The sequence below is a fragment of the Nonomuraea montanisoli genome, from assembly GCF_013363975.1.
Lineage (GTDB): Bacteria > Actinomycetota > Actinomycetes > Streptosporangiales > Streptosporangiaceae > Nonomuraea > Nonomuraea montanisoli.
The window spans coordinates 284784-341263 of record NZ_JABWGN010000008.1 but is presented as its reverse complement, the minus strand read 5'-3'; the positions used below and the strand labels follow the sequence as shown (position 1 = coordinate 341263).

At 73.8% G+C, this 56480-nt stretch carries 49 protein-coding genes (1 of these 49 only partly in view); 25 read left to right on the top strand and 24 right to left on the bottom strand.

All coding sequences use genetic code 11. The features are described 5' to 3' along the window. Nucleotides 1-319, bottom strand: partial view of an ABC transporter ATP-binding protein gene (locus tag HTZ77_RS22380; protein ID WP_175591599.1) — the start only. 668 nt of this gene lie to the left of the window's left edge; 319 of the gene's 987 nt are visible here — the first part of the coding sequence; the start codon lies at nucleotides 317-319; its stop codon lies off the left edge, out of view. Continuing rightward, nucleotides 316-1536: a LolA family protein gene (locus HTZ77_RS22375; RefSeq protein WP_328808700.1), complete on the bottom strand. Its 1221-nt coding sequence runs from the start codon at nucleotides 1534-1536 to the stop codon at nucleotides 316-318. The genes HTZ77_RS22380 and HTZ77_RS22375 overlap by 4 nt, the downstream gene beginning before the upstream one ends. Before the next feature lie 158 nt (nucleotides 1537-1694). Between HTZ77_RS22375 and HTZ77_RS22370 the strand changes: the two genes are divergently transcribed. Both HTZ77_RS22370 and HTZ77_RS22365 read left to right on the top strand, forming a co-directional pair. Continuing rightward, the gene (locus HTZ77_RS22370; RefSeq protein ID WP_175591597.1) at nucleotides 1695-2369 is read left to right on the top strand and encodes a response regulator transcription factor; all 675 of its coding nucleotides are present in this window, start codon (nucleotides 1695-1697) and stop codon (nucleotides 2367-2369) included. After that, the gene (locus tag HTZ77_RS22365) at nucleotides 2362-3708 is read left to right on the top strand and encodes a sensor histidine kinase (protein ID WP_175591596.1); all 1347 of its coding nucleotides are present in this window, start codon (nucleotides 2362-2364) and stop codon (nucleotides 3706-3708) included. Before HTZ77_RS22370 ends, HTZ77_RS22365 begins: the two co-directional genes overlap by 8 nt. On the opposite strand, the gene folP is transcribed toward HTZ77_RS22365, so the two are convergent. Together folP and HTZ77_RS22355 are read right to left on the bottom strand one after the other, a co-directional pair. After that, nucleotides 3705-4628: a dihydropteroate synthase gene (gene folP, locus HTZ77_RS22360; protein WP_175591595.1), complete on the bottom strand. Its 924-nt coding sequence runs from the start codon at nucleotides 4626-4628 to the stop codon at nucleotides 3705-3707. The genes HTZ77_RS22365 and folP overlap by 4 nt on opposite strands. Before the next feature lie 494 nt (nucleotides 4629-5122). Then, on the bottom strand, nucleotides 5123-5992 hold the full coding sequence (locus tag HTZ77_RS22355; protein ID WP_175591594.1) for a LysR family transcriptional regulator: 870 nt from the start codon (nucleotides 5990-5992) through the stop codon (nucleotides 5123-5125). A gap of 822 nt (nucleotides 5993-6814) precedes the next feature. Between HTZ77_RS22355 and HTZ77_RS22350 the strand changes: the two genes are divergently transcribed. Both HTZ77_RS22350 and HTZ77_RS22345 read left to right on the top strand, forming a co-directional pair. After that, nucleotides 6815-7804 carry a neutral zinc metallopeptidase gene (locus HTZ77_RS22350; RefSeq protein ID WP_205303034.1) on the top strand — a complete coding sequence of 330 codons (990 nt, stop codon included), beginning with the start codon at nucleotides 6815-6817 and terminating at the stop codon, nucleotides 7802-7804. A 130-nt stretch (nucleotides 7805-7934) separates the two neighbouring features. Next, on the top strand, nucleotides 7935-9674 hold the full coding sequence (locus HTZ77_RS22345; RefSeq protein WP_175591593.1) for an LCP family protein: 1740 nt from the start codon (nucleotides 7935-7937) through the stop codon (nucleotides 9672-9674). Between the two features lie 44 nt (nucleotides 9675-9718). On the opposite strand, the gene HTZ77_RS22340 is transcribed toward HTZ77_RS22345, so the two are convergent. Next, nucleotides 9719-11749, bottom strand: coding sequence for a spermine/spermidine synthase domain-containing protein (locus tag HTZ77_RS22340; RefSeq protein ID WP_175591592.1), 2031 nt, complete (start codon nucleotides 11747-11749; stop codon nucleotides 9719-9721). 256 nt (nucleotides 11750-12005) lie between these two features. On the opposite strand from HTZ77_RS22340, the gene HTZ77_RS22335 reads away from it, so the two are divergent. Beyond that, nucleotides 12006-13358, top strand: coding sequence for a S8 family peptidase (locus HTZ77_RS22335; RefSeq protein ID WP_175591591.1), 1353 nt, complete (start codon nucleotides 12006-12008; stop codon nucleotides 13356-13358). A gap of 24 nt (nucleotides 13359-13382) precedes the next feature. Here the strand turns inward: HTZ77_RS22335 and HTZ77_RS45380 are convergent, their stop codons facing one another. Next, nucleotides 13383-14120 carry an ABC transporter permease gene (locus HTZ77_RS45380; RefSeq protein ID WP_328808699.1) on the bottom strand — a complete coding sequence of 246 codons (738 nt, stop codon included), beginning with the start codon at nucleotides 14118-14120 and terminating at the stop codon, nucleotides 13383-13385. Beyond that, on the bottom strand, nucleotides 14117-14863 hold the full coding sequence (locus tag HTZ77_RS45375; RefSeq protein WP_205303032.1) for an ABC transporter ATP-binding protein: 747 nt from the start codon (nucleotides 14861-14863) through the stop codon (nucleotides 14117-14119). Before HTZ77_RS45375 ends, HTZ77_RS45380 begins: the two co-directional genes overlap by 4 nt. Before the next feature lie 61 nt (nucleotides 14864-14924). Between HTZ77_RS45375 and HTZ77_RS22325 the strand changes: the two genes are divergently transcribed. Beyond that, the gene (locus HTZ77_RS22325; protein ID WP_175591590.1) at nucleotides 14925-15635 is read left to right on the top strand and encodes a TetR/AcrR family transcriptional regulator; all 711 of its coding nucleotides are present in this window, start codon (nucleotides 14925-14927) and stop codon (nucleotides 15633-15635) included. On the opposite strand, the gene HTZ77_RS22320 is transcribed toward HTZ77_RS22325, so the two are convergent. Continuing rightward, the gene (locus HTZ77_RS22320) at nucleotides 15558-15872 is read right to left on the bottom strand and encodes a DUF4190 domain-containing protein (RefSeq protein ID WP_175591589.1); all 315 of its coding nucleotides are present in this window, start codon (nucleotides 15870-15872) and stop codon (nucleotides 15558-15560) included. The genes HTZ77_RS22325 and HTZ77_RS22320 overlap by 78 nt on opposite strands. 102 nt (nucleotides 15873-15974) lie before the next feature. Here HTZ77_RS22320 and HTZ77_RS22315 point away from each other — a divergent pair, with 102 nt between their 5' ends. Both HTZ77_RS22315 and HTZ77_RS22310 read left to right on the top strand, forming a co-directional pair. Then, complete coding sequence (locus HTZ77_RS22315) at nucleotides 15975-16451, top strand: nitroreductase family deazaflavin-dependent oxidoreductase (RefSeq protein WP_175591588.1); 477 nt, start codon at nucleotides 15975-15977, stop codon at nucleotides 16449-16451. 65 nt (nucleotides 16452-16516) lie between these two features. Then, nucleotides 16517-17359, top strand: coding sequence for an ion transporter (locus HTZ77_RS22310; protein WP_175591587.1), 843 nt, complete (start codon nucleotides 16517-16519; stop codon nucleotides 17357-17359). Between the two features lie 34 nt (nucleotides 17360-17393). Here HTZ77_RS22310 and rpsD read toward each other — a convergent pair whose 3' ends face one another. Next, nucleotides 17394-18008: a 30S ribosomal protein S4 gene (gene rpsD / locus HTZ77_RS22305; protein ID WP_175591782.1), complete on the bottom strand. Its 615-nt coding sequence runs from the start codon at nucleotides 18006-18008 to the stop codon at nucleotides 17394-17396. A gap of 76 nt (nucleotides 18009-18084) precedes the next feature. On the opposite strand from rpsD, the gene HTZ77_RS22300 reads away from it, so the two are divergent. Together HTZ77_RS22300 and HTZ77_RS22295 are read left to right on the top strand one after the other, a co-directional pair. Continuing rightward, on the top strand, nucleotides 18085-18945 hold the full coding sequence (locus tag HTZ77_RS22300; RefSeq protein WP_175591586.1) for a DUF2470 domain-containing protein: 861 nt from the start codon (nucleotides 18085-18087) through the stop codon (nucleotides 18943-18945). Between the two features lie 233 nt (nucleotides 18946-19178). Then, entirely contained in the window at nucleotides 19179-19715 is a 537-nt protein-coding gene (locus HTZ77_RS22295) for a hypothetical protein (RefSeq protein ID WP_175591585.1), read from the top strand. Nucleotides 19716-20016: 301 nt separating this feature from the next. On the opposite strand, the gene HTZ77_RS22290 is transcribed toward HTZ77_RS22295, so the two are convergent. Further along, the gene (locus HTZ77_RS22290; RefSeq protein ID WP_175591584.1) at nucleotides 20017-21198 is read right to left on the bottom strand and encodes an ROK family transcriptional regulator; all 1182 of its coding nucleotides are present in this window, start codon (nucleotides 21196-21198) and stop codon (nucleotides 20017-20019) included. Nucleotides 21199-21439: 241 nt separating this feature from the next. On the opposite strand from HTZ77_RS22290, the gene zwf reads away from it, so the two are divergent. From zwf to HTZ77_RS22265, 5 genes are all read left to right on the top strand, one after another. Continuing rightward, nucleotides 21440-22858, top strand: a complete 1419-nt coding sequence (gene zwf / locus HTZ77_RS22285; protein WP_235995014.1) for a glucose-6-phosphate dehydrogenase — start codon at nucleotides 21440-21442, stop codon at nucleotides 22856-22858. A 100-nt stretch (nucleotides 22859-22958) separates the two neighbouring features. Beyond that, nucleotides 22959-24899 carry a phosphogluconate dehydratase gene (edd, locus tag HTZ77_RS22280; RefSeq protein WP_175591583.1) on the top strand — a complete coding sequence of 647 codons (1941 nt, stop codon included), beginning with the start codon at nucleotides 22959-22961 and terminating at the stop codon, nucleotides 24897-24899. Next, nucleotides 24896-25894 (top strand): glucokinase, encoded by a 999-nt coding sequence (locus HTZ77_RS22275; RefSeq protein WP_175591582.1) that lies wholly within the window; start codon nucleotides 24896-24898, stop codon nucleotides 25892-25894. The genes edd and HTZ77_RS22275 overlap by 4 nt, the downstream gene beginning before the upstream one ends. 213 nt (nucleotides 25895-26107) lie before the next feature. Beyond that, complete coding sequence (gene eda, locus HTZ77_RS22270) at nucleotides 26108-26722, top strand: bifunctional 4-hydroxy-2-oxoglutarate aldolase/2-dehydro-3-deoxy-phosphogluconate aldolase (RefSeq protein WP_175591581.1); 615 nt, start codon at nucleotides 26108-26110, stop codon at nucleotides 26720-26722. A gap of 169 nt (nucleotides 26723-26891) precedes the next feature. After that, nucleotides 26892-29216: a serine/threonine-protein kinase gene (locus tag HTZ77_RS22265; RefSeq protein ID WP_175591580.1), complete on the top strand. Its 2325-nt coding sequence runs from the start codon at nucleotides 26892-26894 to the stop codon at nucleotides 29214-29216. An 82-nt stretch (nucleotides 29217-29298) separates the two neighbouring features. Here HTZ77_RS22265 and HTZ77_RS22260 read toward each other — a convergent pair whose 3' ends face one another. Next, nucleotides 29299-30234 carry an NADP-dependent oxidoreductase gene (locus HTZ77_RS22260; RefSeq protein WP_175591579.1) on the bottom strand — a complete coding sequence of 312 codons (936 nt, stop codon included), beginning with the start codon at nucleotides 30232-30234 and terminating at the stop codon, nucleotides 29299-29301. A 130-nt stretch (nucleotides 30235-30364) separates the two neighbouring features. Here HTZ77_RS22260 and HTZ77_RS22255 point away from each other — a divergent pair, with 130 nt between their 5' ends. The 4 genes from HTZ77_RS22255 to HTZ77_RS22240 all read left to right on the top strand — a co-directional run bounded on the left by HTZ77_RS22255 (nucleotide 30365) and on the right by HTZ77_RS22240 (nucleotide 33393). After that, on the top strand, nucleotides 30365-30760 hold the full coding sequence (locus tag HTZ77_RS22255) for a winged helix-turn-helix transcriptional regulator (RefSeq protein ID WP_175591578.1): 396 nt from the start codon (nucleotides 30365-30367) through the stop codon (nucleotides 30758-30760). 108 nt (nucleotides 30761-30868) lie between these two features. Beyond that, nucleotides 30869-31336, top strand: a complete 468-nt coding sequence (locus HTZ77_RS22250) for a GbsR/MarR family transcriptional regulator (RefSeq protein ID WP_205303027.1) — start codon at nucleotides 30869-30871, stop codon at nucleotides 31334-31336. Between the two features lie 15 nt (nucleotides 31337-31351). Then, complete coding sequence (locus HTZ77_RS22245; RefSeq protein ID WP_175591577.1) at nucleotides 31352-32161, top strand: class I SAM-dependent methyltransferase; 810 nt, start codon at nucleotides 31352-31354, stop codon at nucleotides 32159-32161. Between the two features lie 35 nt (nucleotides 32162-32196). Further along, nucleotides 32197-33393: a cytochrome P450 gene (locus tag HTZ77_RS22240; protein WP_175591576.1), complete on the top strand. Its 1197-nt coding sequence runs from the start codon at nucleotides 32197-32199 to the stop codon at nucleotides 33391-33393. A 163-nt stretch (nucleotides 33394-33556) separates the two neighbouring features. On the opposite strand, the gene HTZ77_RS22235 is transcribed toward HTZ77_RS22240, so the two are convergent. After that, complete coding sequence (locus HTZ77_RS22235) at nucleotides 33557-34444, bottom strand: carbohydrate kinase family protein (RefSeq protein WP_175591575.1); 888 nt, start codon at nucleotides 34442-34444, stop codon at nucleotides 33557-33559. A gap of 38 nt (nucleotides 34445-34482) precedes the next feature. Beyond that, a complete protein-coding gene (locus HTZ77_RS22230; RefSeq protein WP_175591574.1) occupies nucleotides 34483-35508 on the bottom strand; it encodes a LacI family DNA-binding transcriptional regulator in 1026 nt (341 codons plus the stop codon). Nucleotides 35509-35752: 244 nt separating this feature from the next. On the opposite strand from HTZ77_RS22230, the gene HTZ77_RS22225 reads away from it, so the two are divergent. The 3 genes from HTZ77_RS22225 to HTZ77_RS22215 are packed head-to-tail and all read left to right on the top strand — an operon-like array spanning nucleotide 35753 to nucleotide 39315. Further along, nucleotides 35753-37033, top strand: a complete 1281-nt coding sequence (locus HTZ77_RS22225) for an ABC transporter ATP-binding protein (protein WP_175591573.1) — start codon at nucleotides 35753-35755, stop codon at nucleotides 37031-37033. Between the two features lie 22 nt (nucleotides 37034-37055). Then, nucleotides 37056-37889: a cyclase family protein gene (locus HTZ77_RS22220; RefSeq protein ID WP_175591572.1), complete on the top strand. Its 834-nt coding sequence runs from the start codon at nucleotides 37056-37058 to the stop codon at nucleotides 37887-37889. Nucleotides 37890-37908: 19 nt separating this feature from the next. Continuing rightward, entirely contained in the window at nucleotides 37909-39315 is a 1407-nt protein-coding gene (locus HTZ77_RS22215; protein ID WP_328808698.1) for an MmgE/PrpD family protein, read from the top strand. 31 nt (nucleotides 39316-39346) lie between these two features. Here HTZ77_RS22215 and HTZ77_RS22210 read toward each other — a convergent pair whose 3' ends face one another. Then, entirely contained in the window at nucleotides 39347-40174 is an 828-nt protein-coding gene (locus tag HTZ77_RS22210; RefSeq protein WP_175591571.1) for a hypothetical protein, read from the bottom strand. Between the two features lie 365 nt (nucleotides 40175-40539). Beyond that, on the bottom strand, nucleotides 40540-41016 hold the full coding sequence (locus tag HTZ77_RS22205; protein WP_175591570.1) for a hypothetical protein: 477 nt from the start codon (nucleotides 41014-41016) through the stop codon (nucleotides 40540-40542). Nucleotides 41017-41209: 193 nt separating this feature from the next. Here HTZ77_RS22205 and HTZ77_RS22200 point away from each other — a divergent pair, with 193 nt between their 5' ends. After that, nucleotides 41210-42208, top strand: a complete 999-nt coding sequence (locus HTZ77_RS22200; protein WP_175591569.1) for a sporulation protein — start codon at nucleotides 41210-41212, stop codon at nucleotides 42206-42208. Between the two features lie 302 nt (nucleotides 42209-42510). Here the strand turns inward: HTZ77_RS22200 and HTZ77_RS22195 are convergent, their stop codons facing one another. Then, on the bottom strand, nucleotides 42511-43686 hold the full coding sequence (locus tag HTZ77_RS22195; protein ID WP_175591568.1) for a cysteine--tRNA ligase: 1176 nt from the start codon (nucleotides 43684-43686) through the stop codon (nucleotides 42511-42513). A gap of 104 nt (nucleotides 43687-43790) precedes the next feature. Here HTZ77_RS22195 and HTZ77_RS22190 point away from each other — a divergent pair, with 104 nt between their 5' ends. Further along, nucleotides 43791-44294: a hypothetical protein gene (locus tag HTZ77_RS22190; RefSeq protein ID WP_175591567.1), complete on the top strand. Its 504-nt coding sequence runs from the start codon at nucleotides 43791-43793 to the stop codon at nucleotides 44292-44294. A gap of 21 nt (nucleotides 44295-44315) precedes the next feature. Here the strand turns inward: HTZ77_RS22190 and HTZ77_RS22185 are convergent, their stop codons facing one another. The 5 genes from HTZ77_RS22185 to HTZ77_RS22165 form a co-directional block, all read right to left on the bottom strand. After that, entirely contained in the window at nucleotides 44316-45518 is a 1203-nt protein-coding gene (locus HTZ77_RS22185) for an acyltransferase family protein (RefSeq protein WP_328808697.1), read from the bottom strand. 24 nt (nucleotides 45519-45542) lie between these two features. Continuing rightward, entirely contained in the window at nucleotides 45543-46619 is a 1077-nt protein-coding gene (locus tag HTZ77_RS22180) for a cation diffusion facilitator family transporter (RefSeq protein ID WP_175591565.1), read from the bottom strand. Nucleotides 46620-46644: 25 nt separating this feature from the next. Then, on the bottom strand, nucleotides 46645-47808 hold the full coding sequence (locus HTZ77_RS22175; RefSeq protein ID WP_175591564.1) for an acyl-CoA dehydrogenase family protein: 1164 nt from the start codon (nucleotides 47806-47808) through the stop codon (nucleotides 46645-46647). Nucleotides 47809-47972: 164 nt separating this feature from the next. Then, on the bottom strand, nucleotides 47973-48572 hold the full coding sequence (locus HTZ77_RS22170) for an ACT domain-containing protein (RefSeq protein ID WP_175591563.1): 600 nt from the start codon (nucleotides 48570-48572) through the stop codon (nucleotides 47973-47975). A gap of 206 nt (nucleotides 48573-48778) precedes the next feature. Then, complete coding sequence (locus HTZ77_RS22165) at nucleotides 48779-51898, bottom strand: bifunctional cytochrome P450/NADPH--P450 reductase (protein WP_175591562.1); 3120 nt, start codon at nucleotides 51896-51898, stop codon at nucleotides 48779-48781. A gap of 87 nt (nucleotides 51899-51985) precedes the next feature. Between HTZ77_RS22165 and HTZ77_RS22160 the strand changes: the two genes are divergently transcribed. Continuing rightward, nucleotides 51986-52546, top strand: coding sequence for a TetR/AcrR family transcriptional regulator (locus HTZ77_RS22160; RefSeq protein WP_175591561.1), 561 nt, complete (start codon nucleotides 51986-51988; stop codon nucleotides 52544-52546). A 3-nt stretch (nucleotides 52547-52549) separates the two neighbouring features. Here the strand turns inward: HTZ77_RS22160 and HTZ77_RS22155 are convergent, their stop codons facing one another. The 3 genes from HTZ77_RS22155 to HTZ77_RS22145 are packed head-to-tail and all read right to left on the bottom strand — an operon-like array spanning nucleotide 52550 to nucleotide 56456. Beyond that, nucleotides 52550-53800 (bottom strand): right-handed parallel beta-helix repeat-containing protein, encoded by a 1251-nt coding sequence (locus HTZ77_RS22155; protein ID WP_328808696.1) that lies wholly within the window; start codon nucleotides 53798-53800, stop codon nucleotides 52550-52552. Nucleotides 53801-53860: 60 nt separating this feature from the next. Further along, the gene (locus HTZ77_RS22150; protein WP_175591559.1) at nucleotides 53861-55648 is read right to left on the bottom strand and encodes a glycoside hydrolase family 13 protein; all 1788 of its coding nucleotides are present in this window, start codon (nucleotides 55646-55648) and stop codon (nucleotides 53861-53863) included. A gap of 4 nt (nucleotides 55649-55652) precedes the next feature. Beyond that, on the bottom strand, nucleotides 55653-56456 hold the full coding sequence (locus tag HTZ77_RS22145) for a sugar ABC transporter permease (protein WP_175591778.1): 804 nt from the start codon (nucleotides 56454-56456) through the stop codon (nucleotides 55653-55655). Between the last annotated feature and the right edge of the window lie 24 nt (nucleotides 56457-56480).

Here is a 56480-nt window from a genome sequence, read left to right as displayed (position 1 = left end):
GGTACGGGTAGAAGGCGGGCCCCTCGACCAGTGCCCCCACCCGGGGCAACGCCTCGCCCAGCGGCAGCCCCAGCAGCTCGTGCTCCCCGGACGTGGGCGCGGCGAGGCCGAGCAGCATGCGGATGGTCGTGGTCTTGCCGGAGCCGTTCGGCCCGAGGAACCCGTAGACCGATCCGCGCGGCACGCTCAGGTCGAGCGCGTCGACCGCGACCTGGCCGCCGCGGAACCGCTTGGTGAGCCCGCGCGTGACGATCGCGGGGCGGGCGGAGGGCGGGGCCGCCCCGAAGGGCGCCCCCGCGTCGAGCGTGACGGCGGTCACTTGATGCCCGCCGCCTTGGTGATCTCCTCCGGGGTGACGGCGCCGACGAGCAGCCGCCCGTCGTCGGTGACCAGCGCGGTGACGAGCTTCGTCGTGATCAGCCTGCCGGAGCCCCACGTGCCGCTCACGGGCTTGGCCGCCTTGAGCAGCCCGTCGGCGATCGCGCCGACCTCGGCGGCGTCGGGCCCCTTGCGGTCCTGAAGGCCCTGCCCGTCCTGGCCGTCCTGGGCGCCCTCGCCGTCCTGGGCGTCCTGGGCGTCCTGGCCGGGCCGGACGCCGGTCTGCAGGGCCTTGAGGTCGTCCGCCGACAGCTTGACCACCGCGACGCTGGTCCAGCCCTTGCCGACGACGTCCAGCCGGTCGGAGGCGGCCTTGCGCGCCTCCTCGGCCTTCTCCCGCTCGGCCGTGCGGTCACCGGCGCCGAACGTGGTCTCCTTGACCTTCGCCCCGGCGGGCGGGGTGAAGGTGAAGTTCTCGTCGGCCGGCGGGCTGAACGTCACCTGGGTGAAGCCGAGCTGGAACGCCGGCTCGGGCGACCCCTTGGCGAACACCTGCACCTGGAGCGGCACGTACGTCTCGCCGTCGAGCGAGAGCCGCACCTCCTTCACCAGCGAGGCCTCGTCCTTGGGGGCCACGACGAGCTGGTAGACGGGGCGGCCCGCCACCTTGTCGGTGTTGGCCACGCTGACGACGCTGTACTCGCCCACCTTCGCCAGCAACTGCTCGGCCATGGCCTGCGGGGTCGTCGCCGCCGGCGTGGACGCCGTCATGTCGTGCGGCCTGGGCGCGGTCCGGCCGTCCTGGCCCGCCTCCAGCTTGACGCGGGTGGCGGTGTTGGCCGCGCTGTCCCAGTACCAGGTCTGGCCGCCGTTGACGATCAGGTCGGTCTCGTTCATCTGGGTCGGCATGGCCACGCGGAGCCGGTCCCTGGAGCCGTACCAGACCTTGATCTCGTGCGAGCCCGACAGCAGCGTCAGCGGCGACTCGCCGCCGGTCTGCGGGAGGGCGGGCAGCCCGAGCGACGCGGTCTGCTGGACGGTGCCGGACATCGGGGGCGGGCCGTCCTTCCCCCGGGACGCGGCCGCGGCGTCGGCGAGCAACTGCTGCGCCGTCCGCTCCGGCAGCGCGGGCTCGCCGCTGACGGCGGCGATGACGGGACCCGCGCCGAGCGCTCCCCCGATGACGGCCGCCGCCGCGATCGGGACTCCCCACCTCACGAATGTGCCTCTACGCATCTCACTCCTCAACGGTATGTCGATGTTCACGTCGCTGTTCGCAGCCTGCGTCATGCATCCTTTGAGGAGCCTGAGACCGGCTGAGACGGCTCTCAGGCTTCTCAGCTCCGTCACAGGACGGGCACGGGAGGATGGGGCGCATGAGAGTACTGGTCGTCGAGGACGAGCGGCGGATGGCGGCGGCGTTGCAGCGCGGGCTGCAGGCCGAGGGGTTCGCCGTCGATCTCGCCCACGACGGCGAGGACGGGCTGCACCTGGCCCGGCACGGCGACTACGACGTGGTGGTGCTGGACATCATGCTGCCGCGCCTGTCGGGCTACAACGTGTGCAAGCGGCTGCGCGCCGAGGACAACTGGGTGCCGATCCTCATGCTCTCCGCCAAGGACGGCGAATATGACATGGCCGACGGGCTCGACCTGGGCGCCGACGACTACCTGACCAAGCCGTTCTCGTACGTGGTGCTGGTGGCGCGGCTGCGCGCGCTGCTACGGCGCGACGCGGGGCGGCGTCCCGCGGTGCTGACGGCCGGCGACCTGTCGCTCGACCCGGCGCGGCGCAAGGTCCTGCGCGGCGAGACGCCGGTGGAGCTGACGCCCCGCGAGTTCGCGCTGCTGGAGTACCTGATGCGCCGGCGCGACGAGGTGGTGTCGAAGGCGGAGATCCTGGAGCACGTCTGGGACACCTTCGACACCGACCCCAACGTGGTCGAGGTGTACGTCGGCTACCTGCGCCGCAAGCTCGACGGCCCGTTCGGCCGCAACGCCCTGCAGACCGTGCGCGGCGCGGGCTACCGGCTGGCCGGCGACGGTGGCTGACACCCCGCTGGCGTGGTGGCGGCGGCAGGGGCTGCGCTTCCGGCTGAGCGTCGTGGCGGCCGCCGTGCTAGCGGCCGCGCTCGCGCTGTCGGCGTCGGTGCTGCTGAACGTGCTCGACCGGGCGCTGGTCGACACCATCGACGAGACGACGTGGCAGCAGGCGCAGACGGTGCGCGTGCACGCCGACGCGGGCACCCTGACCAACCCGATCACCACCAACGACGGCACGATCGTGCAGGTCATCGACGCCTCCGGCCGCATCACGCACGCCACGTACGGCACCGACCGGCTGGTGCCGCTGCTCGGCGCCCGCGAGCGGGCGCGGGTGCTGCGCGAGGGCACGGCCCGCTTCATGGACGGCCGGCCGTACGCGATACCGGGGCCGCTGCGGGTGGTGGCGGTCAGCGCCGACCACGGGCGCACGGTGCTGGCGGCCAGGCCCGTGGGCGAGATCCAGACGAGCGTCGGCACGGCGGGACGCGTGCTGCTCGTCGGCACGCCGCTGCTCGTCGTGGTGCTGGCCCTGGCGAGCTGGGTGATCATCGGGCGGACGCTGCGGCCGATCGCGGCGCTGCGCCGGGGCGCGGCCGAGATCACGCACACGGCCCGCTCGCGGCGGCTGCCCGTGCCGGAGTCGCGCGACGAGGTCCACTGGCTGGCCGTCACACTGAACGGCATGCTCGCCCGGCTGGAGGAGGCCGAGCAGCGGCAGCGGGCGCTGGTGTCCGACGCCGCGCACGAACTGCGCAGCCCTCTGGCCAGCATCCGGCTGCAACTGGAGGTGGCGCTCGGCCACCCGGAGGGCCAGGACTGGCCGGAGACGGCCGAGGGCGTGCTGGAGGACGCGATGCGGCTGTCGCGGCTGGCCGAGGACCTGCTCGCGCTGGCCCGGCTGGACGAGCGCGGCGGGGTGCCCGCCCGCAGCGAGCCGGTCGACCTCGACGAGGTGGTGCGGCAGACCGTCGACCGGTACGGCGAGGCGCGGCTGACCGTCTGCGACCCGGTGGTGGTGCGGGGCGACGCCCTGGACCTGAGCCGCGTGCTGACGAACCTGGTGGACAACGCGGTCCGGCACACCTCCTCCAAGGTGGAGGTGGCGCTGACGCGCGACGGGGTGCTGACGGTGACCGACGACGGGCCGGGCATCCCGGAGGCGGACCGGGAGCGGGTCTTCAACCGGTTCACGCGGCTCGACTCGGGGCGCAGCCGCGACGAGGGCGGGGCCGGGCTGGGGCTGGCGATCGTGCGGGAGACGGTGCGGGCCCACGGCGGCACGGTCCACCTGGAGGACGCCGGGCCGGGGCTGCGCGCGGTCGTGCGCCTGCCACCGGCCCTCTAACCCTGGGGCCGGTCCCCGCTCCGGAGGCCGGGTCCGGCTCCGGCCTCGTCTCCGGCTCCGGCTTCGTCTCCGTCTCCGGCTTCGGCGGGCGGGACGAGGCGGGTGATCTCGTTCAGGGCCGTACGGGCGGAGGCGGCGTCGTGGACGCGGAACACGCGCGCCCCGAGCAGCGCCGACACCGCCAGGGTGGCGATGGTGCCGGCGTGCCGCTCCTCGACGGGCAGACCGCCGAGCGTCTCGCCCACGAAGTCCTTGTTGGACACCGCCACGAGCACCGGCCAGCCCGTGGCCGTCATCTCGCCGAGCCGGCGGCTGACCTCCAGCGAGTGGTAGGTGTTCTTGCCGAAGTCGTGGGCCGGGTCGACGAGGATCGACTCGCGTGGCACCCCGGCGGCCACGGCGGCGCGCGCCAGGGAGACCGTGTGGGCGACGACGTCGGCCACCACGTCGGCGTAGGCGACCCGGTGCGGCCGGGTGCGGGGGGCGGCCGGGCCCGCGTGGGCGCACACCAGCCCGACGCCGTGCCGCGCCGCCACCTCGGCCAGGCCCGGATCGGGGCCGCCCCAGGTGTCGTTGAGCAGGTCGGCGCCGGCCCGGGCGACGACGTCGCCCACCTCGGCCCGCCACGTGTCGACGCTGATGATCAGCTCGGGGTGCCGTTCGCGGACGGCCTCGACCAGCCCGGCGACCCGGCGGATCTCCTCGCGGGGGTCCACCTCGTCGCCCGGGCCCGCCTTGACGCCGCCGATGTCCACGATGTCGGCGCCGCCCTCGACGGCCCGGTCCACCGCCTCGACGGCCGCGCCGAAGCCGTAGGTGCGTCCCTTGTCGTAGAACGAGTCGGGCGTTCGGTTGACCACGGCCATCACCGCGTACTCCCCCGGCCCGAACGTCCGGTGGCGCAGCCGCAAAGTGCTCATCAGGGGCGAGCGTACCGCGCACCGGGGCGTCGGCGTCCGGCGCTCGGCCGCCCCTGTGCCGGTGTCGCGGCCGTTCCCTCACCGGCGGTTCCCCCACCGGCCGTTCTCCCACCGGCCCGTCCCTGGCGTTCCCGGACGCCCTCCTCCCGTCTCCTGCCGGACCCGGGACCGTTCCAGGGAAGGTCGCGCGCCGCGAGCGTCGCCGGAGCCGGGCCGATGGACTGAGCCGTCACGAACGGCGGGACGGCGGCGACAGGGCCGGTGGTGCGGAGTACGGGCCGCGCAGGTCGGGCGGGGCCGTTTCCGGAGGGCGCCGCACCTGTGGCGGCGGGTGGCCGGAGAAGGTGCCACGCGTCGGGAGGTGCGAGACCGGAGAGGCGCCGTACCGGGAAGGCACGGGGCCGGTGGAGAGGCGGCACCGGAGGAGGTCGGTGCCGGCGGCGGGGCCGGGGCCCTGCGGGGAGTCGAGGGGTGAGGGGATCGGGCCGATGCCGTCAGGCGGCGGAGCCCTTCTCGGCGGTGGACAGGAAGTCCTGGGCGATGAGCGGCAGGCGGCGGCGGGCGTGGACGACGGCGATGACGCGCCGGACGGCGGGTTCGAGCGAGCGCACCACGAGCCCGGCCCGGCTGGCCTGCTCGGCCATGCCCCGGTACCACAGCAGGGACGCCCGGCCGCTGCGCACGGCGTTGAGCCAGCCGTTGCGCTCGTCGGTCTCCAGGACCACCACCGGGTTGACGGAGTACTTGCCGAACATCGCGTCCAGCTCCCTGCGCCGGAGGCTGCCGCGGGCGGGCAGCGCGAGGCGCATGCCGTCGAGCCGGCCCATCGGCACCGGGTTCGGCAGCTCCATGCCGGGAGGCGAGATCAGCACGATCTCCTGGCGTTCCAGGGGATGGGTGATCAGGTCGGCCGGCACGGGCAGGTCGGTGAGCCCGAGGTCGGCGCGTTGCTCCCGGATGGCGTTGACCACGGCCTCACGTCCCTCGCAGCGGACGATCTGGACGCGGACGCCGGGATGCTCGGCCGTGTAGGCCGGCAGGAGGCGCCCGGCGAGGCCGGGTTCGAGGGTGGGGGTGGAGGCGATGCGCAGCTCCGTCTCTGCGGAGCCGGCATGGCTGGCGAGACCTTCGATCTCGTGGACGGCGTCGAGCGCCTCCCTCGCCAGCTTCACCACCCGGCGGCCCTGGGCGGTGACCACGACACCGCGTCCGGACCGGGCGAAGAGCGTCAGGCCGAGTTCGCGTTCCAGGTCCCGTATCGCACGCGAGAGCGCAGGCTGTGCGATGTAGAGCGACCTGGCCGCATCGGTCATGGTGCGGTGCTCCGCAGTCGCGACCACATAGCGGAGCTGCTGGAGGTTCATGGCAAAGAAGCTAGGACACCACCCGCCGACTGGTAGGGAACATGACGGAGATCACCTCGAATGATTTCGGACCGTAACCGAGTGCTGTCACATCCGTGACGGGTGAGAAATCAGTATGCTTCTGCCCCAAATTTGGCAAAGCTCCGGCAAGTGGCTTCCCAAGTCACGCATTACGGACGATTGATCAGTGGGGGCGACAGCGTGACAGGCAACGGGCAGTATCCCCCCACGCCCCAGGAGCCCGGTCAGCCCCAGCGGCCCCCTTCGCTGCCCTGGCCGCCGCCCGGCCATGCCCGCCCGGACGGCCAGACTCCTCCGCCGCCCCCGAACGCTTCGCCGTACGGTCCGGGGCCCCAAGCGGGACAGCCGTACGGTCCGGGGCCTCAGCCGGGGCAGCCGTACAGCCCGGGACCTCAGCCGGGGCCGCCGTACGCCCACCCTCCGGCGCCGCCGCAGCCGCCGTACGGGCAACCCTCGGCCCCCGCCCAGTCCCCCCACGGACAGCCCACAGCGCCGCCTCAGGGCATGCCCTACCAAGGGACGCCCGCGCCACCCCAGCCCCCGTACGGCCAACCCACAGCCCCCTCCCAGCCCCCGTACGGGCAGCCCCCCGCGCCGCGCCACGGCATGCCTCCGCACGGCGGGGCGCCGTTCCCGCCCCAGGGCCCCGCCCACCAGGCGCCGCCTCCCGGCGGGCCGGCATGGCCCGGGCCTCAGCAGCACCCCCAGCAGCCCTACCCGCCGGGGCAGGCCGGCGGGCACCGGCCGCCCCCTCCCCCGCCCCCGCACGGGTGGCCACAGCAGCCGCGCCGGAAGCGGGGCATGTCGGCGGCCGGCGTCGTGGGCCTGGTGTTCGGGTCGGTGGCGGCGCTGTTCGTGCTGCTCGTCATCGGCAGCGTGGCGCTCAGGAGCTCGTCCGGCAGCGACACGACCACGCCCGTCGCCATCCCCACGTACGAGCCGCCGACGCGCAGCAGGGACCCGTTCCCGACGGCCAGCGAGGACCGGCCCACCCAGACCAGGACGACGGAGACGAGCACCCCCGAGGAGACCGCCGAGCCGCCCGCCCAGGTCAAGCTGGACCGCGGACTGAAGACGAACACGGTCTACCGCGGCGGCTCGCTGCCGCGGCTGAACTGCCCGGCCGGCAACGCGAACGTCTTCGACCACGCCCAGCTCAAGGCGCTCATCCTGAAGACCGGCGCGTGCATGAACCGGGCGTGGAAGCCGGTCCTGGAGAAGCAGGGCATCCCGTTCAGCGCGCCGAACTACGCGATCGCGGCCAAGCGCGGCCGGGGCGCGTGCGGCGACTATCCGCAGCCGGGCGGCATGGTCCCGTACTACTGCCCGCGCAACAACACGATCTACGCCTCGACGTCGGCGATGGCGCGGGGCAACGGCAGGTCGCGCGGGTACGGGCAGATCCTGGCGTGGAACGGCGGGATCATCAGCATGATGGCCCACGAGTACGGCCACCACGTCCAGAACCTGACGGGCCTGATGGACTCCTGGTGGGAGAAGACCCTGGACACCCGCGACCGGGGCGGGAAGCTGGGGCTGAGCCGCCGGCTAGAGCTCCAGGCCACCTGCTTCGCGGGCATGTGGATGCGCTCGGTCGCCACGTCGTACCCGGTGAACACCTCCAACCGCGGCCGCCTGTTCTGGCTCTACAGCCAGGTCGGCGACTACCCGGGCTACCCGCGCGACCACGGCTCGCCGCCGAACAACAACCGGTGGTTCCGGCAGGGCTGGGAGCGCAGCGAGACGTACCAGTGCAACACCTGGATGGCCCCCTCCTCGACGACGTCCTGAGGTCATACGGCGTTCATCTCAGGTTGAGCACATGTCTCGGTTGTCCCTATATGGGGACTAGAATCCTGGCAATCTTGTGCCCAACGGGGGGCAAAACCGAGTTTTGCCAGGTAGGCGTTAAGGAGCCGGTGTGAGCAAGCGCGATGGGGTAGACACCGCGGCGGGGGGCGGGAATCGGCGCCCCCGCCGTCCTCGCGCGGCGTCCGGCGCCCGGCCGGGCCCCTCCGCTCAGGAGGGCCCCGAAGCCCTGGACGGGCCGCCGGACGGCCCTGAGGCGGACCAGACGCGCGAGGTCGCGAAACCGGCCGCGCCGGGCGGGAAGGGCGGCAAAGGCGGTAAGGGCGGCAAGGGCGCGCCGAAGGGCGGCGGCAAGGGGAGCCGGGGCCCGGGACGTCCGGGCGGTGCCGCGCCGCGCTTCGCCAGGCCGCTGAACGTCGGCTCGATCCTCGGCTGGACCGCGCTGTCCGCGATCGTGCCGGGCGTCGCGCACCTGCGCGCGGGGCACCGCCGCACGGGCCTGGCGCTGGTCGGCGTGTACGCGGTGCTGCTGCTCGGCGCGCTGGCCTACTACCTGGTCAACGGCTTGCAGACCCTTTCGAGCCTGGCCAGCACCGACGCGATGCTCACGGTCGTGGTGGTCGCCTCGCTGGGGGCGCTGAGCTGGTTCGCCCTGATCGTGACGTCCTACGTGACGCTCCGCCCCAACCGGCTGAACCAGCAGGGCCAGATCGTCTCCGGCATCGCGGTGGGCATGCTGTGCGTGGCGGTCATGGCGCCGTTCGCGCTGACCGCGCAGACCGTGCTGTCGGCCAGGGACGCCGTCCAGACCATCTTCCGCAGCACCCCCGACGACCCCGCCATCGCGCCGATCAAGAAGGAAGATCCGTGGAACGGCGCGGACCGGGTCAACTTCCTGCTCATCGGCGGTGACGCGGCCGGCAACCGGACGGGCGTGCGCACCGACAGCATGACGGTGGCCAGCATCGACCTCCGGACGGGCAACACGGTGCTGTTCAGCCTGCCGCGCAACCTCCAGCACGTGCGCTTCCCGCCGACCTCCCCGCTGCACAAGCAGTTCCCGAACGGCTACATGGCCGAGCTGCCGAACGGCGGCCTGCTCAACGAGGTCTGGCAGTACGCCAACGAGCACCCGCAGCTCATGGGCGGCCACAACAAGGGCCCCCGGGCACTGATGGACGCCATCGGCTACACGCTCAACCTCAAGATCGACTACTACATGCTGATGAACATGTTCGGCTTCGCCGACCTGGTGGACGCCATCGGCGGTCTGAAGATCCGCGTCGAGCAGGACGTCAAGTGGGGCGGCCACTTCGGCACCGCCGGCACGATCAGGGCGGGCTACCGGAAGCTGACCGGCGAGCAGGCCCTGTGGTACGGCCGGTCCCGGGTCAACAGCGACGACTTCTCCCGCATGGGCCGCCAGCGGTGCGTCATCGGCGCCTTCGCCAAGCAGGCCACCCCTGACAAGATCCTGACCAACTTCAGCAAGATCATGGCGGGGGCGAAGCGCCTGGCGCAGACCAACATCCCGCAGCCGCTCCTCCCGCCGCTGGTCGATCTGGCGCTGAAGGTCAAGAGTGCCAAGATCACCAGCATGCAGTTCGTGCCGCCGGACTTCTGGCCGGGCTCCGCCGACTGGGTCAAGATCCGCCGGTTCGCCGCCAAGGCGCTCGCCGACTCGGTCAAGACGCGCAGCGCCCAGGCGGCGAACGTCACCGCCTCCCCCGATACGCCCTCGTCGGGGGCGCCGACCTCGTCGAGCCCGGCGACGGCCGCACGGCCGAGCCAGACGCCGACCCGCAACGGCTCCAAGACGGCCAAGTCACTCGAAGAACTCTGCGGCCTCTGACGCGCCTTCCGGCCTCCCCTCCATGAGGGGAGGCCGGTCCCGTCTCAGGCGGAGACCGCGCCCCTGCGGGGCAGCAGCGCGAACGCGCCCAGGTAGAGCACGGCCGCGACGATGATCAGCCCCTTGTAGCCGATCACCAGCGCGAGGTACTCCAGGCAGCCGCCCACCATCGCGCCCAGCAGGTTGGCCCCGAACGAGGTGGTCGCGTCGGCCGCGTCGGAGAACCGCTTGGCGAAGACCACGTTCGCCGCGAAGATCGGCAGGAACGCCACCGTGACCGCCGCGACGGCCCGCAGCGGCAGCGGCAGGGACAGCAGCCACGCGTTGGGCACCAGCCAGGCCAGCAGCAGGCCGGCGAGCAGCACGCCGTACATGACGGGCAGCGGCGGGGTGCGGAAACGGCGCGTCACCTCGACGGCGGCCAGCACCGCGACGAGCACCCCGGCGAAGACCACGGCGTTGACCACCCACGTCGTGCCGAACAGCAGCGCGAACCCGGTCACGCTCTTGGTCTCCAGCAGCAGGAACGCCACCCCGAGCAGGAACAGGTCGGCGTACGGGCGCATCCGCCGGTAGGGGCCGGCCACGGCGCGCACGGCGATGAGGCTGACCGCGAGGATCAGGCCCAGGGTGATGAGGTAGATCGGCGGGATCGTGCGGTCCTTGAGGTAGAGGAACGGCCGGTCGTCGCCCGCGGGCGGCGGGGTGCCGGCCGTGGGCCCGGCCCAGGGGGCGGCGCAGCGCTGCGCGGCGGGGGTGAGGCCGGCCGTGATGACGGCCTGCTGCCCGGCGGTGCTGACGACGTCGACGCACGGGTCGTGGCCGAAGGCCGCCTTCACCGTCGAGGCCAGCCGGTCGACCAGCCAGCTCTCGCGGTAGTAGTTGTACATGGAGAAGGCGCCGCCCGGTTTGAGGTGGTCGCGGGCGGCCCGCATGGCCTCCTCGGTGAACAGGTAGCTCTCCAGGCGCAGCGAGCTGGCCCCCGACACGAGCGTGAGCGAGTCGGGCAGCGCGAACAGGATCAGGTCGTACTTGCCGGAGGTGCGCTCCAGGAAGGCGCGGCCGTCGGTGACGTGGGTGGTCACGCGCGGGTCGTCGTAGGGGTGGTCGGGGTGCTTGGAGCCGCCCAGCTCGCGCAGCTTGGGGTCGATCTCGACGGCGTCGACCCGGGAGACCCCCTTGGACAGGGCGATGGCGACGTCGGTGCCGCTGCCCGCGCCGACGATGAGCACGTCGCGGGGCGGCGTGGCGGCCCGCTCGTACGGCAGGCCGTACTGGCGCTCCCACTGGAGCCGGGCGGCGGCGGGCACGGCCTGCTGGTGCGGGATGCCGTTGACGGAGATGTCGGTCACCGGCACGCCGAGCTGGTCGAACTGCCGGAAGGTGACCTTGTAGTACGGCGACCACAGCGCGCCGGCGGTCAGCGTCTCGGCCAGGAGCAGCGCGACGACGGCGAGGGACGGCACGGTGACCAGCCCGAGGTAGGACACGAGCGGGCGCGGCGTCAGCAGCACCCCGTAGGCCAGGGCCGCGATCGCGCCCCAGAAGACGGGCGGCGCGCTGAGGAAGGACAGCGCGGTGAAGGCGGCGATGCCGGTGAGGCTGCCGATGAGGTCGTAGCGGTAGGCCTCCAGGCGCGGCAGCTCGGGGAAGCACCGGCCGACCAGCTCGGCGGGCCCCATGAGGACGAGCGCCGCCGCGCAGAAGATCACCGGCAGGATGAGCCAGGCGGGCGGCCCCTTGGTGGCCAGGCTCGTCCAGTAAAGGACGCCCTCGGTGTCGCGGTCGACGGTGACCGGGAACATGACGACCAGGACCACCAGCCCGAACAGCACGACGGGCGAGTAGTAGGGCTGGCCCTTGGCCCGGCCCACGCGCAGGAAGCCGAGCCCGATGCCGAGGAAGGAGCCGAGCAGCACGAAGTTCGTGAAGTAGCTCAGGTGGACGATGTTCGAGCCGGTCCAGCGAATCAGGGCCAGCTCCAGGAAGAGCATGAAGGCGCTGGCGAGGACGAGTCTCGGCCGCACCGCCAGCCAGTGGTCACCGGTGCGCGCCTGGGGGGCCTGGAGCGTCATGCCGCCTCACCGTAGTGAACTGATCGGCCGCGCGGAAGCCCGGCGGACGGAACTGATCGGCGGCGCGGAAGCCCACCAGAGGGAAGTGCATCGGCGGGACCGAAGGCCCCGGATCGGGCGGGCCGGAAACGACCGTGGCCGGTTCGCCCCCTTCGCGATGTTTCAGCAGGTCAGACGTTCGTGAACCGCTGGACGCGCCCCCGCGAATGCAGGAATGTGGGGGCGTCCGTTCCTTCGATCCCCGGGTGGTGACCCCATGCGCGTGCTCATCCAGCTCCGCCCCTCCCCTGACGTCGTCGAGGCCGTCGTCGACCCCGGTCGGAGCGCCACCGTGGCCGACGTGGCCGACGGCCTGCCCGGCGTCGCGCTCGACCACGCGTACACGCCGGTGGCGCTGCCGCGCCCGGTGCCGCCGCCCGGCGGCGACCCGCTGTCGCTCAACCAGCCGCTCGCCTTCTCGCTGGCCGCCGAGGACGCCTCGGTGCTGGTGCGCGGCGTCATCGCCGACGACGAGGTGGCCGCCCGCGTCGCCATGCTGTCGTCGCTTCGGCCCGACGTCACCGGCGTCTTCGCCGACCCGGTCATCCACACCACGCTGACCTGCGGCGGCGACCCGCCCGTCGGCACCTGGCACGACGTGGAGCGGTTGCTCGGCGCCGACGCGCTGCGCGCCGAGGGGCTCGACGGGACCGGCGTGGCGCTGGCCGTGCTCGACACCGGGATCAACCTCGCCCACACCGAGCGGCAGCTCGGCCGGGACGTCATCCTCGACGCGGCGCGAAGCTGGGTGCCGGCGGGCGTCGACGGGCGGCCCGGCCAGTTCGAGGTGGACCACGGCACGATGTGCGCCTTCGACACGCTCATCGGCGCGCCCCGGGCGACGCTCGTGGACGTGCCGGTGCTGCTGTCGCGCCGCCCCGGCGGCTCGGCGCTCGACGGGCTGCTGTCGGACGCGGTGGCCGCGTTCGGGCACCTGCGGGGGGTGCTGGAGGCGCAGCCCGCCGAGACGCGCGCCCTGGTGGTCTCCAACTCGTGGGGGTCGTTCTCCCCCGAGTGGGACTTCCCGGTCGGCCATCCGGGCAACTACTCCGACAACCCGGCCCACCCGTTCAACCTCATGGTCACCGCTCTGGACGAGGCGGGGGCCGACGTGCTGTTCGCGGCGGGCAACTGCGGCCGCCAGTGCCGCGACGGCCGCTGCGCCTACCCCGACCGGCCGATCGTCGGGGCCAACTCCCACGCCAAGGCGCTGTCCATCGGCGGCGTCGACATCAGCGGCGAGCGGGTCGGCTACTCCTCGCAGGGGCCCGGGCGGCTGACCGCCCGCAAGCCGGACGTGTGCGCCTACACGCACTTCTCCGGCTCGCGGGCGTTCGGCGACACCGAGCCCGACTCGGGCACCTCGGCGGCCACGCCGGTCGCCGCCGGGCTGGTCGCGGCGATCCGCACCCGCTGGCCGTGCACCCGGCTGTCGCCGTCGCAACTGCGGGCGCTGCTGCGCCGCACCGCCGACGACCGCAGCGAGGTGGGCTTCGACTTCGACTACGGGTACGGGGTCATCGACCCGGAAGGGATCGTGGCGGCGCTGCGGCGCCGGTCCGCCGCCTGAACCCCGTGCAACCGGCCCGCGTGTTCAGGCGTTCTCGCGGCTGAACACGCGGGTGCCGACGGCGACGCTCACCACGGCCAGCACCGCGGTCACCGCCACGCCCAGCCCCACCGTGCCGGTGGCGTAGTGCCCGGCGAACAGGTCGCGCAGCGCCTCCAGCACGTACCGGAACGGGCTGATCCGCGAGAGCACGTCGAGCCAGCCCGGCGCCATCGACATCGGCAGGAACGAGCCGGACAGCAGCGCCAGCGGCAGGACGATCGTGCTCATCACGGGCGCGAACAGGTTCTCGTCGATGGTGAGCGCCACCGCGTACGACAGCGAGGCGAGGCTCGCGCCCAGCACGACGACCAGCGCGAGCCCCGCCAGCAGGCCGGCGGCCGGCGCCCGCAGCCCGAACGCGTAGCCGACGGCGACGAGCACGACGGTCTGCAGCAGGAGCGCGACGACGTTGTTGAGCACCCGGCCGAGCAGCAGCGCCAGGCGGCTGGCCGGGGTGACGCGCATCCGTTCCAGCACCCCGAAGCGCCGATCGAAGACGACGCCGAACCCGGCCATGCCGGTGCTCACGAGCCCGAGCTGCACGATCAGGCCCGGCACGAGCGTCTCCCAGGTGCCGATCGTGGCGAAGATCGGCCCGAACAGGACGAGGAACACCATCGGCTGGATGGCGCCGAAGACGAGGCCGAACTTCTGCTGGAGCGTGATGGCGAGGTTGTGACGGAACAGCAGCCACGTGTCGCGAGCCGCGGACCCGATCACGCGGACACCTCCTCGCGCAGCGAGCGGCCGGTGATGTCGAGGAAGACGTCGTCGAGGGTGCGGCCGCCGGCCTTCAGCTCCGCCGGGCTGCCCTCGGCGACGATCCGGCCGCCGTCGATGATCAGGAGGCGGTCGCAGAGCGCGTCGGCCTCGTCGAGGTAGTGCGTGGTCAGGAACACCGTCATCCCGTGGTCGGCGCGCAGCGCGCGGATGTGGTCCCAGAGGTGGGCGCGGCTCTGGGGGTCGAGCCCCGTGGTGGGCTCGTCGAGGAAGAGCAGCGGCGGGCGGTGCAGCAGCCCGAACGCCAGGTCGAAGCGGCGCCGCTGGCCGCCCGACAGCGCTCCGCCGGGCAGGTGCTCCATGCCGGTCAGCTCCAGCAGGGCCAGCACCTCGGCGACGCGCTCGCGCGCCCGCTCGCGGTTCATGCCGTACAGCATGGCCTGCAGCACCAGGTCGCCGGCCGGTGGCGCGGCGAGGTTGACGCCGCCGGACTGCGAGACGTAGCCGATGCGCCGCCGCACGCCCGCCGGGTCGGCGAGCAGGTCGTGGCCCGCGACCGTCGCGCTCCCCGAGGTCGGGGCCAGGAGCGTGGTGAGCATGCGCATGGTCGTGCTCTTGCCGGCGCCGTTCGGGCCGAGGAAGCCCACGATCTGGCCGGGCTCGACCATGATGTCCACGCCTTTGACGGCTTCCACGCCGCTCTTGAAGGTCTTCGTCAGACCTGTGGTCTCGATCAAGTTCATCGCCTCCAAAATTACAGTAGCCACAATTTTGGAGTGACTGCAAGTTGGGTAGCATGGCTCCATGGAGGAAGGACTGCGCGAGCGCAAGAAGCGGGAGACCCGCCGCCGGATCTCCGACATGGCGACGGGCCTGTTCCTGATGCGCGGGTTCGACCAGGTCACGGTGGCGGAGGTGGCGCGCGCGGCCGACGTGTCGGTCAACACCGTCTTCAACTACTTCGGCACCAAGGAGGACCTCTTCCTCGACCGGCAGGCCGATCTGGAGGAGATCTACCGGGGGGTCGTCCGTGACCGGCGGCCCGGCGAGAGCGTGGTGGACGCCTTCCGGCGCGACTTCCTCGACGCGCTGGACACCGGCGACTGGCGCTACGGCTTCCACGAGGGGGCCGAGGTGTGGGGGCGCGTGGTGGCGGAGAGCCCGGCGCTGCGGGCGCGGACGCTGGAGATCGAGCGTCAGGTGATGGCGTGCGTGGCCGCCGCGATCGAGGAGGAGGCCGACGCCGATCCCGACGACGTGCGGCCGGAGCTGGTGGCGGCGCAGATCCTCAGCACGACGCGGCTGCTGTCACGGCACGCGCTGCGCCGCCGGACGGCGGGCGAGAGCCCGCGCGAGGTCGAGGCATGGCTGCGCGAGCAGGCCGAGGCGCTCTTCGACCTGCTGGAGTCGGGGATCGGCGGCTACGGCCGGCGCCCGCTAGTGGTTGCTGAAGACGGCGAGGCCGCCGGCGACGAGGAAGAGGACGACGTAGAGGGCGATCATCGCCGCCCATAGGCAGGTGCTGACGATGCCGCAGATGCGACCGGCCTGCACCATGCCCCGGTTCTCGAAGTAGTAGCCGCTGCCGTCGATCTCCTGCAGCGCCTTGTTGCCCATCACCCAGGCGAACGGGCCGAGCAGGCCGCACACGACCAGGCTGAGGATGCCCAGCACGAGGATCGTCGTGCCGTTGGGGTGGGTCTGCGGCGGCGGCCCGTAGGGGGAAGGGCCGTAGTTCGGAGGATAGGACATCTGCGCTCGCCCCTCGTCGGTCGCCTGACAGCCGGTTTTTTATATCACGAAGGCGGCCGCCCAGGCACTTGACCTAGCGCTTGCTACGGCTACACTCGCGGCATGATCCAGGTCCTCAAGCCCTTCGCCCAGTGGATGGCCTCGACCGACTGGTTCCTGCGGGTCGGTCCCCGGTTCGTCCCCAAGCTGGACCGCGCCCTCTACCGGCTGACCCGCGGCAAGATGATCAGCAGCGACCGCGTGGTGCCGTCGCTCGTGCTCATCACCACCGGCGCCAGGACGGGACAGCGACGGCACTCGCCGCTCGCCTGCCGGCCCGAGCCCGGCGGCGGCTTCCTCGTCGTCGGCAGCAACTTCGGCCGCGAGAAGCACCCGGCCTGGACCGGCAACCTCATGAAGACGCCGGAGGCCGCCGTCACCTACAAGGGCCGCGAGATCCCCGTCAGGGCCAGGCTGCTGACCGGCGAGGAGCGCGAGGCGGCCTGGCGCGGGCTGGTGGAGCAGTGGCCGCTCTACAACCGGTACGTGGAGACGGCGGGCGGCAGGGAGCTGCGGGTCTTCCGCCTCACCCCGCGATGATCGTCCGCATGATCGGCTACGGGATGATGGTGGAGTACCACCGAGATCCCTAGGAGTCCCCTCCCGTGCGCGAACGCGTTCACGCCGTCGTCACGAGCCGCCGTTTCCAGCAGCTCATCGTCGTCGTCATCCTGGTCAACGCCGCCACCCTCGGCCTGGAGACCGTGCCCGCGATCGCCGCGGGGCACGGCGCGACGCTCAAGGTGATCGACCACGCCGCGCTCTACGTCTTCGTCGCCGAGCTGCTGGCCAAGATCTACGCCGAGCGGGCCCGTTTCCTGCGCGACCCCTGGAACATCTTCGACGCGCTGATCGTCGCCATCGCGCTGGTCCCTTCGACCGGCGGCCTGTCGGTGCTGCGGTCACTGCGCATCCTGCGGGCGCTGCGCCTGCTGTCGGTGGTGCCCAGCCTGCGGCGCGTGGTGTCGGCGCTGTTGCGCGCCATGCCCGGGATGAGCTCCATCGTGGTGCTGCTCGGCCTGGTGCTGTACGTGGCCGGGGTGATGGCCACCAAGCTGTACGGCGGGGCCGCGCCCGAGCGCTTCGGCAGCCTGCCCGCCTCGCTGTTCACGCTCTTCCAGACCATGACGGGCGACGACTGGGGCAACATCGCCCGGGACGTGATGACCCTGCACCCGTCGGCCTGGATCTTCTTCACCGCGTTCATCCTGATCTCGACGTTCATCGTGCTCAACCTGTTCATGGCGGTGGTGGTGAGCGCGATGGACGAGGAGTCGGCGAGCGAGCGCGCCGAGCTGCGCGAGCTCGGCGACGAGTCGGCCGCCTCCACCCGGGCCGTCCTGGACGAGTCGGCCGCCGCCACCCGCGCCGTCCTGGAGGAGCTGGCGGCGCTGCGCCGCGAGGTCGCCGCCCTGCGGCGCGACGGCGTCCTCGACGGGCCCCGCTAGGACGGCGGCCCTCCCTCTCGGCGGGCCCGGCGGGTCAGCGGGAGTAGAACTCCACGACGAGCTGCTCGTCCACCGGCACCGTGATGTGCTCGCGCTGCGGCCGCGCCGTCAGCGTGAAGCGCAGCTCCGCGTGGTCGACCGACAGGTACGGCGCGATCCGCTCGTCGGCGTGGACGCCCTCGGCCGCGGCCACGAACGGCTGCATGCGCCGCGACCGCTCCCGCACCGAGACGACCTGGCCGGGCTTGACGAGGTAGCTGGGGATGTCCACCTTGCGGCCGTCCACGGCGATGTGGCCGTGGGTGACGTACTGGCGGGCCGCGTAGATGGACGGCGCGAGGCCGGCGCGCAGCACGAGGGAGGCCAGGCGGCTCTCCAGCAGCGTGACCAGCTCCGCGCCGGACGCGCCGGGCTTGCGCACGGCCAGGTCCCAGTAGCGGCGGAGCTGCCGCTCGGACACGTCGTAGTACCAGCGCAGCTTCTGCTTCTCCATCAGCCGCAGGCCGTAGTCGCCGGTGGTGCGGCGGTTGGTCTTGCGGCCGTGCTCGCCCGGCGGGTAGGGACGCTGCTCGAAGTAGCGGATGGCCTTCCTGGTCAGCGGCACGCCCGCGCGGCGGGACAGCCGCACCTTGGGACCGGTGTAGCGCACGTTCACCTCATGTGATTAGGTAATCCTTACTTAGGTAAGGCTAACCTAGTCTTCGCGTTGATCTCAAGGAGCCGCCATGCCGCCCATCGCCGAACGCGTCCGCACGCTCGCCGCGACGTCCTCGGTCGCTCGCGTGTCCCTCGACGGCGTCCCCTCCCCCGCGACCGGTGGCGTGGACGATCGCGGGCGGCCCGTGCTGCTGGTGCGGCCCGGCGAGCCGCTGCACGGCCTGCACGACGACGCCGTGGTGGCGGTCAACCTCACCGCGACGCGCCGCCTGGGCGAGGCCGAGCATCCGCGCGGGCTGCTGGAGGTGCAGGGCTGGGCACTGGCCGTGCCGGCGGAGGAGGCGCGGGCGGCGGCCGTCGCGGTCGCGGCCCGCAGCGCGGACGAGGCGCTGTTCACGGCGCTGGAGCGGTACGGCGAGCCGTCCGCGCCCCGGCTGCTGCGGCTGGACGTGGCGCAGGTCGTGTACCTGACCGGGCACGAGTCCGGCGTCCTGGACGCCGGCGAGTACCTCGACGCCGTCGCCGACCCGCTGGCGGAGACGGCCGAGCGCGTCCTGGCCCACGTCAACGAGGCGCACCGGGCGCAGCTCGCGAACGGCGTGGCGGCCCTGCTCGGCGAGCCCGCGCTCGCGGGCGAGGGCCTGCGCGGCGACGGCGGTCACGCCGGCGACACCTGGCACGCCGGCGACACGGGGCAGGCCGGCGCTTTCCACGACGACGGGCCCGTTGGCACAGCCGGCGCGGGCGGCTGCGGCGGGGCCGGTCCTTCCGGTGGCTCCTGGTGCGGCGACGTGTGGCTGTGGGAGCTCGACAGGTACGGCGCGACGGTCCGCGTGGAGGAGTCGCTGGTCCGCTTCCCGTGGCCGGCGACGGTGGCGACGGGCCAGGGGCTGGAGGCCGCGCTGCGCGGCCTGATGTGCACCTGCTGAGAACGGGCACGGCGCCCGCCTCTGCCGGCCGACTGCGCGGGGTGGCCCGGCCGGTGGCTCCCGGCCGATGGCGCCCTGCCGGTGATGCCCGGCCGGTGATGTCCGGCCGCTGATGCTCGGCCGCTGATGCTCGGCCGGGGCGCGGGCCGGGCGGGCCGCGTCGGCCACCATCTTGATCACGATTGTCGCGGGGCGGCCCATCCGGCTCCCGGCACTCACTATCATCGGCGGCTGTGACCGAGACCGAGCCGCGCAGACGTGTCCTGATGGCCGCCAGTGTGCTGACCGGCATGGTGATGCTGAGCGCGGCGGCGATCCTCGGCTTCGGCGAGCTGGGCGGCGCGTCGCTGTCCCCGGTCAGCCTCCCCGACGGCGGCGGACGTCCTCCGGCGCCGGTCACGGCCGCGGCCACGCGGGTCAGCACGGCCAGCGCCCCGGTGACCCGCCCCGCCCACCACGGCCCCGCGCCCACGGCCCTGCCCTCGCCCCGCCTCACCCGTACGGCCCGGCCCACCGTCACCCGGCCGCCCCGCACCGCGCGCGTCACCCCCGCGCCGCGCCGTCACACCACGACCGCGCCGCCCGTGACGCCCGGCGAGGCGTCGGTCACCCCGGCGCGCTCCCGCAGGCCGGCCGCCGTCACGCCGACGCCCGCGCCCACGCTCCCGGAGGTCACGGCGGACACCTCCGCCAACCCCGCCGGCCACACCCCGCCCGGCCACACCAGACGCCCGGGCAACGGGAACGACAACGGCCACGCCGAGCACTGAGCGCGGACCTTCCGCGAACGCCGATTCGTCAGCGCCGCGTCCTACGCCGCCTCGGACAGCGGAGCCGCACCTCCCCCGCTTCCTCACCCGAAGGCCGGGATCACGCTCAGGACTCAGGCGCGTACCGTGCTCGAACCCGCCGGGGAAGCTCCGGCTCCCAGAGACTCCCGCAGGGCGACGGCGGTCGGCGTCAAGGAAATGGCGGCACCGGTGAGCGTCAGGAGACGGCGGGCGGCCCCAGGAGACGGCGAGCGGCCTCAGGAGACGCCGAGCGGTGAGTGTCAGGAGACGGGGCGTGGTGTCAGGAGGCGTCGTGGGCGAGGCTCTCGTCGACGGCCTCCGGTGACAGCACGCTGTCCAGCACCATCACCGCGCACCCGCTGATGCCCGCCCCCGCGCCCAGGCGGCTCGGCTCGATGCGCAGGCGGCGCGTGGCCAGGGCCGTCGAGCGGCGGTAGACGACCTCGCGGATGCTCGACACGAGCGGGCCGAACGCCTCGGCCACGTCTCCCCCGAGCACCACCACCGACGGGTTGAGGATGTTGACCGCGCCGGCCAGCACCTCGCCGATGCGCCGCCCCGCCTCGCGTACGGTGGCCATCGTCTCGGCGTCGCCGGCCCGCACGAGCGCCGTCACGTCGGCGATCGTCTTGACGTCCTTGCCCGCCGCGCGCAGCTCGCGCAGCAGCGCGGTGCCGCTCGCCACCGAGTCGACGCAGTCGACGTTGCCGCAGCGGCACAGGACGCCGCCGCCGTCGCGGACCGGGATGTGCCCGATCTCGCCGGCCGCGCCGAGCGCGCCGCGCAGGATGCCGCCGCCCGCGATGACGCCGGCGCCGATCCGGGTGGAGACCTTGACGAACATGAGGTCGTCGAGGTCGGGGTAGACGCCGCGGTGCTCGCCGATGGCCAGCGCGTTCACGTCGTTGTCGACGAGCACGGGCACCGGGAACCGCTCGCGGACGATCGGCGGGATGAGCACGCCGGTCCACGACGCCATCACGCGCACGCTCTCGGTGCGGCCCCGCGCGAACTCGACCGTGGCGGGCACGCCCATGCCGACGCCCTTGACGTCCTCGCGCGGGCGGTCGCCGAGCTGCTCCTCCCAGGTGTCGAGGAGCAGCGGCAGCACCACGTCGGGGCCCTGCTCGACGTCGATGGCGAAGTCGCGGCCGGCCAGCTCCCGGCCCGCGAGGTCGCACACGGCGACGCGGGTGCGGCTCGCGCCCAGCGCGGCCACCAGCACCACGCCGCCCTCGGCGTTGAACTCCAGCCGCACGGGCGGGCGTCCGCCGGTGGAGGGCGCGTCGGCCCGCTCCACGACGAGACCCCGCTCGATCAGCTCGCCGACGCGCAACTGCACCGCGGGACGCGACAGGCCGGTCACCCGGCCCAGGTCGGCCCGCGTGACCGCCTCACCGGAGCGGATGAGGCGCAGCACCTCGCCACTCGTGGCGAGGGTCGCGGCGGTACGTCGAGGCATCGGCTAAGTGAATCACAGGACATTAGGTAATGAAAAGTCGCGACTTTTTTATCTCACATGTCAAAACTCTGCTTGTCTACGACCCGAACTCTGGCTAGTGTCCGTTCTGTCCTTCTTGATAGATCAACGGAGCCCTGTCGTGTCCCCCCTGAGCTCGTCACCCGCCGCCACCGCACCCGCCGTCCCCGAGACCGCGCACACCGCCGACCTCGTCGTCTTCGGCGGGACCGGCGACCTGTCCATGCGCAAACTGCTGCCGGCGCTGTACCACGGCGACCGTGAGGGACGGCTCGCCCCCGGCACGCGGGTGATCGCGATGTCCCGCGGCGGCCTGACCGACGAGGACTTCCGCGGCAAGGTGGACGCCGAGGTACGCGACCGGATCCCCGGCGGCGACCCCGAGGTGTGGCGGCGTTTCCTGGGCCGGTTGCACCACGTGTCGGTCGACGTGGGCGGCCGCGCGGCCGACGGCGGCGCGGACCGGTCCGGCTGGGACGCGCTGTCGGCGCTGCTGGCCGGGCACGAGGACCGCGACCGGGTGTTCTACCTGGCCAGCCCGCCCCGCACCTTCGGCGTGTTCTGCCGCGAGCTGGCCGACGCGGGCCTGGTGACGCCCCGCTCCCGCGTGGTGCTGGAGAAGCCCCTCGGCCACGACCTGATCAGCGCGCAGCGCATCAACGACGAGGTCGGCGCCATCTTCGACGAGCGGCAGATCTTCCGCATCGACCACTACCTGGGCAAGGAGACCGTGCAGAACCTGCTCGTGCTCCGCTTCGCCAACGCGTTCCTGGAGCCGATCTGGAACTCGCTGTGGATCGACCACGTCCAGATCACCGCCGCCGAGACCGTCGGCACGCCCGGCCGGCGCGGCTACTACGACCACGCGGGCGCCCTGCGGGACATGGTGCAGAACCACCTGCTCCAGCTCCTCTGCCTGACCGCGATGGAGCCGCCGGCGCGCAACGACCGCGAGGCGATCCGCGACGAGAAGGTCAAGGTGCTGCAGGCGCTGCGGCCGATCACCGGCGGCGAGGTCGAGCGGTTCACCGTGCGCGGCCAGTACGTCGAGAGCGGCGACATGCCCGGCTACCTGGACGAGCCCGCCTCCACGCCGCCCACCGAGGAGTCGCGCCGGGTGGAGACGTTCACCGCGATCCGCGCCGAGATCCGCAACTGGCGCTGGGCCGGGGTGCCGTTCTACCTGCGCACCGGCAAGCGGCTGCCGCGCCGCGTCTCGGAGATCGTGGTGCAGTTCAAGGACGTGCCCCACTCCATCTTTCCCGGCGGCACGCCCAACCGCCTCGTCCTGCGGCTCCAGCCCGAGGAGGGCATCCGGCTGCACATCATGGCCAAGGAGCCGGGAGCGGGCGAGGTCACGCTCAAGCCGGTGCCGCTGACCCTCAGCTTCGGCGAGACGTTCACCGCGCGGGTGCCGGAGGCGTACGAGCGGTTGCTCATGGACGTGCTGGCCGGCAACCCGACCCTGTTCATGCGCCGCGACGAGGTCGAGGCCGCCTGGCGGTGGATCGACCCCATCCTCGCCACCTGGGAGGCGTCGGACCAGCTTCCCGAGCCGTACCCGGCGGGCTCGGCCGGGCCCGCCGGCGCCCACGACCTGCTCGCCCGCAGCGGCCGGGCCTGGCACGAGGACGTCTCGTGACCGCCCGCGACCGCCGCCAGAGCGCCGGCCCGAACCCGAACGCGACCGACAACGCGACCGACAACCCGAACGCGGCCGTGTGCCCGACGAAGGAGCGTCCATGAACCCCGTCATCCAGGAGATCACGGACAGGATCGCCGAGCGCAGCCGCGCCAGCCGGACCGTCTACCTGGACCGCGTCCGCCGCGCCGGCGAGGCCGCCCGCGCCAAGGGCCCGGCCCGCGCCCACCTGGGCTGCGCCAACCTGGCCCACGGCTTCGCCGCCGCGCCGGCCGAGGACAAGCCCGCCCTCATGGGCGCCGCCAAGCCCGGCGTGGCCATCGTGACCAGCTACAACGACATGCTGTCGGCGCACCAGCCGTACGAGACGTACCCGCCGGAGCTGAAGGCGGCCGTGCGGCGGGCCGGCGGCGTGGCGCAGGTGGCGGGCGGCGTGCCGGCCATGTGCGACGGCATCACGCAGGGCCGGGCCGGCATGGAGCTGTCGCTCTACAGCCGCGACGTGATCGCCATGGCGACCGCGATCGCCCTGTCGCACGACATGTTCGACGCGACGCTGCTGCTGGGCGTCTGCGACAAGATCGTGCCGGGGCTGTTCATCGGCGCGCTGCACTTCGGGCACCTGCCGGCGATCTTCGTGCCGGCCGGCCCGATGACGTCCGGGCTGCCGAACAAGGTCAAGGCCCGCACCCGGCAGCTGTTCGCCGAGGGCAAGGTGGGCCGCGGCGAGCTGCTGGAGGCCGAGGCCAAGTCGTACCACTCCCCCGGCACCTGCACCTTCTACGGCACCGCCAACTCCAACCAGGCGCTCATGGAGGTCATGGGCCTGCACCTGCCGGGCTCGACGTTCGTCAACCCGCACACTGAGCTGCGGCACGCCCTCACCGAGGCGGCCGGCCGCCGCGCCGTGGAGATCACCGCGCACGGCTCCGAGTACACGCCGCTCGGCGAGCTGGTGGACGAGAAGGCCATCGTGAACGCGTGCGTCGCGCTGCTGGCCACCGGCGGCTCGACCAACCACACGCTGCACCTCGTGGCCATGGCCGCCGCCGCGGGCATCGTCCTGACCTGGGACGACCTGGCGTGCCTGTCGAAGGTCGTGCCGTCGCTCACCCGCATCTACCCCAACGGCCAGGCGGACGTGAACCACTTCCGCGACGCCGGCGGCATGCAGGTGCTCATCGGCGACCTGCTCGACGCGGGCCTGCTGCACGAGGACGTGCTGACGGTCGCCGGGCGCGGCCTGAGCCACTACCGCTCGGCTCCGGCGCTGGAGGACGGCGCGCTGGTGTGGTCGGAGGTCAAGGGCGGCAGCGCGGACCTCGACGTGCTGCGTCCCGTCGCCGACCCGTTCTCCGCCGACGGCGGCATCCACATGCTGGAGGGCAACCTCGGCCGGGCCGTGAGCAAGGTGTCGGCCGTCAAGCAGGAGCACCTGGTGATCGAGGCGCCGGCCAAGGTGTTCGACGACCAGCTCGACCTGCTGCGCGCGTTCGAGGCCGGCGAGCTGGACGGGCAGGACTTCGTCGCCGTCATCCGCTACCAGGGGCCGAGCGCCAACGGCATGCCCGAGCTGCACAAGCTCACCCCGCCGCTGGCCGTGCTGCTCGACCGGGGCCAGCGGGTGGCGATCGTCACCGACGGCCGCATGTCCGGCGCGTCCGGCAAGGTGCCCGCGGCCATCCACCTGTCGCCCGAGGCGGCCGACGGCGGCCCGATCGCGCTCGTCCGCGAGGGCGACGTGATCAGGCTCGACTCGGCGGCCGGGACGCTGGAGCTGCTGGTGCCGGCCGAGGAGCTGGCGCGGCGCACGCCCGGCGGCCGGCCGCTCAGCGACGCCGAGTGGGTGGGCACGGGCCGTGAGCTGTTCGCGGCGTTCCGCCGCATGGCCGGGCACGCCGAGCAGGGCGCGGGCGTCTTCGGCATCAGCGGCGCCGAGTCGCCGCACCACGGGCCGGGGCTCGGCTTCCCGGTGGAGGCCGGCTCCTCCCACCTGGAGACCGGTCTCGCCGACACGGTTCGCGCCGGAGTCAACGGGTGAGCTCTTTCGCCTATCCGTGGCTGGTCGCCGACGTCGGCGGCACCAACGCCAGGTTCGGCCTGGTGACCTCGCCGGGGGCGCGGCCGTCGCACGTCGCGGTCCTGGCCGGGGCCGAGCACCGCGGCCTGCCCGAGGCCGTGGCCGCCTACCTCGCCGACCACGCCGGCGGCGCCCGGCCGGGGGCGGCGTGCCTGGCCCTGGCCGGGCCCGTGGACGGCGACCGTTACGCGCTGACGAACCTGCCCTGGTCCGGCTCCGCGCGCGACCTCGGCCTGCCGGAGGTGGCGCTGCTCAACGACTTCGAGGCGCTGGCGGTGTCGCTGCCGCACCTGGAGGGCGACGACCTCGCCCCGCTGGGCGGCCCGGCTCCGTCGTACGGGGTGAAGGCGGTGCTCGGCCCCGGCACCGGGCTCGGCGTGGCCGGGCTGGTGCCGGTGGACGGCGGCTGGGTGCCGGTGCCGGGCGAGGGCGGGCACGTGACGCTGCCCGTCCAGGACGAGCGGGAGCTGGAGGTGCTGCGGGCGCTGCGAGCTGCGCGGACTCCGCGGGACACGCGGCCGGCGGGCGGGCCGGGCAGCCAGGTGGTGGCCGAGCACGTGCTGTCGGGGCCGGGGCTGGTGCGGCTGCACCGGGCGCTGGCGCAGGTCAGGGGCGTCCCGCCGGTCGAGGACACGGCGTCGGGGATCGTCTCGCGGGCCGACGACGGGTTGTGCGCGGAGACGGTCGAGGTGTTCTGCGGGCTGCTGGGGTCGTTCGCGGGCGACGTCGCGCTGACGCTGGGCGCCCGGGGCGGGGTCTACCTGGGCGGCGGGGTGCTGCCGCGGATCGCGGAACGGGTCCGAACCGGGCCGTTCCGCGCCCGGTTCGCCGCGAACCCGGACATGGCGGAGTACCTGTCGGCCATCGCGACGTCGCTGATCGTCGCACCGCAGCCCGCGCTGACGGGGGCGGCGGCGTGGCTGGCCCACCTCGCCTCCCGCGCGAACCGTACGTAGCGATCGCTCGGCGGCACCGGCCGCGCTCCGGGCCGTGGCCCGGGCGCGGGCCAGTAGCCTGGGCGCGCCGGCCTGCTCCGGCCGGGCGGCGCGCGGCCCCGGCCCATGACGCCCCGGCCCATGACGTGAAGACGTGGAACGGCCCTTGAGGCCGACGAGAAGGACGACGAGAAGGACGACGGCCCCGAGGGCCGGCAAGGAGAAGAACCGCAGATGACGAGCCTGCTCGACCTCGCCCCCGTGATCCCGGTCGTGGTGATCGAGGATGTGGAGACCGCCGTGCCGATGGCGCGGGCGCTGGTGTCCGGCGGCCTGCCGGTCATCGAGGTGACGCTCCGTACGAGCGTGGCGCTGGAGGCGATCGGCCGGATCGCCGCCGAGGTGCCCGGCGCCGTGGTGGGCGCGGGCACGGTGCGCACGGGCGCCGACGTCGAGGCGTCGCTCAAGGCGGGCGCGTCGTTCCTGGTGTCGCCCGGCGCCACGCCGTCGCTGGTGGACGCGATGCTGGCGGGCGGCGCGCCGTTCCTGGCCGGCGCGGCCACGGCGTCGGAGGTCATGGCGCTGGCCGAGCGGGGGCTGAAGGAGCTGAAGTTCTTCCCGGCCGAGGCGGCGGGCGGCAGGCCGTACCTGAAGTCGCTGGCGGGGCCGCTGCCGGACGTGCGGTTCTGCCCGACCGGCGGGATCCGGCCGGACACGGCGGCGGACTACCTCGCGCTGCCCAACGTCGGCTGCGTGGGCGGGACGTGGCTCACCCCGGCCGACGCGCTCGCGGCGGGCGACTGGGCCCGCGTGGAGGCCCTCGCCGCCGAGGCCGCCGCCCTGCGCTGACCCCGCGCCTCACCCGTACGAGACCCTGCGGGGCCGAGCCAGGCCGAGCGGGCCGGGTCGCCACCGCAGGGTGCCGTTTACCGTTAGAGTCTGGGGTGGAAAAGGGCATGCCGGGCCAAGGCCCGGCCGGTTCAGGCGGCGGGATGACGACGGCGAGAGGACAGCGACGTTGGGGCTGCAGGGCCGCTCCGCGGGCACTCCGCTGACACCCGAGGACCCCCAGTCGATCGGCCCCTACGAGCTGTACGGCCGGCTGGGGTCGGGCGGGATGGGCACGGTCTACCTGGCCAGGGCCGCCGACGGTCCACGGGTGGCGCTCAAGGCGATCCGCCGCGACTACGCCGCCGACCCCGTCTACCGGGCGCGCTTCCACGAAGAGGTGTCCAACGCGCGCAAGGTCGCCTCGTTCTGCACCGCCCGGGTGCTCGACCACGGCGAGGACGGCGGCGTCCTCTACCTCGTCACCGAGTACATCGACGGCATCTCCCTCGAGGACCACCTGATCGAGCACGGCGCGCTGTCGCCGTCCGTGCTGCACTCGGCGGCCGTGGGCGTCGCGGCGGCGCTGACCGCCATCCACGCGGCGGGCCTGGTCCACCGCGACCTCAAGCCGGCGAACGTGATGCTGACGCTGGCCGGGCCCCGGGTGATCGACTTCGGGCTGGCCCGCTCGGCCCACCTGTCCTCCCGCCACACCAACGCCGGGATGGTCATGGGCACGCCCGGCTGGATCGCTCCGGAGCAGGTCTTCGAGGGCAAGACGAGCCCGGCGGGCGACGTGTTCGCGTGGGGGTCGCTCATCGCGTACGCGGGGCTCGGCGGGCATCCGTTCGGCGAGGGCGACGCGTACGTCATGGCCGCCCGCGCCCGCACCGCGCCGCCCGACCTGCGGGGGCTGCCCGCGCCGCTCGACCGGCTGGTGGCGGCGGCCATCCACCCCGACCCGGCGCGCCGCCCGGCGGCCCGGCAGTTGCTGCTGGAGCTGGTGGGGGCGGCGGACGAGCCGGCTGCGCAGCTCGCGGCCACCCGCCATCTCACGAACACGTGGGACCCGGCGGAGTTCCCACCGCTGGCCGGCGCGCCCGCGAACGCTCCGGGCCACCCCGGCCCGCCCCTCCCGGGCCCCCAGCCGTCCCCCGGCCCGCAGCCGTCCCCCGGCCCGCAGCCGCCTCCCGGTCCGCAGATGCCTCCTGCCGCGGCGCCTCACGGTCCGGCGGCGGCACCCCCGGCTCCCCAGTCGTCCCACTCCGCACCCCCAGGACCCGCGCCCGGATCGCAGCCGCAGCCGTCCGCGGGACCTCAACCCGGACCGCACGCGGCTCCTCCCGCCTCCCCCGGACCGCACGTCGCCCCGTCCGCACCCTCCGCATCCCCCGGGCCGCACGTGGCTCCTCCCGTGTCCCCCGGATCTGTGCCCGGGCCGCACGCGGCTCCTTCCATGCCTCCGGGGCCACAGTCCGGTCATACCGCAGGGCCTCAGGGGCCCGGCTCGCCGTCCGGGCACCCGGCCGCGCCGCACCAGGCCGGCCCCGGCGCTCACCAGGGGCCGCCCGCCTCGCCGCCGTCCCACCAGGCCCCGCCCGGTCATCCGGGCCCGGCCCCGTCCGCGGACGGCCCGTCGCTGACGGGCATGCGCCTGCCGTCGGCCGGTCCGCCCGCGGCCGGTCCGCCCGCGGACGGCCCGTCGCTCACGGGCATCCCCCTGCCCCCGGCCGGCCCGCCGCCGCAAGGTCCCGTGCCGCCCGGACACCTTCAGCAGCCGCCCCACCACCACACCGGCCAGGGCCCCCTCCCGAGCCGGCCGGCCCCGGGCACCCAGGGGCCGCCGCCGCAGGGCCCCACGTCCCACAACCCGTCCTCGCACGGCCCCGCGGCGCATGGCCCGCACGCCCCCTCGGCGCCCGGGCCGTCGGCGCACGCGCGCACCGCGCAGGGGCCGTTGCCCGGCCGGGGGCCCTCGTCGCGGCTCACGGGCCAGGGGCCACTGCCGCCCCCCACGATGCCGCCGCCCGGCGGGGCGCGCCGGGCCACGTTCACCGGCTGCCTGACGGCCGTGGTGATCGCCGTGGTGCTGCTCGTCCTGCTGGTGGCGCTGGTCGCCTGGCTCGGCCGCTCCCCCGCGGCCGTCGGCGCGGAACGTCCGGCCCAGGACGGCCGGCTGCGGTTCGCGGTGACCGGCACCACCTGCCCCAAACCGGCCAAGTCCGCCGCGCAGCGCACCTGCACGGTGTCGCTGGCGGTGGACAACATCGGCAAGGAGGGACGCGTCCTCTACCCGGGCCAGCAGAAGCTGTGCGACGAGGACGACGTCCCGCACGCGGCCACGCGGCTGCTCGACGAGGCGGGCAAGGAGATCACGCCGATGCGCATCGGGCCGGGCCAGTCGTTCAGCGGGTCGCTGGTGTTCGAGCTGCCGAAGCAGGCCCGGCCGGCGGAGCTGGAGCTGCACGACTCCGGCCTGAGCCACGGCGTCCGCGTCGCCCTGGAGGACTGACCCCGCCACAGCCCCGGCGGACCGACCCCGCCACAGCCCCGGAAGACTGACCTCGCCACTCCCCCGGAGGCCGGAGGCGTCGTCACGGGACGAGGACGAGCCGGCCGCGCAGGCCGCCCTTGGCCAGGCGGCGGTGCGCCTCGGCGACCTCCTCCAGCGGCAGCGTGCCGGCGACCCTGAGGGTGAGCTCGCCCTGTTCGACCAGCGTCACGAGGTCGGCCAGCCGTGCCCCGTCCGCGCTGATCCAGTGCGTGAACACGCGCGTCCCCCGCAGCGGCAGCGGTTCGCCGCCCGCCACCACGGCGGCGAAGGAGCCGCCGTTCCGCACCGCGTCCAGGGCCGCCGCGCCCGTCACGGCGGCGTCCAGGGCGCCGTGGACGCCGCCCGGCACCAGCGCCCGCACGGCCTCCCCGAGGCGGGCCGTACGGGGCACGAACAGCTCCGCGCCCAGCTCCCGGACCAGCGCCTCGTCCGCGGCCCCGGCCACCGCCACGACCCGCAGCCCCCGGGCCACGGCGAGCTGGACGGCGTAGCCGCCCACCGCGCCGGCCGCGCCCGTCACCAGCAGGGTCTCGCCGGGACGCAGGCCGAGCCGGTCGAGAGCCTGGACGGCGGTCAGCCCGTTCAGCGGCAGCGTCGCCGCCTCCACCGCCCCCACTCCGGACGGCGCGCGGGTCACCGCGTCCGCGTCGAGCACGACCTGGTCGGCATGTGTCCCGAGCGGCACGTCGAGCCGGTCGGACAGCCCCACCACGCGGTCGCCCACCGCGAGCCCGGCGACGCCGGGGCCGGTCTCCTCGACGGTCCCCGCCACGTCCCAGCCGATGCCGATCAGGTCGCGGGCGGGCAGCAGCCCCGCCTCGGTCAGGGCGCCGGAGCGGGTGGCCAGGTCCACGGGGTTGACGGCCGCGGCCTCGACCCTGATCCGCGCCTGGCCCTGTCCCGCGGACGGCACGGGCACGTCGGCGATCTCCAGCGCCTCGGGGCCGCCGAAGCCGCGGATGACGACAGCACGCATGATCTTCTCCCTCTCGCTCAGGTGGTGGCGTCCTCGCCGCCGAGCCTTACCGTAGGAGAGGTACTCTCCGCGAGGAAGTACGTACCTGAGAGTGCGTAACAGACGCAGACGTGCGGCGAACAGGAGACCCATGACCACGCGTACGGCCGCCGATCGGCGCGAGGAGGCGCGCGCCGCCTACGACGCCTACCTGCAGGAGTGCCCGGCCCGGCAGCTCCTCGACCGGATCAGCGACAAGTGGGTCAGCCTGCTGCTCAACGCGCTGGCCGACGGCCCCCGCCGCTACAGCGACCTGTCCCGCACGGTCGCCGGGGTCAGCCAGAAGATGCTCACCCAGACGCTGCGCGCCCTGGAGCGCGACGGGCTGGTCTCGCGCTCCGTGACGCCGTCGGTGCCGGTACGGGTCGACTACGAGCTGACCCCGCTGGGCCGCAGCCTGCTGCCCGTCATGCGGGCCATCAAGGACTGGGCGGAGTCCAACATCGAGCAGGTCATCGCCGCCCGCGACACCTACGACGCGCGCTGACCGCCCCGCCTCGGCCTCGGGCACCCGGTACGCCGAGGGAGGAGACGATCACGGAAGGTGCTCGTATACTTCATCAAGTACGTACTTGACGTAGTTGGCGGAGGTGGCATGATGGATCCACGGGAGGGCGAGTTCGTAGACCGGATGGGGCTGGTCATGGAGCGCTTCGGGGGCACCCGCACGATGGGGCGCATGTACGCGTGGCTGATGGTCTGCGATCCGCCGCACCAGTCGCTCACCGAGCTGGCCGCGCGCCTCGGCGTGAGCAAGACGGCCGTCAGCACGGTGGCCAGGCAGCTCGAGCTGACCGGCATGATCGAGCGCGTCCCCACGGCGAGCCGCGAGCACCGCTACCAGGTCGCCGCCGGCGGCTGGGAGCACGTCATGAAGGTCCAGTTCGCCGCGCTGCGCCAGGCCGTCGAGACGCTCGACCTCGGCCTGGCGGCCGTCGGCGGCGACCGGCCGGAGCAGCGGGCGCGGCTGGAGGAGACCCGCGACTTCTTCGCCTGGACCGAGCGCGACGCGGACGACATGCTCCGGCGCTGGCGCGACTCCCGGGAGGACCTGGATCGATGACGATCGGAGCGACGCATGAACGGGGCGAAGGTCGATGTCAGGAAGGTCGCCGGCGAGGGGGTGACCTGGACGCTGCTGGCCACCCTGTACCTGCGGGCGTGGGAGAGCCGATTACCCGAGCCGATCCTCGGTGACCGCTACGCGGCCGGGGCCGTCGAGCGCATCGACTACGACTTCGCCGCGCTGCGGCGGCGCATCCGGCCGGCGAGCAACCAGTTCCTGGTGGCGTTGCGGGCCAGACAGCTCGACGACTGGAGCCGCGCGTTCCTCGCCCGGCATCCGAACGCCGTCGTGCTCCAGCTCGGCTGCGGCATGGACAGCCGCATGCTCCGGCTCGACCCGCTGGGCAAGCTGCGCTGGTTCGACGTGGACGTTCCCCACGTCATCGAGCTGCGCCGGCGGATCTACCCCGAACGCGGCCGGTACACGATGGTCGGCGCGTCGGTGACGGACGACGGCTGGCTGGAGGCCATCCCCGCCGACCGCCCCGTCCTGGTCGTCGCGGAGGGGGTGCTGCCCTACCTGACCGCGGACGAGGTGCGCACGCTGCTGGCGCGGCTGACCGGTCACTTCACCGCGGGCGGCGAGCTGGTCTTCGACGCGTCGGCCCCCTGGGTCGCCCGCGTGGCCGAGGACTTCCGCTGGGCTCCGCGCGACGCGCGGGAGATCGAGCGCTGGATCCCCGGTCTCACCTGCGCCGACGCGACCCCCTTCACCACGCACCACCGCAGGATCCCGGTACGGCGCTACCGCGCCCTCTACCGGCTCATTCACGCCGTGCCCGCGCTGCGGAACGCCTACCGGGAATTCCGGTTCACGTTCTGACGGGCCTGTCTTTCGGGAACCGAAAAGGAGAGGCGATGACCGACATCGTCGAACGGTACGACATCCCCGAACAGTTCTTCTGGCTGCGCGGATCGCGGTCGGGCCCGCCGGTGGAGTTCGACTCCGCCACCGGCATCTGGAACGTCTACGGCTACCCGGAGGCCCAGCAGGTCCTCGGCGACCCCGCGACGTTCTCCTCCGACACCATGCGCGTGGTCCCCAAGGGCATGATCCCGGAGGGCGAGTTCTCGCTGGAGGGCTTCATCACCCAGATCGACCCCCCGGAGCACGGCAAGCTGCGCAAGCTGGTCACCAGCGCCTTCACCCGCAAGGTCGTCGCCGACCTGGAGCCGAGGATCGCCGCCATCACCCACGAGCTGCTCGACGCGGCGCGTGAGCGCGGCGGGCTGGAGCTGGTGACCGACCTGGCCTACCCGCTGCCGGTCATCGTGATCGCCGAGCTGCTGGGGGTGCCCTCCAGCGACCGCGGCCTGTTCAAGCAGTGGGCCGACGCGCTGTTCCAGCGCGACGCCAAGGTCTCGCTCAACGAGCCGTCCGAGGAACAGGACAGGGACATCCAGGCCACGCTCAAGCCGTGGAAGGAGATGAGCGCCTACCTCGCCGGCCACGCGGCGGAGCGCCGGCGCCAGCCGCGGGCCGACCTGCTCACCCGGCTGGTCGAGGCCGAGGTGGACGGCGAGCGCCTGCCCGACCAGCAGGTGGTCAACTTCGCGATCGTCCTGCTGCTGGCCGGGCACATCACCACGACGATGCTGCTCGGCAACACGGTGCTCTGCCTGGACGCCTTCCCCGAGCAGCAGGAGAAGGTGCGGGCGGACCGCGCCCTGGTGCCCGCCGCCATCGAGGAGTCGCTGCGCCTGTTCACCCCGTTCGCCGCGCTCGGCCGCTCCACCATGCGCGAGGCCCAGCTGGGCGGCGTGAGCATCCCGGCCGACCAGATGGTCATGGTCTGGCTCGGGGTGGCCAACCGCGATCCCCGGCAGTTCGCCGACCCCGGCGCCTTCACCCCCGGCCGTGACCCCAACCCGCACCTGGCCTTCGGCCGCGGCATCCACTTCTGCCTGGGCGCTCCGCTGGCCCGGCTGGAGGGGCGGGTCGCGCTGAACATCCTGCTCGACCGGTTCGACCCGCTGCGCACCGACCCGGAGGACCCGGTGAAGTTCATCCCGACCCCCACCATGGCGGGAGTCCGCCGCCTCACCCTGGCCTGACCCACGCCGGCAGCCGCCCGGCCTGAGCCGCGCGTCGGCCGCCTCAGCCGCCCGGCCTGAGCCGCGCGTCGGCCGCCTCAGCCGCCCGGCCTGAGCCGCGCCGTCGCCGCCTCAGCCGGGCGGGCTGAGGCGCGCCGTCAGGCTCCTCGCCGCCGCCGGGGCGTCAGGCGCCCGCCGCGATCCGGTCGTGGCGGGCGAGCAGGGCGGCCTCGGTGATCGGCGCCTCGTGGGTGCCGGCCACCGTGCAGGCGTGGGCCCCGGCCAGCGCGCCGAGCCGCACGCACTCCTCCAGCGGCCGCCCGCGCAGCCGGCCGTACAGGAAGCCGGAGACGAACGCGTCGCCGGCGCCGTTGGTGTCGGCGACCGGCCCGGGCAGCGGGGCGGCGGGGAAGGCGCGCAGGTCGCCGCCGCGCGGCAGCACGAGGCAGCCCTCGGCGCCGCGCGTGCAGACGACCGCCTCCGCGCGGCCCCGGTCGAGGATGTGGCGCATCACCCGCTCGGGCGAGTCCAGCGCGGCGGCCGACAGGAACACCAGGCCCGAGCGGTAGGCGAAGGCGCGGTGGTGGTCGTTGGCGCCGTCCCAGTCGTGCAGGTCGGTGGAGGTCGGGATGCCGTCGAGGTCGTCGTACACGTCGCGGCAGTAGCCGGTGATCGAGACGTGCGCGTGGCGGGCGCGCACGCCGGTGTACAGCTCGCGGGGCAGGCGCTCGCCCGGCGTGTCGCGCGGGTCGTGCAGCGACGTGCGGCGGCCGTCGGGCCCGACGAGCAGGACGCTGCGCCGGGTGCCGGCCGCGGCCCGGCCCCAGCGGGCGTCGACGCCGCTCAGCGCCGCGCGGATGATCGCGCCCTGCGGGTCGTCGCCGACGAGGTCGGCGAAGGCCACCGACAGGCCGAGCGCGGCGCAGCCGAGCGCCACGCCGGCGCCGGTGTTGCCGACGCGCTCCTGGATGGGCGGCACGCCGTACGTGTCGGCGTACGGCAGGGGCAGCTCGGGGACGTAGACGGTGGCGTCCACGCCGGAGCCGCCCAGCACGAGCACGTCATGAACCATCGGCGGGACCTCCTCGGACCCGCCCGGGGCGGGACTCGTCACCGGTTGACCAGGGGACCGGAGCCGGTGGAGCCGCGCACCACCAGCTCGGGACGGAAGATCAGCTCGACGTGCTTGGCCGGCGCGCCGTTCACCTCTTCGAGCAGCGTCTGCACGGCCGCCGAGGCCATCGCGCCGATGGGCTTGCGCACGGTGGTGAGCGGCGGGTCGGTGAACGCGATGAGCGGCGAGTCGTCGAACCCGACCACCGACACCTCGCCCGGCACGGCCAGCCCCTTCTCGCGGCAGGCGCGGATCGCGCCGAGGGCCATGAGGTCGCTGGCGCACACGATGCCGGTGCAGCCGCGCGCGAGAAGCTGGGTGGCCGCGGCCTGCCCGCCCTCGACGGAGAACAGCGAGTCGGCGATGAGGTCGTCGACCCCGGTCGCGCCGAGGAGCTGGGCCATGGCCTGGCGGAAGCCCTCGATCTTGCGGATCACGGGCACGAACCGGCGCGGCCCGAGGGCCAGCCCGATCCGCTCGTGCCCGAGGTCGACGAGGTGCTGCACGGCCAGGCGCGCGGCCAGCCGGTCGTCGGGCGAGATGAACGGGGCCTCGATGCGCTCGCTGTAGCCGTCGACCAGCACGATCGGCAGGCCCCGGTCGGTGAGCCGGGTGTAGCGGTCCATGCGGGCGGTGGTGTCGGCGTGCAGCCCGGACACGAACACGATGCCGCTCACGCCCCGGTCGACCAGCAGCTCGGTGAACTCGTCCTCGGGCGCCCCGCCGGGGAGCTGCGTGCACAGCACGGGCGTGTAGCCGTGCTGGGTGAGCGCCTTCTCCACGGCCTGGGCGAACGCGGGGAAGATCGGGTTGTCCAGCTCGGGCGTGACCAGGCCGACCAGGCCGTTGCTGCGCTGCCGCAGCCGGGGCGGGCGCTCGTAGCCCATGAGGTCGAGCGCCGTCATCACGGCCTGGCGGGTGGCGGCCGAGACACCCGGCTTGCCGTTGAGCACCCGGCTGACCGTGGCCTCGCTCACGCCGGCCTGGGCGGCGATGTCGGCGAGGCGGGCGTGACCGTTCATGGCAGCCACTTTACCTCCGGCACGCCCCTGCCTTGAAAGGCTTGCCGCAAATTTCCGCAAGCACTTCCAGACTTTCCGGCTACGAGCAGGAATGGAGCTCCAGGCTGGGCGCGCCGAAAGCACAGCACGAAATCACGATTATGAGAGATGTTTGATGCCAAGGGTGGACATCACGGTAAAGGCGCGATGTACTACCTCTTCCATCAGCCCCGTCACAGGTGACACGTGCGCAAGGTGTGGGCCCATGAGCTCGGTCGTTCTCGACAAAGTGACCAAGGTTTACCCCGGCGACCATCTGGCGGTGGACCGATTGAGCTTGCGGGCCGAAAACGGCGAGTTCCTCGTCCTGCTCGGGCCTTCCGGGTGCGGCAAGTCCACGTTGTTACGGATGATCGCGGGACTTGAGGAGATCACCCAGGGCGACCTGTGGCTCGACGGCCAGCTCGCCAACCACCTCGCCCCGCGCGAGCGCGACGTGGCCATGGTGTTCCAGAACGGCGCCCTTTACCCCCACCGCACGGTCCGCGGCAACATCTCGTTCCCGCTGGAGATCTCCAAGACCGACCCCGAGCTCGTCCGGCAGCGCGTCACCGAGCTGTCCAAGGCGCTGCACATCGACGAGACCCTCGACCGCCGGCCCGGCACCCTGTCCGGCGGCCAGCGCCAGCGGGTCGCGATGGGCCGGGCCATCGTCCGCCAGCCCAAGCTGTTCCTCATGGACGAGCCCCTGTCGAACCTCGACGCGGGCATGCGCACCGAACTGCGCATGGAGATCTCGGCGCTGGTCAGATCGCTCGGCGTCACCACCATCTACGTCACCCACGACCAGGTCGAGGCGCTGACGCTGGCCGACCGCATCGCCATCATGAACCGCGGGGTCCTGCAGGACGTCGGCACCCCCTCGCAGATCTACAACGACCCGGCGACGGCGTTCGTGGCGGCGTTCCTCAATTCCCAGCAGCTCAACCTGCTGGCCGCGACGGTCCGGACCCCGCAGAACCAGTACGTCATGCTCGACTTCGGGCCGCACCGGCTGATCATCCCCTGGAGCGATCCCAGGGCGTACGCCATCTCCCAGCACACCGGCGGACAGGTGCTGGTCGGCATGCGTCCCGACGGCCTCGCGCCGGTGCCCGAGTCGTACGACGGCCCGTCGTTCTTCGGGCGGGTGCGGGCGCTGGAGTACCACGGCCACGAGTGGCTCGCCTACATCGAGTGCGGCGCCCCCGCCGTCCCGGTGCCCGAGCCGCCGGACCCGAGGGCGCGCGCGAACGGCCGCCAGAACGGCTCCGGCCGGATCGGCGCGTTCGTCAAGCGGATGTTCGGGCACGAGGAGGAACGCCAGGACCAGGAGCAGACCGGGCAGCACCTCGGCAGCGGCCACCACCGGCGCGCCGACCTCATCGTCCGCGTCGGCGGGCGACCGGCCTGGCGCGCGGGCGACGCCGCCAAGGTCGGCGTGGACACCTCCCGCCTGATGATCTTCACGTTGGACGGCGCCCGCATCGACCCTCCCCGCCGCTGACGACGACCTGGTGGAGCCGCGAATGCCGCTGTGGAAGGCCCTGGAAGGGGCGCGCGTGCTCGACCTCGCGCAGCCGATGCGCAAGGGCATGCCGCAGTCCCCGAACCATCCGCCGTTCCGGATGACGCTGGAGCGCCGGCACGGCGACCTCGTCCGGCCCGGCGGCGGCTCGGCCGCCAACGAGATCATCGTGACGGGCGCCCACGTCGGCACCCACGTGGACGCGCTCGCGCACGTCTCGCAGGACGGCCTGCTGCACGGCGGGCGGCCCGCGGCCGAGGTCATGTCCCAGGACGGGTTCGCCGAGCTGGGCATCGACGCGTTCGAGCCGTACGTGGGGCGGTGCGTGCTGCTCGACGTCGCGGCGGTGCACGGGGTCGCGGCGCTGCCGCCCGGGTACGAGGTCACGGTGGACGACCTGGAACGCGCCGCGGCCGGGCTGGAGCTCCGCGAGGGGGACGCCGTGCTGGTCGGGACGGGCTGGTCACGGCACTGGGCCGCCGCCTCCCAGGAGGTGGACTTCGCGGGGGCGCGGGGCGGCGCGCCGGGGCCGGGGGTGGACGCGGCGCGCTGGCTGGCCGCGCGCCGGCCGCGGGTGGTCGGCGGCGAGACCATCGCCTTCGAGCACGTGCCGCCGGGCCGCGGGCACGCCACGCTGCCGGTCCACCGGATCATGCTGGTGGAGTCGGGCGTCAACATCGTGGAGACCATGCGGCTGGACGAGCTGCTGGACTCGGGGGCGCGCGAGTTCCTGCTCGTGCTCAACCCGCTGCCGATCGTGGGAGCCACGGGGGCGCCCGTCCGGCCGCTCGCCGTCCTCGGCGGCTCCGAGGGCCTCGGTGCGTCCGAGGGCTGATGTACGGCCGGGAGGCGGTGTGGTGACGACGTACATGGAGCGGCTGGCGGCCTTCGCGGCGGACTGCCGGGACCGGGGCGCGCCGGACGCGGTGCGCGACGACGTGACGGGACGGGTGCTGGACGTCCTCGGCAACTGCCTGGCCGCGTACGCGGACCCGGCGGCCGACGCGGGACCGGCGGTGCTGCGGGCGGCGCGCCGGTGGAGCGGCGCCGGGGAGGCGACCGCGATCGGCGCCGGCGACCGGCTGCCCGCCCCGTCGGCGGCGCTGGTCAACGGCACGCTGGCGCACGCCCTCGACTACGACGACACGCACCTGCCGTCGGTGCTGCACCCGAGCGCGTCCGTGGTGCCGGCCGCGCTGGCCGCCGCCGAGGCCGCGGGCGCCACCGGCTCCGAGCTGGTCGACGCCGTGGCCGCCGGGATCGAGGTGTGCGCGCGCCTCGGCATGGCCTCGTACCTGCCGGAGACCCGCACCTCGCTGTTCTTCGAGCGGGGCCAGCACGCCACGTCGATCTGCGGCACGCTGGGGGCGGCCGTGGCCGCTGGGCTGCTGTTCGGGCTGCCGGCCGAGGGGGTGGCGCACGCGGCCGGGGTGGCGGCCAGCATGGGGTCCGGGCTCATCGAGGCCAACCGGACGGGTGGCACGGTCAAACGGGCCCACTGCGGGTGGGCGGCGCACGCCGGGGTGTCGGCCGCGGTGCTCGCGCTCGAAGGCGTGACCGGGCCGCCGACCGTGCTGGAGGGACGGTTCGGGTTCTTCCGGGCGTGGCTGGACGGCCGGTACGACGCCGAGGCGCTGCTGTCGGGCCTCGGCGAGCGGTGGGAGCTGCCGCGCACGGTGTACAAGCCGTATCCGGCCAACCATTTCACCCATCCGGCCGTGGACTGCGCGCTGGCACTGCGGGCCGGCGGGCTCGCGCCGGAGAGCGTCGCGGAGGCCGAGCTGGGGGTGGCGGCCCCGGTGCTGGCCACCATCGCCGAGCCGCCGCAGGAGAAGGCCCGGCCGCGCTCGCCGTACCACGCGAAGTTCTCCGGCCCGTACGTCGTGGCCGCCGCGCTGCTCGGCGGCGGCGGGCTCGGGCTGGACCTGGACGACTTCGCCGCCCTCGACGAGGACGCGCTCGCGCTGGCGGTGCGGGTGCGGTGCGTGGCGGACGAGCGGGCCTCGGAGCTGTTCCCGCGGGCGTTCGCGGCGGTGCTCCGGGTACGGCTGCGCGACGGCTCCACGCGGGAGCACCGGGTGGACTCCTCGCGGGGCGGGCCGGAGCGGCCGCTGACGCGGGAGGAGCTGGAGGTCAAGTTCCGTTCGAACGCGGGACGGGCGCTGCGGGCGGAGGCGGTGGAGGAGCTGCTGGCGGCGGCCCGCGCCCTCCCGTCGGCCCCGTCCGCCGCCGCGTTGCTGGGCCTCGCCCGCGCCGGGTGAGGTCTCCGCGCCGGGGCGGGAGTCCTCCGGCTCAGCCGGGCTGCTCCTGGCGGGTTCCGGGCATGAGCTCGACGCGGAGGTCGTCGTTCTCCTTCAGCACGAACGTCCGCCCGTCCCCCGCCTTCCACTGCTCCAGCGTGATGACGGGGACGAGGTAGTAGCGCTCGCCGCGCGCCAGGAGCAGCCGCAGGCCGGTGTAGCGGTGTTTGAAAGCGCCCGCGGGGAAGTGCTCGGGCGTCACGCCGGGGGCGTTGAGCGCGAGGGTCCCGGCCGAGTAGATCGCCACCTGGGTGCGGCCGGCCAGCGTCGCGGCCACCTGCTCGGCGTTGCGGCCGCCGCGCTCCTGGGCGTAGAGGCCGCCCGTCCACAGCAGGCAGAGGATCGCGATCCCGGCGCTCGTGGCGAAGGCCACCCTGCTGTACGGCCGGCCGCGCAGGGGCCAGGTGAGCAGCAGCGGGCCGAAGACCAGCGGCACGATCACGTGATAGGTGCTCACGCCCCAGGCGCCCACCCCCACCAGCGCGAACACCAGGGCGAGCGTGGTCAGGACGACCCCGGCGAAGCGCAGGTCCACGACCAGGCGTACCGCCCTGCGGGCGGCGAGCCACCGGCCCGCGGCGCGCAGCCGTACCGGGACGGACGCGGCCAGACGCGCCCGGTGCGCCGCCGCCGCGAGGGCCAGCGGGACGGCGGCCAGCCAGGGGGCGATGCCGGGCGAGAGCAGGTTGACGCCGTAGAGGGCGTACTCGTGGACGCCGAACCCCATGTCGGTGGGCCGCAGGCTGAACAGCCGGAGGTAGCCGTCGAGGTAGGCCCAGCCCATGTAGAGCAGGACGGCCGCGCCCACGCTGACCAGCACGGTGATCAGCCCGATCGCGTCGAACGCCCCCTTGCCTTCGCGGGGGCCGCCGCCTTCGCGGGGACCGGCGCCTTCGCGGGCCCTTGCGCCTTTGCCTCCCCTCGCGCCTCCTGCCGCCTTCCGCGCCCTCTCCCCCACCGGCGCCGTCCGCCCCTTCCCCGCTCCCGCTCCCCTGCCCGCCGGCGCGCCCTTCCCCTGCCTCTCGGCCGGGGCCGGTGAAGGCGTCGCGGACGCGGGCGGTGGTGCGGACGTGGGCGGTGGTGCGGACGTGGGCGAAGCCGCAGGTGCGGCCGGCGTCGTGGAGGAGGTGGCGGGCGAGGCGGCGGCCGGGTCGGGTGCCGGTGCGGGCGCGGGTCCGGCCGCCGTCATGGGGCCGGGGAGGGGACGAGAGACGTCGGGGCTTCGGGCGAGGCGTCCTCCAGCGGCGACGGCGTGGAGGGATCCGGGGTGCCCGTGGGCAGCGCGGCGCTGAGGGTCGTCGTCGGCGTGCCGGACGACACCAGCGACGGACAGGGCGGCAGTACGGGGTCACCGCCACCGCTCGGACACGGCCGATGGGTCCGGGTCCGGCTGTGCGACGGGCTGGGCGGGGCGTCGTCCCGGGAGGGCTCCGATGACGCGCTGGGTGACGGTTCCGCGCTCGGGGAGCCGGTCCACGCAGGAGTGCCGGACGGAGTGCCGGACCCGCCGCCGGGCTCCCCGCCGCCGGGCTGCCCGCTGACCGTGAACCCCGAGCCGGTGGGGCCGTCGGGCCCGGCGGGCTCGCTCCCGCAGGCGCCGAGCGCGACGGCCAGCCCCACGATGACCGGCACCATGCCGAGCGCACGGACGAACCCGGACACGTCCACCCCCTCAGTGATCAACCGAACACTGCCAGTGGTTCATCCGCCCGGCTCGGCGCGGCGTTACCGCCCGACCGGCCTTCGAACGAGGTCGCCGGCTGATAATCTCGCCGCGCGTTCCGGAACCACAGCCCAGCGATGATCGTTTGCCGTTCGACATCAGTCATCGGTCTGATCGACAGGAGTGCAACCCGTGGTCTTCAAACGCATGCTCGGCGCTCTCGGCGTGGGCGCGCCCTCGGTGGACACCGTCCTCGCGACGCCGCTCGTCCGGCCGGGCGGTGCGCTGAGCGGCGAGGTACGCCTCGCCGGCGGTGACTTCGACGCCGACATCGAGCACATCACGCTCGGTCTGGTCGCCGGTGTCGAGATCGAGGGCGGCGAGGGCGAGGCGAGCGGCCTCGCGGAGTTCCACCGCGTCCAGGTGTCCGGCCCGTTCCGGCTGGCGGAGAAGGAGCAGCGGGTGATCCCGTTCCAGATCACGCTGCCGTGGGAGACGCCGCTGAACGAGGTCGAGGGGCAGCCCCTGGCCGGCATGGCCGTGGGCGTGCGCACCGAGCTGGCCATCGCCAAGGCCGTCGACAAGGGCGACCTCGACCCGGTCTCGGTCGAGCCGCTGCCGTCGCAGCTACGGGTGCTGCGGTCGTTCCTGGAGCTGGGCTTCCAGTTCCGGTCCGCGGACGTGGAGGTCGGGCAGATCTACGGGGTGCGGCAGGAGCTGCCGTTCTTCCAGGAGATCGAGTTCTACCCGCCGCCCCGGTACGCCGGTCAGGTCGGCGAGGTGGAGCTGACGTTCGTCGCCGACCCGCACGGGCTGGAGGTGATCCTGGAGGCGGACAAGCGCAGCGGCCGGTTCGGCGGTTCGGGCGACGCGATCGGCCGCTTCCGTGTGAGCCACGACGAGGCGTCGGCCATGGACTGGGCGGGCGAGATCGACCGCTGGCTGGGCGGCCTGGCGCACTTCGGCGGCCACCACGGGCACGGCGGCCACGATTCCGGTCACGGCTTCGGCCACGGCAGCCACTACGCCGACCACCACGGCGGGCACCACGGCGGTCACCACGGCGGCGGTGCGGGTCTCGGCGCGGTGGCGGCGGCGGGCGCGGCCGGTCTCGTGGGCGGCTACCTCGCGGGCGAGGCGATCGAGGAGATCTTCGAGAGCGACGACGAGGGCGGCGGCGACGACTGGTGACCCCGGCCGGGCGCCCTCCGGGGTCCCCGTGAGGGAACGCCACCGGAAACCATGGGACCGCCACGTGCGGGAAAGCACATCAGGCGGGCGAGCCCCCACGCAGGCAGACCCCCATGCGGGCACACGCCTCCATGCGGTGCAAGCCCTATGCGGGCACACCCCATGCGGTGCAGTACCCCATGCGGTGCAGTACCCCACGCGGGGCACACCCCCATGCAGGCAGACCCGGTGCGGGGCAGACCCCCATGCGGCGAGGACGGCACGCGGGCAGCGCGCCCGTGCGACGTCCCGCGCGATGAACCTCAGTCGGGGCGGGGCGTCCAGCGAGGGCCGTCAGGGGTGTCCTCGACCAGGACGCCGCCCCGGCCCATCGCGTCCCTGAGCGCGTCGGCGTCGGCGTAGCGGCCGGCCCGGCGCAGCTCGTCGCGCAGTGCCAGCAACGGCCCGGCGAGGCGGCGCACCCCGGCCTCGGACGCCGCCTCGCCCAGCCGGGCGATGAGCAGCCGCATGAGGTCACGGGCCTGGTCGACGCCGCCTTCGTCCTCCTCGGTGTCGGCCGACCACCTGACCAGCTCGGCCTCCAGGTCGAGCACGGCCCGGGCGGCGGCCGGCGGGTCGCTCCGGGTCACCGCCTCCTGGAAGCGGCACTCGCAGGCGCGGATCGTCTCCTCCAGCGTCACCTGGCGCGCCGCCTCGGCCGGGGGCGGCGCCGGCGGCGTGACGGCCGCGCCGCCGCCCTCCGCCAGGCGGCGCAGCTCGCCCAGGGTGAGCCGGCTGCCCGCGGGCAGCACCGCCCGTGTGTCCGGCCGGCGGATCGTCAGGCCGCCGCGGCCGGCCACCTCCACCTCCTCGGTACGGAGGTCCACGAGGACGGCGGTGTGCTCGTCGAGGCCGAGAACGGCGGTGCCCGGCGGCAGCTCCCGCTCCATCCGCGACAGCCGCCGCTCCCCCAGGTAGCAGAAGCGGGTGTCGTGGGTGCCGCCCTCGGCGTTGTCGAAGTGGGGGATCACGACGACCCGCAGCCCGAGCGGCTCCAGCAGGTCGAGTCCCGGCCGCCAGTGCGGTTCCGCGCCCACCTTGTAGATCTCGTACACGGGCACCGTCGCCACCCCGGCGGTGCAGGCCGCCGCCGAGGCGAGGACGGTCGCGCCGCGCCGGGCCCGGACGCGGGCCCGCAGGTCGCCGCCCACGGGCCCGTCGATCCAGTGTTCCAGCGCGTACGTGGGACTGCCCGGCCCCGAGAACACCCAGTCGGCGCCCGCGACGCCCTCGGCCACCTCCACCTGGAGACCGACGCTGCGCGCGAAGTAGCGGCGGGCGCGGGCGCTGATGTCGGCGCGGTTCTCCTGGAAGGCGTACGGCGTGTCGAGGAGGACGGCCCGCGCGCCCGCCGGGAGCCGCCGGGCCACGGAGCGGTGGACCTCCACCATGGTCGGGCTCGTCTCGCCCGATCCCATCAGCACCAGCACCCCGGACATCGGCCTGCCGCCTCCCTCTCGCACCCCGGCCCTCCCGCCGACACCTCCGGCACACTTCTGCGCTGAGGACGCACTTGCGCATCACTGGCAGTAAGTTGGGGGCGGTGACGGGAACACACGTGGTCTCGGTTGAGACGCTCATGCTACGGGCGGACGCCGACGGACGCTGGGCCTACCGGCGCGCCTCGACCGTCCCGGCGCCGGGAGAGACGCCCGACGAGGCGGCCCGGCGGATCAGCGGCGTCGCGGCCCGCGACCGGGGCACGGTCGTCCACTCCACGAGCTGGCGCTACCTGCCGGAGGGCGAGGTGGTGCTCACGTACGCCGTGTGCCCCGATCCGGCGCCGTGGCTGCCGGCGGCCGAGCCGGCCGGAGCGGCGGAGGCCGGGATCGCGCGGGGAGCCGCGCCCGCCATGCCCTCGCCGGAACGGGTCGAGGTCGCGCACGTCGCCGCGCACGCGGTGCGGCACCTGGCGTTCCTGCTGGACAACGATCCGGTCGTGCGCGCGGCGCTCCTGCCGCACCCGGAGATCGCCGCCGCCCTCACCGCGCGCCCAGGATCCGGGGAGCCGGCGCCGTACGGCCCCGCCCCCGCCGGCCGCGCGTAGCCAGCCCGCGCTGGGCCGTGGTCAGCTCGCGGCGGGACGGACCGCGCGGCGGCCGAGGCGCTGCATCGGCCGCTCCACGAACCGGTACGCCAGAGCGCTGACCAGCAGCACCAGCGCCAGCGCGGCGGCCGTCATGGACAGTTGCACCGGCAGCGGCGCCCGCCGCAGATCACCCGTGACCTGGACGAAGTACTTCAGCAGCGGATGATGCACCAGGTAGAGCGAGTAGCTGATCAGCCCGATCCAGGTGAGCGCCCGCGGCAGGCGGCGCCCGCGCAGCGCCATCGCGCCCGCGAACGTGGCCGCGGCCAGCGCGACCGTGGTGATCCACACATCCGGCTGGACCCACCACCATCCCGACTCGATCGCCCCCAGGGGCGCCGCGGCGACCAGCGCGCCCGTGACCGCCACCGGCCACAAGGGGGCGGCGCCGCGCTCCCAGCGATGGACGGCGGTGCCCGCGAACATCACGCCGAGCACCGCGACCCCGAGCCACGGCACCCGGCCGCCCAGCACCGGCAGCGCCAGCGCCATCACGCCCAGCAGACAGGCGCCGGCCGCGCGGAACCGGCCCGACACGACGGCGGCGAGCCCGGCGGCGAACACGGCGCCCGAGGCGTACGCGAGCCAGCCGTCCGTCACCAGCGCCCCCGCGAACGACAGCCCGACGACGACCGACAGGCCGGCGAACAGCACGCTCAGCGCCCCGCTGCGCTCGTGCGCCCGCATCACGAACAAGGCGGTCACGAGCAGGTAGAACACCATCTCGTACGACAGCGTCCACATCGTGTCGGCGACGCCGCCCACGCCGACGACGTCGAGCAGCATGGTCGCGTGCGCCGCCACCGCCGACCCGTCGCGCGGCACCTCCTCGCGCACCGGCACCCACCAGGCCAGGCCGACCACCAGCGCGCCGACGGCCAGGTACAGCGGGTAGAGGCGGAAGGCCCGGCTCACCCAGAAGCGGCGCAGGTCTCCGTGGCGTTCCAGCGAGGCCGGGATGATGTACCCGCTGACCAGGAAGAACACGAGGATGCCGTAGACGCCGAGGCTGAACCAGTACGGGCGCAGCGACGGCAGGAACCACGGGAGCATGTGCTCGGCGACCACGGCCATCGCGCCCACGCCGCGCAACGCGTCCAGCCAGGCCAGCCTGCGCTCCTCGCGCGGTGCGGCCGCGGGCGCGGAACGGGAGCCGGAGGGAAGGGTGGGGGCGGAGGACACCCGTCCCAACCTACCCGGAGTACCTCAGGTGATGCGATGCGTATGCAAAGGGGCATGGTGGTCGACGTCCGCCGGCCCGTGCGGGTCGGTGTGGACGGTGGCGGCGCGCAGCCGCGGCACGTCGTGGATGAGCCGGTGCTCCGCCTCCACGGCCAGCGCGTGCGCCCGTACCAGGGGCAGGTCGTGGTCGAGCAGGATGTCCACCTCGGCGTGCAGCGCGTGCCCGATCCAGCGCATGCGGACCGACCCCACGTCGCGCACCCCCTCCACCGTCCGCAGGACGGCCTCGGCCCGGTCCACGAGCGCGGGGTCGACGGCGTCCATGAGCCGGTGGTAGATCTCCCGGGCGGCGTCGCGCAGCACGAAGCAGATGGCGGCGGTGATGAGCAGGCCGACGACCGGGTCGGCGACCGGCAGGCCCAGCGCCGAGCCGCCCGCGCCGAGCAGCACCGCCAGGGAGGTGAACCCGTCGGTCCTGGCGTGCAGGCCGTCGGCCACCAGGGCGGCGGAGCCGATCTCCCGGCCCACCTTGATCCGGTAGCGGGCGACCCACTCGTTGCCGAGGAATCCCACCACGCCGGCGGCGGCGACCCAGCCGGCCGCCCGCATGTCCTGGGGGTCCGCCAGCCGCCGGACCGCCTCGTAGCCGGCCACCGCGGCCGAGGCGGCGATGACGAGGACGACGGCGATGCCGGCGAGGTCCTCGGCCCGGCCGTACCCGTAGGTGAAGCGGCGGGTGGCGGCGCGGCGGCCGAGCGAGAACGCGAGGGCCAGCGGCACGGCGGTGAGCGCGTCGGCCACGTTGTGCAGGGTGTCGCCGAGCAGGGCGACCGAGCCGGACAGCGCGACGATGACGGCCTGGACGGCGGCGGTGGCCATGAGCACGGCGAACGAGACGCCCAGCACCCGCAGCGCCCGACTGCTGCCCTCCAGGGCGGCGTCGGTCTTGCCGGCGCTGTCGTGGCTGTGCGGGGCAGCGGCGTGCCACAGGCGAGCCAGCGCCCGCCGCGCCCTCCCGCCACTGGAGGCGTGACCGTGCCCGTGCCCGTGGTCGTCCGGATGACGGTGACCGTGGTCGTGTTCGTGCTCGTGTCCGGACATGGCCCTCCTCACCCGCGTGACGCGCCTACCAGCCGATCCGGCCCTTGCCCGCGACGAGGGCCCGGGCGATGACCAGTCGCTGGATGTCGTTCGTGCCCTCGCCGATGGCCATCAGCGGCGCGTCCCGGTACAGCCGCTCCACGACGAACTCCTGGGAGTAGCCGTAGCCGCCGTGGATCCGCATCGCCTCCAGCGACGCCTTCAGCGCCACCTCGGAGGCGAAGTACTTGGCCATGCCCGCCTCCATGTCGATCCGCCCGCCGCCGTCGGCCCGGGAGGCGGCCCAGTAGGTGAGCAGGCGGGCCGCCTGGATCTCGGTGGCCAGGTCGGCGAGCTTGAGCTGGACCGCCTGGAAGTCCGCGATCGGCTGCCCGAACGCGGTGCGCTCGCGGGCGTAGGACAGGGCGGCGTCGTAGGCGGCCTGCGCCACGCCGACGGCGCGGGCGGCGATGTTGACCCGGCCCGTCTCCAGCCCGCCGAGCACCTGCTGCATGCCGCGCCCCTCGACGCCGCCGAGCAGCGCCGAGGCCGGCACGCGCACGCCGTCGAGCACGACCTCGCACGTCTCGGTGCCCTTGTAGCCCAGCTTCGGCAGGTCGCGGCTGACCGTGAAGCCCTCGGACGACGGGTCGACCAGCAGCACCGACATGCCCCTGTGCGCGGGCTCGGTGACGGCCGTCTTGACGAGCACGGGCAGCGGGTCGGCGTGGCGGGCGTTGGTGATCCACGTCTTGGTGCCGGTGACGACGTAGTGGTCGCCGTCGCGTACGGCCCGCGTCCGGATGCCCTGGAGGTCGGTGCCCGCGGCGGGCTCGGTGAGCGCGATGCCGGTGCGGCGGGCGCCGGCGGCGAGGTCGGGCAGGTGGCGGCGTTTCTGCTCGTCGGTGCCGTGCCGGGCGATCATCCAGCAGGCGATGGAGTGGGAGCCCAGGATTCCCGCGACGCCCATCCAGCCGCGCGCGATCTCCTCGAAGACGAGCGCGAAGGACACCATGTCGGCGCCCAGCCCGCCGTACTCCTCGGGCACCGACAGGCCGAACAGCCCCATCCGCCGCATCGTGTCCACGATCTCGGTGGGATAGCGGCCGGAGTGCTCCCACTCGGTCGCGACCGGCACGATCTCCTTGTCCACGAACGCCCGGAGCGTCTCCCGGAAGGCCCGCTGCTCGTCGGTCAGCTCGAAGTCCATCTGCCGCTCCTCCGTCAGCGCCGTGCGGGGGCGGATCCGCGCGCGGCTCCGCCGATCACGCTAGTGACCCGCCGATTTCCGGGTCAACGTCAGGGCGGACGTAACCGGCGTCGACGTCAGAGCTGACGTCCCCGGCGCGAGGCGCGGGGCGCGGGGCGCGGGGCTCAGCGCCGGGACAGGGCGGAGACGACGTCCACGATGCGCGCCGCCCGTTCCACCTCGGCCCGGTGGAAGCCGGGCCCCTCGGAGCGGGCGACCACCACGTGCATGTCGTGGGCGGCGACCGGCAGCAGCATGAGCCGCAGCTTCTCGGAGACGCGCGTGGTGGCGCGCAGGGGCGGCTCGTCCAGGTCGAACACGGCGGGCGCGGACAGGCTGGCGTGCCGCACCGTGCCGCCGGCCAGCACCAGCGACCACTCGGCCCAGCACAGCCCGGGCAGGGCGTCCACCAGCGTCGGGAAGGCCCGCCCGGGATCGGCGGCGACGTGCATGAGCAGGTCGTAGTCGGGCGCCGAGCCCGGCACCTCCCGGGTGGCCCAGACGCCCTCGATGCGGACGCCCGGCACCCCTGACAGCCGGTCGCGGACCTCGTCGGTCGTGGCGGCGCCCGGCCAGGACACGGTGAAGTCGTCCACGGCCCGGCCCGACTCGCGTTCGAGCACGGTGACCTGCAGAATGTCGGCGCCCAGCGCGCCGAGCGCCCGGGCGACCTGGCCGAGCGCGCCCGGCCGGTCCGGCAGCGACACCCTCAGTCGCAACAGCATCGGCGCCCTCCTTTCGAGGGCTCCCACAGTGCCGCCACAACGTTTCGAGAATGTTTTAGGCACATGTCGCACATGCTGCGGTTATATCCCAATATTTGATCGCGCAGCAGGTCCGTCACAGAGCCTTTGCCGCCTGCGGCCTGCGCCTTTCCGCGCAGGCCGCACATGCCGCACGGGCCGCACAGGCCGCCCGGCCCCCGGGACGGTCAGGCGAAGACATCCTGCTGGTAGCGCCCCTGCTCCTCCAGGGACGCCAGCCACGCCTCCCTGTCGCCGCCCGTACGGCCCCGGTGGATGGCGGCGAGCGCCGCGCGGACGGCGGGGGCCATGCGCAGCCCGTCGCCGCACACGTACACGTGCGCGCCGGCCTCCAGCAGCTCCTGGACGCGGCCGGCCTCGGCCGCCACCGCGTCCTGGACGAACCGGTACGGGTGCCCCGGCACGGCCGAGAACGCCTCGTGCACCCGGACGTGCGGCGCCTCGGCCCAGCGCGCCAGCTCCTCCCGGTACAGGAAGTCGTGCCCGGGGTGGCGGCACCCGGTGAACACCTCGACCGGCCCGCTCGCCCCGCTCAGCGCGCGCTCCTCCAGGAACCCGCGCAGCGGCGCGAACCCGGTGCCCGGCCCCACAAGGATCACCGGCGTCCCCGGGTCGTCCGGCAGCCGGAACGGCGGCGCGGGCACCCGGACGTAGCCGTAGAACGTCTCGCCGGGGGCGAGCGCGGCCAGGTAGGCCGAGCACATGCCCTGGTAGCGCCCGCTGCCGGACCAGGCCGGCCCCTCGACGAGCCCGACGGTGATCCGCACCCGGCCCGGCTCGGCCAGCGGCGAGGACGACACCGAGTAGTAGCGCGGCTTGATCGGGCCGGCCATCTCCAGGAACGCCGCCAGCGGCAGCTCGACGGCCGGGAAGCGCTCCAGCAGCGCCAGCGGCGACACCCGCTTGGCGAGGATCTCGTCGGCGTAGTCCGCGGACAGGGCGGCGAGCTGCTGCCGGGTCCACGGGCAGCCGGTGTGGGCGGCCAGCGCCTCCAGGTCGGCGCGGGTGGCGACCTCCTGCAGCTCGGCGAACTCGGTCAGCAGCAGCCCCGCCGTGACGGGCCGGTCCACCGGCAGGTGCGTGCCGCCCCGGGCGCGCAGCCGTACGACCTGGTCACGCGGCACGCGCAGGCAGCGCAGCGCCCACTCCACCAGCTCGGGGTCGTTCTTGGCGAAGACGGCCAGGTGGTCGCCGGCGGAGTAGGTGACGCCCTCGGGCAGCTCGGCCACGATCGAGCGGACGCCGGGCCGCGGCGCCTCCACGGAGAAGTCCCAGAGCCCGGCCGGGTCGGAGGTCAGCTCCTCGTTGGACACGACGGTCAGCGCGAAGGCGCGCTCGGAGACCACGGCGGGCCGCACCTCGGCCTCGGTCAGCACCTCCACCTCGTAGCGGGGGCCGGCGTCGGCGGCCGAGGCGCTGTACTCCTCGGCGAGGGCCGCCCACAGCTTGGCGGTCCAGCCGGACACGTCGCCGTCGAAGTCGCCGTCGGCGTCGGCCTCGCCGCGCTCGACCAGCGGGACGGCGCCGGCGGCGGTCAGCTTCTCGTACGCGCGGCGCGGGAAGTCCTGGTACGTCGGCCACTGGGTGTTGCCGCAGCCGAGGACCGCGAGCCGCACCCCGGACAGGTCGGGCAGCGTGTCGAGGGCGTCGAAGCGCTGGGCGTTGTCGGGGGCCTTGCCGTTGTAGGAGGAGGCGACGACGACGAGCAGGCCCTCGCGGGGCGGTTCGAGGTCGTCGAGCGTGGTGAGCGTGGTGGCGAACCCGGACCGGCCGGCCCGCTCGGCGAAGCGCTCCGCGATGTCGGAGCTGGTGCCGAGGTTGGAGCCGTAGGCGACGGTGAGCGGCACGCCGGTCACCGCGATGTCCTGCCCCTCGCCGCGCTCGTCGTCCTCGGTCACCGCGACGGCGGAGGTGAAGCGCTCGTGCGGGCGCCGCTCGCGCACCCGGAGGGTGAAGCCCTCCGGCTTGAGGGTGAGCGTCTGCTTGATCTGCATCCTGTACGCCGAGGGGTCGGAGAGCGCGAAGCGGCGCAGGAGCATCGCCAGCGTCAGCCGGGCCTCGGTGAGCGCGAACTGCCGGCCGATGCAGGCGCGCTCGCCGTGGCCGAACGGCTTGTAGCCGGCCGGGTGGTGCTCCTGCTTGCGCTCGGGCAGCCAGCGGTCGATGTCGAACTCCTCGGGCCGCTCCCACGCCTTGGCGTGGCGGTGCAGCGCGGGCAGGACGAGGACGGCCGGCGTGCCCGCGGGGAAGGGGTAGCCGCCGACCGTGGTGTCCTCCATGGCGGTGAGGGCGAAGGCGGGGATCGGCGACCAGGTGCGCAGCGTCTCGTCGAGGACGCGCGGGATCACGTCCAGCTTCATGATCGTCTCGTAGGTGGGGGGCTCGTCGCCGGGCAGCAGCCGGTCCACCTCGTCGTACGCCTGGGCCAGGGTGTGGGGGTGGCGCAGCAGGTTGTACAGGGCGAAGGAGAGCAGGCCGCTGGTCGTCTCGTGACCGGCGATGAGGAAGGTGAGGACCTGGTCGCGGATGTTGGCGTCGGGCAGGCGCTCGCCGGTGAGCGGGTCGGACGCCTCCAGCATCAGCCCGAGCAGGTCCTTGGCGCCGCCGGACGGCTCGGCCCGGCGCCGCCTGATGACGTCGTCCACCAGCTCGCGCATGGTGGCGATGTCCTGGCGGTAGGTCTCCTCGCTTTTGCGCTTCAGCTTGGTGACCACGGGGAGCTGCTGGTTGCGGACCATGGCCTCGGTCAGCGCGCCGCCCATGGCCTTGAGGAAGGGGTGCAGCTCGGGCGAGCGGAACGACTCGAAGCGGTAGCCGAAGCCGGTCAGGGAGATGACGTCGAGGGTGAGCCGCGTCATGTCGTCCGACACGGGCAGGTCCTCGCCCTGGCGGGCGGCCCAGGAGGCGATCAGCCGATCGGCGATCTCCAGCATCTGCGGGTAGTACGCCTTCATCGAGCGCTGGCTGAAGGCCGGCATGAGGATGCGGTGGGCCTGGCCCCAGACCGGCTCGTCCAGCTCGGCGGTGAACAGCCCGTCGCCGGAGAAGTCGCGCACGATCGACAGGGGCGGCTCGATCCGCTTGCGGAAGCGGGTCTCGTCGCACACCTCGGCCACCAGGTCCGGGTCGTAGACGAACACCACCTTGCGGCCGAGGATGTCGAGCTGGAAGAGGCCCTCGTCGTACCTGCCGGCGAGCTCGGTGAAGTGCGCCATGGGCGAGTGCGCCGGGATCTGCAGGGTGTTGCCGAGGATCGGCAGGCCGGACGGAGAGGGGATCTGCTTCATGGACGCTCCCTGGATGTCGCCTTCGAACAGCCAAAAGACTGGCCGGACGTAGCCATACACCGTATGGCTATCGCTAGCATACGCTGTATGGCTGTCAGTGCGCGCAGGGGTGCCCCCCTGACCCCCGAGGAGATCCACTCGACGGCGCTGCGGCTGGTGGAGGAGGGCGGCGTCGAGGCGCTGTCGATGCGCAAGCTCGCCGCGGTCCTCGACGTCAACCCCATGTCGCTCTATCACCACGTCGCCAACAAGACGGCGCTGATCAGCCAGATCTGCCAGACCATGGCCGGGCGCCTGGCACTGCCCGACAATCCGGGGTCGCCGTGGCAGGAGCGGCTCCGCGATCTCGCCCACGCCTACCGGCGGATGGTCCAGCGCTATCCGTCGCTGTGGGCCTACATCCACACCCACCCCGAGGCCGTCGGCGACCACCAGGGCGGGATCTGGGACGTGCTGTTCCCGATCCTGGCCGACGCGGGCGTTCCGGAGGAGGAGCGGACGACCACCGCCGACGTGCTCCACGGGTTCGTGGCGGGGCTGGTGGTGACCGAGCGCCAGGGCCACATCGGCCGCGACGACCCGGCGCAGGCGGACCGCGTCTACGAGACGGCCATCGACATGATCATCCGCGGCCTCCCCCACCCCTGACCGTCAGGGCTGGTAGGCGCCCGCCGACGGCGGCGACGACAGCGGCCGGCCCGCGATGTCCGAGGTCAGGGCCGTGCCGCCGAACCAGGCCGCCGACAGCGGCAGCCCGTTGCGCAGCGCCGGGGAGCCGGCCCGCAGCCGCAGGTCGGTGCGCGAGACGAAGCGCGGGTCGGCCATCGCGGTCCTCGCGCCGGGCCGGAAGCGGGCCGAGCGGCCCTTGTAGACGCCGCCCGCCTCGTCGGCGCCCCTGCCGTCCTCGTAACCGGCCTGCCCGCCGACCTCGACGGCGTTGTTGCGCAGCCGCAGGACCGACGGCGAGCAGCCGCCGTGGCAGGACCAGCCGACGGTGCGCCGCCCGGTCAGGTACACCGAGTTGTGCGCCGCGATCGTGCCCAGCACCGGCCCCACCACGTGCCGCGGGCCGCGGGTGACGAGGAACGAGCTCTGCTGCAGCGACGAGGTGACGACGTTGAAGGCGAACACGTTGCCCGTGGCCGTCTTCCCCTTCATCGCCCCGAGCTCGGTGAACGTCTCGTTGTCGTGGGCGCGGTTGTAGGTGACGAGGTTGCGGTCGCCGTCGAAGATCTCGACGGCCGCGCCGTCGCGGCCGTAGTCGCGGCTCGCCGCGTCGCTGCCGGTGATCGTGTTGCGGGTGACGAGGTTGTCGTCGCCGTTGAGCAGGATGCCGAACGCCCCGGAGTCGTTGTCGGGGGTGTCGTCGTTGACGCTCATCTTGTCGTTGTCGGCCATGACGCTGTCGCGCACGACGTTGCGCGAGCCGGTCGGGGTGATCCAGACGCCGGTGATGTTGTGGTCGGCCCGCACCCCCGACAGGTGGTTGCCGTCACCGCCGACCTCGAAGCCGGCCCACAGGCATCCGGAGGCGCGCAGGCCGCTGATGCGCCAGTGGTCGCCGCTGACGACGACGCAGTTGCCCTCCTCGCCGCTGATCGTGGCGAGGGGGCCCTTGCCGTACGGCTGGACGACGATGGGCCGGGCGGCCGTGCCCTTGGCGGACAGGGTGAGGGTGCCGGTCCACCGGCTGCCGCGCTTGAGGCTGACCGCGTCACCGGGCTTCAGGTCGGCGGCGTTGACCTTGTCGAGCGAGCGCCACGGGGCGGTGGCGCTGGTGCCGGCGGCCGAGTCGTCGCCCTTCCTGGAGTCGACGTAGTACGTCGTGCCCGCGCTCAGCGTGGCGCCCGTGTGGAACGGCAGCAGGGCCGACGTCAGGACGGCCGCTGACAGAAAGTTCACGCTCACCACGCCCGGTCATCAAGTTGAAGGCTCAAGGAGGCAGGGCGTTAACGTATCGGCTCACCGGGCCAGACGCCAGATCCGCAGCGCGGGTCCGTCGCCCGGGATCGCGTTCGTGTCCGAACTGTTGTAGACGGGGACCGCCGGCCCGGGCAGCGGCAGCGGGGCTCCGGGCGCGCGGCGGGCGCTCACGAGCAGCGTCTCGGCCTCGCTCTCCCGGGCGAACACCAGGTGGTCGGCGTCGGCGTGCAGCCAGCGCAGCCCGCCGTGCCGCAGCGCCGGCTCGGCGCGCCGCAGCCCGAACAGCTCCCGGTAGGCCGCGAGGGTGGCGAGGTCCTGGTCGGCCGGCCGGTCCCACGGCATGGGGGTGCGCGCGTGCTCGCCGTTCACGCCGGTGAGGCCGAACTCGCTGCCCGCGAACACCATCGGCGTGCCCGGCAGCGTGGCCTGCAGGCCCAGCGCCACCAGGTGGAGGGCGCGGGAGCCGGTGACGGTGCGGATGCGCGGCGTGTCGTGCGAGTCGAGGAGCTGCCACGAGTGGACGAGCGAGCGCCACGACATGCGCGCGGCGAACGTCCGGACCGTGGCCAGGGCCGCCGTGCCGTCGCGGGCGGGCACCCCGCCGGGCACGCCGAGGAAGGTGGCCAGGTCCAGGCCGGAGCCGCGCAGCCAGGTCCAGACGGGGCGCGTGAAGCCTCCGTAGTTCATGGTGCCGTGCCAGCCGCCGCGGTCGAGGTCGCCGGTGGCGTCGTGGGAGTGCTCGGCGACGAGCGCCACCCCGGGCCCCAGCTCGCGCCGCAGCAGCGCCGCGACCTCGTGCGTGAGGTCGTCCGCCCCGCGGCGCCCGGTCATGTTGGCCACGTCCACGCGCCATCCGTCGAGCGGCCCCAGCCACCGCCGGAGAACGGCCGGCACGCGGGAGCGCACCAGGTCGCTGCGCCAGTTGAGCTTGGGCAGCGTCTTGACCCCGAACCACGCCTCGTAGTCGCCGGTGTCGGGGTCGAAGAAGAACATCTCGCGCTCGGGGGCGTTCACGTCGGACACGGCGGCGGTGAACCACGGGTGGGTGTCGCCGCAGTGGTTGGTGGTGATGTCGCCGAGCAGCCGCATGCCGCGCTCGTGCACCGCGTCCGCGAGCCGCCGCAGCGCCTCCTCGCCGCCGAGCAGCGGGTCGATCCGGTCGAACGCGGCGGCGTCGTAGCGGTGGTTGGAGCGGGCCGGGAAGATCGGCGTGAGGTAGACGGTGTCGACGCCGAGCGCCTGGACGTGGTCGAGGTGGCGGACGACGCCGTCGAGGTCGCCGCCGTAGAACTGCTGGGAGGTGCCGGGGCCGCTCGGGATGACCGGGTCGCGGTCCCAGTCGCGCGGCAGCGCCCAGCCGGGCAGCGGCCGGGACGCGCCGGAGCGGCCGAAGCGGTCGGGGAAGATCTGGTAGACGATCGCGTCGGCCATCCAGGCCGGCGGCGCGTCGTGGGCGACGAGCCGGAAGTCGGTGTCGTCGGTCACGTCGTGCGCGAGGAGGCCGCCGGCGGTGAGCCACGCCTGGCCGCGGGCCGTGAGCAGCAGGAACCGGTAGCGGGTCACCGGGTTCACGGCGGTGATCTCGGCGCGCCACCACACGTCGTCGGGGCCGTACCCGGTGACGTCCGAGGACGTCCTGAGCTCGTCCACGGCCGCCTCGGTGAAGCGGGGCTCGCCGTCCTCCACCGTGCGGACGTGCACGGCGGTGACGCCGGCGGCGCGGGGCGCGCGCAGCCGGACCGTCACCCGCGAGCCGAGCGACGGCGCGAGGTCGGACACGTAGAGCGCGGAGCCGTCGTGGTGCGGCTCCCCGGCGAACAGCAGCATGCGCCTATCCCTTCACGGCCCCGGCGGTCAGGCCGGAGACGATGAACTTCTGCAGCCACAGGAACACGCCGACCGTCGGGATCGCGGTGATCAGCGTGCCCGCGGCGAACATGCCGAAGTTGGCGTTGCGCTGGTCTCCGGCGATCATGCCGAACATGCCGACGGCGAGCGTCTTGCTCTCGGGGTCGCGCAGGAACACGCTGGCCATGATGAACTCGCTCATGATCCCGATGAAGGCGAGCAGCCCGGTCACCGCCAGGATGGGGGTGACCAGCGGCAGGATGACCCGCCAGAAGATCTGCGCGTGGGTGGCGCCGTCCACGGTGGCCGCCTCGTCCAGCTCCTTCGGCACGGTGTCGAGGAAGCCCTTCATCAGCCACGTGTTCGCGCCCAGCGCCCCGCCCAGGTAGAGCAGCATGAGGCCCCACACGGTGTCGAAGCCGATCGCCGGGTACAGCTCGGTGACCCGCGTGAAGATCATGAAGATCGTCACGATGGCCAGGAACTGCGGGAACATCTGGATGAGCAGCAGCGCCAGCAGTCCCACCCGGCGCCCGCGGAAGCGCATCCGGCTGAAGGCGTAGGCGGCCATCATCGACAGCATGAGGCTGGCGAACGACGCGGCCAGGGCGATGAACACCGAGTTGAGGAACCAGCGGGCGAACGGGTAGCGGTCGTTGCCGAACAGGTCGGCGAAGTTGCCGAGACTGGCCCCGTTCGGCACGAGGTCGGTGGAGGCCAGCGTGCCGAGCGGGTTGATCGCCGCCGATACCACGAAGAGGATCGGCACCAGGGCGAACACGCACATCAGCAGCACGAAGCCGTGCCGGAG

What these genes read in the sequence shown, in the direction of transcription:
- HTZ77_RS22370 (WP_175591597.1), top strand. Translation starts at nt 1,695, where the DNA reads ATGAGAGTACTGGTCGTCGAGGACGAGCGGCGGATGGCGGCGGCGTTG.
- folP (WP_175591595.1), bottom strand. Translation starts at nt 4,628, where the DNA reads ATGAGCACTTTGCGGCTGCGCCACCGGACGTTCGGGCCGGGGGAGTAC.
- HTZ77_RS22355 (WP_175591594.1), bottom strand. Translation starts at nt 5,992, where the DNA reads ATGAACCTCCAGCAGCTCCGCTATGTGGTCGCGACTGCGGAGCACCGC.
- HTZ77_RS22350 (WP_205303034.1), top strand. Translation starts at nt 6,815, where the DNA reads ATGTCGGCGGCCGGCGTCGTGGGCCTGGTGTTCGGGTCGGTGGCGGCG.
- HTZ77_RS22340 (WP_175591592.1), bottom strand. Translation starts at nt 11,749, where the DNA reads ATGACGCTCCAGGCCCCCCAGGCGCGCACCGGTGACCACTGGCTGGCG.
- HTZ77_RS22335 (WP_175591591.1), top strand. Translation starts at nt 12,006, where the DNA reads ATGCGCGTGCTCATCCAGCTCCGCCCCTCCCCTGACGTCGTCGAGGCC.
- HTZ77_RS45375 (WP_205303032.1), bottom strand. Translation starts at nt 14,863, where the DNA reads ATGAACTTGATCGAGACCACAGGTCTGACGAAGACCTTCAAGAGCGGC.
- HTZ77_RS22325 (WP_175591590.1), top strand. Translation starts at nt 14,925, where the DNA reads ATGGAGGAAGGACTGCGCGAGCGCAAGAAGCGGGAGACCCGCCGCCGG.
- HTZ77_RS22320 (WP_175591589.1), bottom strand. Translation starts at nt 15,872, where the DNA reads ATGTCCTATCCTCCGAACTACGGCCCTTCCCCCTACGGGCCGCCGCCG.
- HTZ77_RS22315 (WP_175591588.1), top strand. Translation starts at nt 15,975, where the DNA reads ATGATCCAGGTCCTCAAGCCCTTCGCCCAGTGGATGGCCTCGACCGAC.
- HTZ77_RS22300 (WP_175591586.1), top strand. Translation starts at nt 18,085, where the DNA reads ATGCCGCCCATCGCCGAACGCGTCCGCACGCTCGCCGCGACGTCCTCG.
- HTZ77_RS22290 (WP_175591584.1), bottom strand. Translation starts at nt 21,198, where the DNA reads ATGCCTCGACGTACCGCCGCGACCCTCGCCACGAGTGGCGAGGTGCTG.
- zwf (WP_235995014.1), top strand. Translation starts at nt 21,440, where the DNA reads ATGCGCAAACTGCTGCCGGCGCTGTACCACGGCGACCGTGAGGGACGG.
- edd (WP_175591583.1), top strand. Translation starts at nt 22,959, where the DNA reads ATGAACCCCGTCATCCAGGAGATCACGGACAGGATCGCCGAGCGCAGC.
- eda (WP_175591581.1), top strand. Translation starts at nt 26,108, where the DNA reads ATGACGAGCCTGCTCGACCTCGCCCCCGTGATCCCGGTCGTGGTGATC.
- HTZ77_RS22260 (WP_175591579.1), bottom strand. Translation starts at nt 30,234, where the DNA reads ATGCGTGCTGTCGTCATCCGCGGCTTCGGCGGCCCCGAGGCGCTGGAG.
- HTZ77_RS22255 (WP_175591578.1), top strand. Translation starts at nt 30,365, where the DNA reads ATGACCACGCGTACGGCCGCCGATCGGCGCGAGGAGGCGCGCGCCGCC.
- HTZ77_RS22250 (WP_205303027.1), top strand. Translation starts at nt 30,869, where the DNA reads ATGATGGATCCACGGGAGGGCGAGTTCGTAGACCGGATGGGGCTGGTC.
- HTZ77_RS22245 (WP_175591577.1), top strand. Translation starts at nt 31,352, where the DNA reads ATGAACGGGGCGAAGGTCGATGTCAGGAAGGTCGCCGGCGAGGGGGTG.
- HTZ77_RS22240 (WP_175591576.1), top strand. Translation starts at nt 32,197, where the DNA reads ATGACCGACATCGTCGAACGGTACGACATCCCCGAACAGTTCTTCTGG.
- HTZ77_RS22235 (WP_175591575.1), bottom strand. Translation starts at nt 34,444, where the DNA reads ATGGTTCATGACGTGCTCGTGCTGGGCGGCTCCGGCGTGGACGCCACC.
- HTZ77_RS22230 (WP_175591574.1), bottom strand. Translation starts at nt 35,508, where the DNA reads ATGAACGGTCACGCCCGCCTCGCCGACATCGCCGCCCAGGCCGGCGTG.
- HTZ77_RS22225 (WP_175591573.1), top strand. Translation starts at nt 35,753, where the DNA reads ATGAGCTCGGTCGTTCTCGACAAAGTGACCAAGGTTTACCCCGGCGAC.
- HTZ77_RS22220 (WP_175591572.1), top strand. Translation starts at nt 37,056, where the DNA reads ATGCCGCTGTGGAAGGCCCTGGAAGGGGCGCGCGTGCTCGACCTCGCG.
- HTZ77_RS22195 (WP_175591568.1), bottom strand. Translation starts at nt 43,686, where the DNA reads ATGTCCGGGGTGCTGGTGCTGATGGGATCGGGCGAGACGAGCCCGACC.
- HTZ77_RS22180 (WP_175591565.1), bottom strand. Translation starts at nt 46,619, where the DNA reads ATGTCCGGACACGAGCACGAACACGACCACGGTCACCGTCATCCGGAC.
- HTZ77_RS22175 (WP_175591564.1), bottom strand. Translation starts at nt 47,808, where the DNA reads ATGGACTTCGAGCTGACCGACGAGCAGCGGGCCTTCCGGGAGACGCTC.
- HTZ77_RS22170 (WP_175591563.1), bottom strand. Translation starts at nt 48,572, where the DNA reads ATGCTGTTGCGACTGAGGGTGTCGCTGCCGGACCGGCCGGGCGCGCTC.
- HTZ77_RS22165 (WP_175591562.1), bottom strand. Translation starts at nt 51,898, where the DNA reads ATGAAGCAGATCCCCTCTCCGTCCGGCCTGCCGATCCTCGGCAACACC.
- HTZ77_RS22160 (WP_175591561.1), top strand. Translation starts at nt 51,986, where the DNA reads ATGGCTGTCAGTGCGCGCAGGGGTGCCCCCCTGACCCCCGAGGAGATC.
- HTZ77_RS22150 (WP_175591559.1), bottom strand. Translation starts at nt 55,648, where the DNA reads ATGCTGCTGTTCGCCGGGGAGCCGCACCACGACGGCTCCGCGCTCTAC.
- HTZ77_RS22145 (WP_175591778.1), bottom strand. Translation starts at nt 56,456, where the DNA reads ATGTGCGTGTTCGCCCTGGTGCCGATCCTCTTCGTGGTATCGGCGGCG.